This window comes from Dyadobacter sp. 3J3 (genome assembly GCF_009801115.1).
Lineage (GTDB): Bacteria > Bacteroidota > Bacteroidia > Cytophagales > Spirosomataceae > Dyadobacter.
This window is the reverse complement of record NZ_VTOL01000002.1, coordinates 634383-684003: the sequence shown is the minus strand read 5'-3', so window position 1 is coordinate 684003 and position 49621 is coordinate 634383. Positions and strand designations below refer to the sequence as shown.

The following is a 49621-nucleotide window of genomic DNA, read 5'->3' as shown; positions in this document are numbered from 1 at the left end:
ATCAGGTTCAGATTCATACCCAGGGACTTAACCTTTTGCTTGATTTAGGGTTTCAGGGAGCTGAAAAAGATTGCCCCTGTGCAATATTACCTTTCAAAAAACCTAAGAAACGAGAATTAACAGATTTACAAAAGTCTATCAATAAAGGAATTAGCAAAGAACGTGTACTTATAGAGAACGTATTTTCTTCCATTAAAAGGCTAAAAATCGTCAGAAATAAGGTACGGTTAAAGTGTTCCAAAGCCAGACACTTAATCATGATGTTGGCTGTTGGATTGCACAACCTTAGAAATAAATTCAGAAAGCCAATAGTAAATCATTCGTGATATTGACTAATGTAAAGATTAAAAATTTTTGTTTGACAAACCGCAGAAAATAAATTCGAATATAAATACCGCGTTTTATTTGCGAATCAGGCTTTCGAAATTCAGGAAATTGAATTATCGAGATATAAACCACAAACAGAAGTTAAAATAGAAAATCGGGTATTTGAGAATATTTGGGATGTGTAAAGCTATATCTCATTGAATGTTAAGTTGGAGGATTGAAGTTATGACGGTCAACATGATACGTTATCGTGCGTAATATACGTATCAAAAGCCCTTTTGGATTATTGATAAAAAGTTTTTTATTTTTTGTGACATTTTTAAAGTGAGTTTTCCTTCTCAATTTTAATAACTGAGCAACCTATGAAACGGTGATGCAAGTTACGAATTGAAATTGTATTCCTAAAAAAATACAATTCGTAAAACCTAAGACCAAAATTATTCACGGATTCGCGGATTTGATAATCAGCAGTATCTTGAAATCAGGGGAGGCATAGTAATTGTATACTACAAATAGTCAAAAAAAATGGCATTAAAAGCTTTGTTTGGCAATCCAACAAAATTAAAATCATCATGGAAAATTTTACAATGCTGCAATTTTTCGAGTGGTATTATCCCGCAGACGGCAGTCTGTGGAATCACTTTAAAAACGAAGCAGAACGGCTTAAATCTATTGGTATTGATTCTGTGTGGCTCCCGCCTGCACATAAAGGTATGGAGGGAGGCAAGTCACCAGGATATGATTCTTACGATTTGTATGATTTGGGAGAATTTGACCAGAAGGGCTCCGTGAGGACCAAGTATGGCACAAGACAAGAATTGATAGACGCTATAAAAGCAGGAAAAGATGCAGGTCTTCAGGTTTACGCAGATGTCGTTTTAAATCATATGGGTGGCGCTGATGAGAAGGAATTGGTTACAGTCAAAAAAGTGACACCAGACAACAGGAATGAATTTATCAGTGAGCCTATGGAAATTGAGGCTTATACAAAATTTACTTTTCCAGGCCGAAAAGGTAAATATTCTTCTTTTGTTTGGGATTATCAATGTTTTTCAGGTGTGGATTTTGATGCAAAAACGGATGAAACTGCAATTTTTAGTATTCAAAATCAGTATGGGGAAGGCTGGCAGGATGTACTCGACCTGGAAAACGGGAATTATGATTACCTGATGCTTTCTGATATTGATTTCCGGAATCCTTTCGTGAAAGAAGAATTGAAACGGTGGGGAGAATGGTTTTATGAAACGGCAGGAGTGGACGGATTTCGTCTGGATGCGATCAAGCACATGAATCCTGAATTCTATAATGAATGGCTTGATCATTTGAGAGGTAAATATCAAAAGGAATTTTACACAGTTGGTGAGTATTGGGCGCCGTACGATTTGCCAGCCATGTTGGCTTACATTGAAGCAACGAATCAAAGAATGTCTTTATTCGATGCGCCGCTTCAGGGTAATTTTTATAAAGCTTCAATGGAAAACAGTGATTTCGATCTTTGTACTATTTTCGATAATACCCTGGTTCAGGCATGCCCTGAATTAGCCGTCACTTTGGTTGAAAATCATGATACACAGCCACTTCAATCTTTGGAGCAAACAGTAGAGGCGTGGTTTCGTCCGTTGGCTTACGCTTTGATATTGTTTAGAAAGGATGGTTATCCCTGTATTTTTTATACCGATCTGTACGGAACAAAATACACAGATACAGACAATAACGGAGAAGAGCATGAGATCACGCTGGAAAAAATGGATAAAATTGAAGCTTTTCTTCATGTGAGAAAACAGTTGGCATATGGTCAGCAAAATGATTATTTTGATCATCCCAATTGTATTGGCTGGACGAGGGAAGGCGATGAGGAACATGAGAATTCAGGATGCGCAATCGTTATTTCAAATGGAGAAGAGGGTACCAAAACCATGCATGTTGGCGAAAAAAATGCTGGTAATATATTTGTAGATTATCTTGGCAATGTAAGCGACGAGATCGTTATTGGTGAGGATGGTTCCGCAACGTTTAAGGTTAACGGTAGGTCGGTTTCCCTATGGGGACTGAAAAATAACTGATCTGGCATAAACCGGATTTATCGAACTGAAAAGAGCGGTCAAAATTTTTCGACCGCTCTTTTCATTATTGTAATACTGCTGGATTAAGCATTTGTTCAAATTCTTTCACTGCTTTTCTTAACTGTTTTTCAGAAACACCGCTGTACTCCGTTTGAAGTGCCCTGGCTTGTTCAGCGTCTAGTTTTTTTAGTTTCCAGAACTTTGGATGCGTTTCAACAATCGGTAAATGAAATTCTTCTTCTTTGGGGTCTTTAATCAGCACATTCACTGTTATGGTTATCTTTGAAAAATCTTCTGCCAATAGTCCCTCCGTAATTACTTTCAGGCAGCGCCCGGTTTCGAGTATAAATATTTTTTCTTGTCTCATGTCTAAATCCATTTCTTCTGAGCCGTAAAGATATTTATTGTCCACAGTAAAAGTAAGCTCTTAACGAAATGATAATTTAGGCATGTCTACAATTTCCGGAATTGATTAATGAATTGTTCTTTGTTGAAAATAAGTGTCTTGGTTTAGAACACCCCAACAATAATTGTAACTTTGCGGTTTCCTTTTAATATAAAAATGTCAAATAGCAAACTCCCAAGAATATTAATTACCGGTGCTACCGGCCAGGTTGGAAACAAAACAATAGAGTTTCTCAAAAATAATAATGAAGTTGAAATTATAGCGGCAGTTCGTTCACAGGAAAAAGCCCGTCAATTGAAAAGGAAAGGTATAGAGGCAGTCCTTTTTGATTTTGATGACGAACGGACACACGCAGAAGCGCTAAAAAATATAGACCGCGTTTTAATTGTAACAGGTTATACCGTTGACATGCTTCGTCAAAGCAAGGTTTTTCTTGATAGTGCAAAAATCGCCGGTGTTAAACATGTTGTTCATCTGGGCGCTTGTGGACCGGATAATACCACTGTTGCCCATTGGGCCTGGCATCAATTGGTTGAAAAATATATTGAGTCTGCCGGTTTTTCCTTTACACATTTAAGACCGGAAACGTTCATGCAAAATCTTTTAAGCTATGGTGGAAAAGAGGTTGTGAAAAAAGGTATTTTTAATCAATACGTTGAAAACGCGACGAAAAGCTGGGTGGATGCAGAAGATGTGGCACAGGTTGCGGCGCTGTCGTTATTACATCCGGATATTCATGGGGGAAAGACGTATAGGATGGGGTATGATGCCAAATCGTATGATGATATTGCAGAAATGCTGACAAAACTGATTAAAAAACCATTTCAGTACCAGCCGCAATCACCAGAAGTTTTTTTAAAATCCATGCAGGAAGCCGGAGCTGACATGGCTTATATGCATTGTGTGTATGATCACTATAAACGTTACGCCGCAGGAACAATTCCTGGCGCGGATGAGACTTTTGATAATTTTCAGCAAATCACTGGAAATGAGCCGGTGAACTGGGAGGCCTTTATCAAAAAACATAAGGCGGAATTTGATTATTAAAACCACTTTTTCGCTGGTATCATCAAAACTTTATTAATATCCATTGCTTTAAGTTTAGTGTAAACCGCTGTGATTTTAATTTTTTGGAAATGTAAATAGCAAGGAGACACGTTTAAATGGCTCCTTACTATTTTCTAATACGAATATCTTACTTCTGGTTCAACTCGATCAAATAGCCATCCGGATCTGCAAAATAGATTTGGGTAACGCCGTCAAACCTTACTTGTTTGTGGAATTGCAAATGTTTTTCTGTTAAGAACTTCTCGGCCTGATCAATGGAGGCGACAAATAAAGCCATGTGGCCTCCGTCTTTATCTGCCACCACAGGTTCGGTACGCCCGGCTAGTAAATGGATCATTTGCCCGTTTCCGGCGTCAAACCAGCCACGGATAGCTTTTAAATTGTCTGGAACCTGAACCGGTTTCATGCCAATAATTTCTCTGTAAAAAGTTTTACTGGCCTCAATGTCTTTCACATGAAGTGCCATATGGTTCCAGCCTGTGTAGCCCAGCTTCGAAGTCATGTCCTGTGCAGAAGAAGTTGCAGCATTAAATAATTGTGTCAGTAGTAATAGGAAAAACAACCGTTTCATGAATGATTAAATTAATTTGGAATCTTAAAGTCAAAGGTAGGTTTAGGAATAGTAATATTGGTAATATTGCTGCATTAAATTTGATTTAATGCAGTAAGTAATTCCTTACAGGCGACGAATTTTAATGTTTTTATACCACATTTCCTGCCCGTGATGCTGAAACATAATATGCCCTTCTGAATACTGCGCAAAGCCAGCGATATCCTTATATTTACTTCCTTGAATGAGTGCATTTAGTTCAGGACTGTTGAGGGTGTATTCTACAACTTTGCGGCCGTTAAGCCAGTGTTCCACATGTCTGTTTTTTACAATTAAACGGGAAGTATTAAATGTACCAACAGGTTTGAGTACCTTATTTATTGGTGCGATAAGGTCATATAAAGATCCCGCTGAACGTTTCGGTTCTTTGTCGTTAAAACCGATATCATCCAAAAGCTGCATTTCGAAATTAGTTAACCAATTTGGGCTGTTTCCATTTCCGGCTTCGTGTTTTGCATCTTCCATCACATTATAAAAAACACCACCATTACCCCCAACCGACGTTTTCCAGTCAAATTGCAGTTCAAAATTCTTGTACTGCTGCCTGGTTAGTATGTCGGTATTTTTTACTCCGGGAATTGTTTTTAGCAGGCCGTTCTCTACCGACCAGCATTCCAGCGGGAAGTCTTCTCTTTGATAACCTCTAAGTTTTTCAACAGATTTTCCGTCAAAAAGTACGTCCCATGAATCCATTTGGGGATTATTTGTAAAAGAAGTTAGGGTAAAGGCTGAAATGCAAAAAGCCAGAGCGGAAATAAGAATGTTACGCATAAAAAGACAGGTTTAAAGGCAAAAACAAAACTAGTAACTACGGCCAAACTTAAAGTAAGGGATGTTAACCAATTTATTAAAAATCTTAGCAGGATTACTGATTGTAGAGTATAATTTAGATAAATATGAATGTTTTTATCTGATGTGATATAGATTTGCATTAAACCCTTTTGCCCTGAACTAATATCTGAAAGCGATGCAGCCTAAATTTCATAAAATACTGACGCCTCCTTCCAACAGTATCAATGTTGTGAAAAATAAACGTCACCATTTCGTAAATCCATTTCACTATCATCCCGAAATGGAAATTTCACTAATTTTGAAGAGTTCCGGATTTCGGTTTGTTGGTGATTCTGTGGAATCTTTTGAGGCTGGTGATTTGGTTTTTGTTGGATCTGATATCCCGCATTGCTGGCGCAACGATCAGCTATGTATCGCCAATTCGGAGCATGAAGCTGAAATTCTAACAGTTCATTTCCCCAAGGCTTTTATAGGTGAGGCTTTTTACGATATGCCGGAATGTTCGGCGATTGACTTATTCTTGAAAAAATCGAAACAAGGAATAAAAGTTACCGGAAAAACGAGGGACGACATAGCTGACATGCTTTTGGGGTTACAGCAACAGGACGGAATGAACAGAATTATTACTTTGTTATCGATTATGGATAGATTATCTAAATCCCAGGAAATCTCATCTTTGGCCAGTGCAGGATTTGTGAACCGATATTCTGATGCGGAATCCGACCGGATCAATATGGTTTTCCTGCACGTGATCAATAATTTATCCTCAAAAATTACATTGCAGGATGTTTCAGCATTGACCAATTTAAGTGAAACGGCCTTTTGTAGGTATTTTAAATCAAAAACAGGAAAACGTTTTTCCAATTTTTTGAATGAAGTAAGGATCGGATATGCGTGTAAAATCCTGATCAGCTCAAACCGGAATATTACCGAAATCGCTTACGAAAGCGGGTATAATAGTTTGGCTAACTTTCTGATACAATTCAAGGGCATCATGAAATTAACGCCTCGACAATATCAGCTGCAATATCGTAAAATTTGAAAAAGGGTAACCGTGAAATTTTTTCTCACCATGCGCTGGCAGTATTCAGTTTTGTAATAGCATCATCATCCAAATTAATTGTTGCTGCCGCCATCAATTGATTTAGTTGATCAATTGTTGTGGCGCTTGCAATAGGAGCCGTTACGGCAGGATTCTCGATTAGCCACGCAAGCGAAATTGTGGCAGGATTGCTGTTATATTCTGCTGAAATTTCGTCAAGTGCAGTCAATATTTTAAAGCCTCTTTCGGTAAGGTATTTTTCAACCATAGTGCTTCTTTTACTTCCTTTCAAATCATCTTTTGAGCGATATTTTCCTGAAAGAAAGCCGCTTGCCAGAGAGAAATAACTGATTACGCTCAGATTATTGTCTACTGTAAAAGGTGCAACGTTTTCTTCAAAATCCTGTCGGTCGAATAAGTTAAATTCGGGCTGGAATGTTTGATAAGCTGCTAAGTTTTCCTGCTGGCTAACTTCAATAGATTCTTCCAGGCGGGTTATGGGGAAGTTTGATGCACCTATGATTCTAACTTTCCCAGCTTTTACCAGATCATTATACGCCTCCAATGTTTCTTCAACAGATGTTTCAGGGTCATCGTAATGCGACTGGTATAGATCAATATAATCAGTTTGTAATCTTTTCAGTGAACTTTCTACTGCTTCCTGAATATATTTTTTGCTAAGTCCTTTTTTACCTGGCCCCATTTCAGAACCCACTTTTGTTGCTAAAATAATTCTATCACGTTTACCACTTTTTTTGAACCACTTCCCAATGGCCGTTTCAGATTCTCCACCTGCATTTCCAGGAACCCAGGAAGAATATACGTCCGCTGTATCCACAGCGTTAAAGCCTGCATCTACAAAAGCATCAAGCAATTCGAACGTCCGGTTATCATCTGTTGTCCAGCCAAAAACATTCCCGCCAAAAACCAGCGGCGCAATTTGAATATCTGAATTTCCTAATTTTCTCTTTTCCATTTGGGTTTCATTTAATTCTAAAAAATGTTTGTTCAATACTTATGCCAGACTAACTTTTTCAAGCTGCTTTTTCGCAGTTACCCGGCTGAATTACAAATTTGTTACTGATCCAAAATTACGGTAGTTTTGAATTTAATATACGATTTAAGCGCTATATTCTTAATTTGTTCATCATGCTGAACTTTATGATACAATCAATAGAAAGAGCTTTTCAGATTTTAGAATACATTGCATTCAATGGAAACTTTGTAAGGCTAAATGATATTGCCGATTCGGTTGGTTTGAAGTAAACCACTGTACATAATTTTCTGAATACCCTCAAAGAACTTGGGTATATTGAACAGGATGAAGAAACTCCGCGTTACAGAATTACATATAATTTTCAATGTCTTTATTCATCAGATGTTTCACTTTTTCAAATAAAGAAAGAATTGAAACCGGTTTTGGAAAACATTACCTAGATAACAGGTGAATCATCTTATCTGGCTATTCAAATGGGTTCGTATTTTCGGCACGAATTGAAATGTGGGCCGAACCGTTCTACACGGATTTCGCTGGAATTAGGTAAAGAATATGAAATGACAACCACGGCAATCGGTAAAGTTTTTCTATCTTATTCGGATCATCTTCAAGCCAGTCTGATTATATTTCAAGACGATAGTTTTCATGACACGTTACGGCAAGATGTGGTGAAAATCAAACAGAGTGGTTACTTGCTGGATATTGAGCAGTACGAGCCGGACCATAATTGCGTTGCTGTTCCTGTTTTTAATCATCGCAAGGTTATCGCTGTGGTTTGTGTATCCGGACCGTCTTTTCGGTTTGGTGAAAAAGAGATCAGCTTTACGCTGAAAAAGTTGAACGAGATGCTGTCGGGATTGGATAAATATTTTTCCCGACAGATTTAATTTCATTATTGGAGAAAAAATTAGCTATGGCAAGATCAAAAGAATTTAATGAAGAATTAGTTCTGGACAAGGCAATGGATTTGTTCTGGTTTAAAGGATATAATGGTATTTCGGCTCAGGAACTTGTGGATGGACTGAGCCTGAGCCGTTCGAGTTTATACGATACCTTTGGTGATAAACGTACCTTATTTATCAGGTCACTAAGGCGTTATCGCAGCAAGATTACAGGAGATATGATTTCACTTCTGGATAATGCTGAGGATGTTCCTGCGGTGATCAAAGAAATTTTTCAGGCAACAGCTCGGGAATGTCTGGGTGAGAATTCGTCGAAGGGATGTTTCATGGTTAATTCAAGAATTGAGCTTGCCCCTCACGATGCAGAAATTGCAGAGATCATTAGAGAAAATCGTCAGGCAATTGAAAACAGTTTTTTTGCGGCAATTAAAAGAGGGCAGGAGATGAGGCAAATCTCAACCATACAGTCAGCGAAAGCATTATCAGGATTTTTTGTCAATAATCTCTGGGGATTAAAAGCCTACAGTAAATCCCAGCCCGAAAAAGAGATTATTGACGGAACAGTTGAAATTGTTTTATCGGTTCTGGAAAATTGAATGAATAAAACAAATAATAAGTATAGAATTAAAAAAAAGTCGAAAGCTAAGGGTCTTCTATTAAATTAAAAAAATTGTATTTAGAAAATAACAGGAAATAGAATTAATTATTTCTTCTCGCCATTTTCAAAAAGCGGTTGATCAAAAAGACAGATGCCAGCGTGAGTCCTATAATCAGCCCCAGCCACATCCCGGGCGCTCCCATTTTGAAGTGGAATGCAAGAATATAACCGGTTGGCAGGCCAATAACCCAGTAGGCTATAGCGATTAATATGGTTGGGACTTTCACATCCTTAATACCTCTCAATAAACCGGCACTAATGGCCTGAGTACTATCCGATATCTGGAAAACGGCGGCAAATAAAAGAAGGTAAGAAGCCAGTTTCAACACTTCTGAATTATCGTTAAATGCTTTTGGCAATTCAAAACGGAATATAGCAAATGCAATGGCACAGAAGGTTCCATAGATCAGCGCGGTGATCATTGTGCTTTTTCCAATAACAGCAATTTTGGGCCAGTTGGAAGTGCCAAAAGCGTTGCTTACCCGGATAGAACCCGCCTGTGCAAGGCCCATAGAAACCATGAATGTAAAAGATGCACTGCTCAATGCAATCTGATGTGCAGCCTGTGCTACGGCGCCAATGGTCCCGATGATAATACCGGAGACAGCAAAAGCACCTGCTTCCATACCGATTTGCAAACTACTTGGAATACCGATATGCAAAAGTTCTCCAAGCGTTTTACGTTGTAAAACCCATTGTTTACTTCTGACAGCAATATATTTTCGAAATGTTTTGTGTCTTAAAATAGTGGCTCCCAAGGCCAGGAAAATAATTGTACGGGTGATAAGTGTGGCGTAACCGGCCCCTACCAGTTCCAGTCTAGGGAAGCCCCAGTTTCCGTAAATAAGCAGCCAGTTTAAAAGAATATTTATGGGCATACCTGCCAAGGACAAAAACATAGCCGTTTTGGTAAATTCCAGTCCGTCTGTGAATTGTTTTAGCGTCATAAACAGAAGCATCGGAATGATAGACAATCCCATGAGTTTCATAAACGGAAGAGCTAAACTTACAACTTCCGGGTCCTGGCCAAGGTGGTAAAGAATGTTTTTGCCAAAAACGAGTGTCAAAGAAATGAGGACTGCGGTAAATGCGCATAAACAGAATCCATTAAATAAATAGTGGGAAACCTGCTGTCCATCCCGCCGGCCATGTGAAAGCGAAACCATTTGCGACACAGAGATGGTCATCCCAATCCCGATTACAAAAGGAATGTTCATTGTATTGACAACCAGAGCGGCAGCCGCCAGTTGTTTGTAACTAATGGCACCAACCATGGCGGTGTCAATCAGGTGAAGAGCCATTTGGGCAAGTTCTCCTATAATAATTGGCAACGCCAGTTTTATTGTTTTTGTAGCTTCACTTTTCATAAAATTGCAACACGGTCTTAGAATGGTACAAAGTTATCAAAGTTTAAAAGAAGCGCGGCAGAGAATTAAAAAGTTATCCAAAAAGCTTAGAGAAACCATATCCAGAAAATTCGGTTCCTGAATGTTATGGAAAACGTTTTGTGGCATTCTTGGTTTCAGGCAATTTCTTCTATTACTTTTCCAGAAACCACCTTAGTTTTATTTTTTATTGTTTTTGATAAATAAGTGGTGAAATACAAGTTGTAATCCTCAATATATCAGTGAATGCGACAAAATAATTTGTATTTGATGAAGTATTCCTAAGCGTGGTCTCCACTTTTTATACCCTTTGTAAAAAAGTATTATTTCCGCGAAAGGCACGTGTAATATCGCAAATAATTGTAATCATTTAGTTTCAGTTAGCCAACTAATGCCGAAATTATGAGTGCCAGACAAATGCAGTAAGATGCAAGGTGAGTATAAAAACGGGCAAGTTATCCAAAATTCAGGCTTAGTTATCTGGATAAATTTAAATATCATGCGGAAGAGCCTGGATTTTTCCGAAAATGGAAGGTTGTTATGATGTGGTATGATTATTTTATATTCCTCAGCACCTAACTATCAACTTTAAGCACAAACTGTTATGATACAACTACTGAAATATTCGGATACTGTGGGGCCATATTTTTTTATGATTCTTGTCGTAGCAATTACAAGTTATGCAGTCTGGTTGATAGCTCAATTGAAAAGATCTGCGATAGCCAAGAATGATTGGTTTGTCAAGCGTAGCAGTGAAAGTTTTAAGAAGATAATGATTAATTAATATCGATAAAATACCACAATCGATAAAGTTCTGTGTTCTTTATAAATATATATTTCAGATTGAAAGCTGGCATTTTTTAATGCTGGCTTTTTTATTAGAATTAATTCTTACTCTCAGTTGACCCATGGCGCAAGCATTATTCTGGAAGAGGCTTAGGTGTAAATCAAGATTTAGTTATAATCTATTCCGCACTGTATACCTGACACTAATCTTTTATTCATTTTATTGGCCTTCGAAAGTGAATGATTAACAAGCGGTTACAATATAAATTAGGTATAAAAAAAACATCCCTAAGGCATGACCTACGGGATGTCCGATTTTACTCAACGTTATGAGAACCATTTAACTGGTTTTCAGTCACAAAGTTAACAAGTTTTTGGCAGATCACCAGTATTATCATAGAATATTCTATTTAATTTTTTTGGTTTTTTAAAGTAATTAAATGGACTTGTAATGGGAAATTTATATTTCTGTAAATATGATGACTTTTTGTCTTTTTTATAATTTACTCATTTTTCATGTTTTAATTTTATTAACTTAAAATACGAAAAATACAATAACGATTTTATTGGAAGTAATTAAAGTGCTAGAAGTATCGTTAATGTTATATTTTTTGATAAATCATCTTTGCTTTTGAAATTTAAAATGATTCATACGAGGCATTCATTTTTTTACTGAGGATTTATTTACGAGCCTGAAATTTTGATACTTTTTTATTTTTAAAATAATTAAATATTTATCGAAAATATTTAAGTTCTAATCGTCAATAAGTATTGTAAATTACATCACTAGAAATATTTCGTAGTTATTAATTTGAGTTTTATAATGTCTATTGAATTATATATCAGTAGTATAGGTAAATTACTATACTGTGAAATAGAACTAGTACTACAATCGTGCCAGTCAGGAATGAATTGGTTTCATTATTTGTGAATTCGGACTGCATCAATGAATTTTTGTAAGTCTGAGAGAGAATATTTATCTTTCTTCATTTGCTCAAATTCTCTGTGTACATTAAGCATTTTGGTGTACTTTGATAGTGAACTTGTACTGTGAGATTTCAATTCGCGACCTTTATATTCCAGATACTCATCCATCCTGTCAACAAGGTATGACATCATGTAATAATGCATTCCGCCGTTTTCATCAAACCCTTCAAATTCGAGGATGCTCAGATCAAGTGCTTCTTTATCGGAGTGGGGTAACAAACGAATCGACTCATTAATATGGCTATACATTTTAAGTATATTTTCAACTTCCTCGTATATACTAATAGGTACTTCTTCATAAAGAGTATTAAAGACTTTTTGATAAAGTCCGGTGTAACCTTTTTACAAAATTTCAATTCGCCGCTCATATAATGCCTTGTCTGTTGAATCACCAAAAACAGAAAGAATTTTACATTGATTGATTAATAGCTGCCGTTCCACCAGGGAGATGGTTTCGGGAATCATATTGTTACGCTTTTCTGAATCCATTCTGTTTTAAAAATACCTGTCTATTTAATAATTTTTTAAATATAAAATGTTTAAGTCAAATACGATTACAATACTCTCCAAACACATCGGCATGATGGCCATTGAAGCCCCCCGTTTTAATCTGTGGGATTGATTATTATTTGTACAACAAAAGACTGTTTTCATACATTTCTTTCTCCATTTCTTTCAGATAAGTTTGCTTATCACAATTGACTCAAATTTTATCTAACCACAATTAATTTCTATCCAATGGCACAAGTAAAATGGACATTAGATCCTGCCCACAGCGAAATTTCTTTTAAAGTCAAACATTTAATGATCAGTACAATTACAGGTTATTTCAGGAAATTTGATTTGGAAGTAGATACCATAGATGAAGATTTTACGAAAGCTTCAAACATCATTTTCAGTGCAGATCTGGATTCCGTGGATACAAAAAATGAACAACGAGACACCCACTTGAAGTCGGCTGATTTTTTCAACGCAGAGCAGCATAGCCAGATTAAATTCGTGGGGACGGGATTTCATGAAGAAGATGGAGAAGCACATTTGAAGGGAAATCTGACAATCAAAGGAATTACACATCAGATAAAAGTAAAAGTTGAATTTGGTGGTATTGCTGTTGATCCTTACGGACAGACCAAAGCCGGATTTACGATCAAAGGCAAGTTAAGCCGTGAAGATTTTGGTCTTACATGGAATGATGTGACGGAAGCGGGAAGTATTGTAGTGGGTGATAAAGTTAAATTTTCCGGCGAAATTCAGTTGATAAGACGATCCTGAAAAGATTGTACAAAAGAAAGGAGTCAGCACCGTTAGATGGTTCTGAATCTGCTTTTTTATAGGTTGACATTTTGATGAAAATACCGATTCTTATGTAGATATTTGAGGGAAACTGGATGGTTATAAATCATGGCAATTGATCAATCAAATTCCTAAAATATGAATTATTCTTCTTTATTGGCAGAGGTAGAAGGTTATGTAAAATCGGCAGAAAGCGGAAATGCATCCGAAGAATTGCTTTATCACAATGGTGAACATACACAACGGGTTGTTTTTCATGCAACCCAAATCGCGAAACATTACAAACTTGACGACAAAGATTATTTTACAGTAATTACGGCGGCTTGGTTTCATGACTGCGGATATTTTAGTGGTAAAGCGGCCGGTCATGAAGAAAGAGGAATTAATGTTGCTACTGCTTTTCTGCAAGAAAAGAAGGTTGAGGAAGAAATAATTATGGCGGTCGGTGGTTGTATCCGTGCTACACACATGCCTCAGTCGCCGGAGAATTTGCTCGAAGAAATTCTATGTGACGCTGATTTATATCATTTGGGGACTGATGATTTTGAGGACATCAGCAAACTGGTAAGAAAAGAGATTGAACTTCGTACAGGTAAGAAAATAGACAAAGCAGAGTGGCGGTTAAAAACAATAGCTTTGATGGAATCCCATCATTTTTATACCGATTACTGCCAGCAACTTTTAAATGGTAAAAAGCGGGAGAACCTTGAAAAACTTATTAAAAAAGCACAGAAAGCAGGTGATGAGCTTCCCGCGCCCAATATGATTTCGGAAATTAAGAGTGAGCCGGAAAAAGTTAAAAAGCAAAAACCTAAATCTGATGATTTTTCTTCTAAAAAGCAGAAATCAGACCGCCCAGAAAAGGGTATTGAAACAATGTTCCGGATTACTTCGGGTAACCATCAGAGGCTGAGTGATATGGCAGACAATAAGGCCAATATTATGATTTCAACCAACTCAATTATTATATCCGTTTTATTGAGTGTACTACTCAGGAAACTTGAAGATAATTCCCAGCTTGTACTACCGACTATCCTTTTATTGACTGTTTGTGTAACAACGATGGTCTTTTCAATTCTTTCCACCAGGCCCTCTGTTCCGCCCGGCACTTTTACTGAGGAGGATATAGACCAGAAAACGGTGAATCTTCTTTTCTTCGGTAACTTCTACAAAATGACATACCCTGACTATGCCTCTGGAATGCAAGCCATGATGGATGACAGAGCGTTTTTATATGGAAGTTTGACCAGGGATATTTATGCGCAGGGTGTTGTACTCGGGAAGAAGTATCGGTATCTGCGGATTGCGTATAATGTTTTTATGTTTGGAATTGTTATTTCGGTAGTCACATTTGTGGCTAGTTCAGTATTTTTTGGATCAAGATAAAATTACATTTACCAATGAGTACTTATTTTTTTGCCGATAGGGATATCAGCTGGCTTTCTTTTAATGAAAGAGTTTTGCAGGAAGCAGGAAAAGATTCCGTACCTCTGAATGAACGTGTTAAATTTTTATCCATTTATTCCTCAAACCTGGATGAATTTTATCGTGTGCGTATGCCTGCATTACTGGCGTTAAAAAAGATAGAAAAGGAAAAAGCTGCAATGTCGGTTTACAGGCAGGCAGTAGAAATAATAGACAGGCAGCAGGATGATTTTGGTAGAATATTTAATGAGTCCGTTTTACCTGAGCTGAACAGATACTGTTTTAAACTTATCTACAATGACAAAATCCCTGAAAAATTAAAAGAAGCAACAACGCATTATTTTTTCACCCAGATCGCAGGATTTTTACAACCTGTTCTCATCAAGGGAAATACAGATTTTTTTCTGGAAAATAATCAGCTTTATCAGGCAGCTGTTGTGCAATATGAGTCCACTGATGAGCAGCTTTATCTGGTGAACATTCCAACCAATTATATATCCAGATTTTTCAGAATTACGCATGAAGATGGCGATTATATTGTTTTTCTGGAAGATATTATTCGTCAGAATTTACAGTTTTTATTTCCTGAAGCCGCTATTTTCGGTGCCTATAATCTGAAAATTACCCGTGATGCCGAACTGGACCTACGCGATGAGTACGGAGATTTGGCAAAGAAAATTGAGAAACAGCTTAAAAAAAGGGATATGGGTTTTGCTACCCGTTTCCTTTATGAACCCGGTATGCCTCTGCGCCATTTGCAGGATATGATTGAGGTTTTCAGTTTGCAGAAAGCTTCTGTGGTGGAAGGTGGAAAACATCATAATCTTAAAGATCTTGCTTCGCTTCCCGTTCAAAATGCCTCATTTTCATATCCTTTGTGGCCGGCGATTCAAAGTTTAAAGGACAAGGATATTCCCGGGACTTTGTTTGCAGCCATTGAAAAGGAGGACAGGATAGTTCACGTCCCTTACCAGTCTTATGATACGATTATACGTTTTTTTAACGAAGCGGCTATCGACAACTCGGTAGAAAAAATTTATACAACAATGTACCGTGTAGCCAGTGATTCACGGATCGGTTATGCGCTGATCAGTGCTGCAAAAAACGGAAAAAAAGTATCTGTCCTGGTTGAACTGAAAGCCAGATTTGACGAAGCCAATAACATACGATGGGCACAGAAAATGAAAGCTGCCGGTGTACGGATTATTTATAGCGGTAATATCCTCAAAGTTCATGCGAAAATAGCTCTGGTAAAAAGAAAAAATTCAAAGACCCCTTATCTGGGACTTTTGGCAACGGGAAACCTGAATGAAAGCACAGCCCGATTTTATACAGATCATATTTTGCTGACGGCTTATCAGCCAATGCTGGCGGAAATGGAAACGCTTTTTAACTTTCTAAGGAAAAAGAAAAAAGGAAATCTGCAGCCGATTCTTTTTCAGCATCTGCTTGTTGCTCAGTTTAATTTACAAACCCGTTTTCTGGAAATGATTGACCGAGAAATTGAAAATGCGAAGCGGGGTATGCCGGCGTTTATTACCATCAAAATGAATAATCTGGAAGAGGAAGTATTGATCTCGAAATTGTACGATGCTTCCAATGCCGGCGTGAAGATAAATCTTATCGTCAGGAGTATTTGTCGCCTGGTACCAGGCATTCCGGGCCAGAGTGAAAATATAACAATTAAAAGAATTGTCGATCGATACCTGGAACACGGCCGCATTTTTATTTTTCATAACGAAGGGAATGAAGAAGTATATATGGGATCGGCAGACTGGATGAACCGCAATATTTACAGAAGAATTGAGGTTTGCTTTCCGATTTATAACGAAGCAATTAAAAAGCAAATGATCGAGCTCCTTGCATTACAATGGAGTGACACAGTTCAGGCCGTTTTAATAGATAAAAATCTTGAAAATATTTCACTGAGTATGGGCGACGATCAAGGTATAAGGTCACAAGAGGCAATTTATAAGTTTCTATCGGAGCAGATTTGATACACGTCCATATCACCATCTTTATAAATTAATATTTTATGCCTAAACCGATTTATTCATTATCATTCCTGAATTTTTTGCTGATTATTTCCCTATTCGGATGCAATTCCATAAGTAAGGAAAATAATGAGCTGAAAGAATATGATATGGGAAATCCCGAAGTGTTTGAAATGCCTGAGATATTAAAGGAAATTTCCGGTATTACTTTTAACAAAGGAAGGGATGATAGTGTGTATGCGATTCAGGATGAGGATGGTAAATTGTTTCGACTTGGGTGGCAAAATCAGAAAACGCAGCACGTAAAGTTTGGAGGAAAGGGAGATTATGAAGATTTGGCAATTTTTAATGATCAGATTGTCATCCTGAAAAGTAATGGCGATCTATATTCCTTTCCTTTTGCAGATGTTCGTTTTGAAAATATCAATAAGGTTAATGAGTGGAAAAATATTTTGCCAAAAGGTGAATACGAAGGGCTTTATGTCGATCAGGATTCGGGTGAAATATTTGTTTTGTGCAAAAGTTGCAGTCAGGATAATGCTGAAAAAAAGGTGTCGGGCTATATTCTAAAAATGGCAGACGGGATGAAAAGAACCGGAAGCTTTGAGATCAATGTAGAAAAAGTAAAAGCCGTGACCAATAAAGTAAAAAAAGCTTTCAAGCCATCTGCTTTAGCTAAAAATCCTGTTACTGACGATTGGTTTATTTTATCAGGTTTTAACAAAATATTGATTGTTGCTGATAAAAACTGGAATCCAAAACAAGCGTATCCCTTGCGCAGTAATAATTTCAATCAACCGGAAGGTATCGCTTTTGATAAATCAGGTAATTTGTATATTTCCAATGAAGGCGATGAAACTCTGGATGGCAATATCTTGAAAATAAATAGATTGGTCAAATAATGATTTCGGGTATACTTCATATTTCCGAATATGCTTTCTGTTTTTGATTTACAATGTATTACGGAAATTTTACTGGGTTACTCTTATTTTTATTTTATGTACTAATAACCTATGCTTGTTGTTTTTTCTACTTTTCAAGGTAACATGAGCTTGGTTTAATAAGATCTATATTGGGGTAAAAATAATGGCCGCCAGAAAATGCCTGGCAGCCATTATTTTGAGATTTTTGAGAAAATTTAGTACAGCCAGCTTTCCGGCCATTTCTGTTTTGATATTTTTTTTGAATTCCCATGTCCACCAAATATTGAATTATATTTAGATATGAAACAGTTCAAATATTGTTTTAGATCTTTTCTCATTTCCATCCTCCTCCTAACGAACGATATAAGTCTACATTAGCACCCAGTTGAGCGCGTTTTATCGCAACCAGTTCAAGTTCGCTTTGCAGCACATTACTTTGGGCCGTGATCACTTCAAGATAATTGGCCATACCGCTTTGGAATAGCAAATTTGAGTTGGTTATAGCCTGTTCAAGTGTTCTGACACGTGTCGCTGCGATATCTTCCTGCTCCTTCAATTTTTCGATTTTTACCAAAGCATCTGAAACTTCACCTACTGCATAAAGTACAGATTGTCTGAATTGGATAACCGTTTTTTCGCGTTCAACTTTTGAAACTTCAAATTGTGTTTTTAGCAGATTTCTCTGGAAAAGCGGCTGCGTAATACCGCCTGATGCAAGACCAAATAACGAGGCAGGAATACTAAACCAGTTCGACGCTTTGAAGGAATTAATTCCGCCACTTGCAGTGATAACCAGTGATGGATACATACTCGCTTTGGCTATGCCCACATTCGCATTGGCAATATCCAGTGCCAGTTCTACACGTCTGATATCCGGGCGACGGTTCAACATGGCTGATGGTACGCCGGCTGAAAGGCTTTTTGGAAACGAAACCTCATCCAGATTGATATCACGCTGTGTTCTGCCCGGTAATTCGCCTGCCAAAATACTAAGCGCATTTTCCTGCAAAATAACACTTTGCTGCAATTGTGGAATCAGTTTTGCTGCGGTCAATCGCTGTGCTTCCGCTTGCTGAATCGCAAGAGAAGTAACTTGTCCAGAGGTAAACTGAAATCCGAAAATCCTCAGCGTACTGTCATTTAAAGCCAGGTTTTTTTTGGCAATAGCAAGCTGCGCATCCAACATCAAAAGATTATAAAATCCTTGTGAAACGGTTGCGACAAGATTTGTCTGAATCGCATTTTTTGCTTCAATCGTTTGCAGATATTCAGCAAGCGCTCTTCCGTTTCTGTTACGGATTTTGCCCCAGATATCAGCTTCCCAGGATAAACCTACGTTGGCTGTGAAATCTTCAATATGTGAAGTTCCCAGAAATGAACTCGCACTTAATCCGTTCAAACTGTTGTCGGAAGGACGATTGGATCCAACACCAATGTTAAGATTGGCACTTGGCAAATAAGCAAATTTAGTCTGTTTGAAAAGTAATTGTGCACTTTCTATATTTTTAAGAGCCACTTGCATATCGTAATTTTTTACGATCGCGCTATCCAGTAATCTTTGAAGCGAAGCATCAGTAAAAAAGCTGTCCAGTGGCAAATCTGCAATACTGATAGTATCTGCTGTGGCAGCATTCCTGAAATTTTCAGGTAATGCTACGTTCGGCGTATCAACGTTTTTCGAGATTTTACAAGCGCTTAAAGCGGCCAGCAAAACAAGAAAATATATTTTATTAACGTAATTTTTCATGATTGTTTTACTTTAAATTGCTTCTGCCAATTCAGGAATTTCTTCATGTTTGACAGCGGCATGAGGTTCTCCTGTTACCAGTTCCTGCAAGTATTGGAATATGATAAACAGAACGGGAATAATAAATACACCAAGGATAACTCCGGTGATCATACCACCTGCGGCACCAATACTGATCGAGTGATTTCCTTGCGCCGACGGACCGGTTGCGGTCATCATTGGTATCAAACCAACCACAAAAGCCAGGGACGTCATGATGATCGGACGAAGACGAAGTTTCGCTGCCTCAATCGCTGCGTGTAACAATTGTTTTCCGGCTTTTCTTCTTTGAACGGCGTATTCTACAATCAAAATCGCATTTTTAGCGAGCAGACCGATAAGCATGATCAGGGCAACCTGAACATAAATATTGTTTTCAATTCCTGTCAAACCGATCGCTGCAAATACTCCGAAAATCCCGGTTGGTATTGATAAAATAACGGCGAAAGGAAGAATGTAACTTTCATACTGCGCTGCTAAAAGGAAATAAACAAACAGCAAACAAAGAGCAAAAACCACTACGGATTGCCCGCCTGATGATATTTCTTCTTTTGTCATACCTGAGAATTCATATTTGAATCCATTCGGCAGATTTTTGGCAGCAACTTCTTCAACTGCCTTGATCGCGTCACCTGAACTGAAACCTGGTTTTGCAATGGCGTTGATTCCAATTGAGTTGAACAGGTTATAACGTGAAGCCGTTTCCGGTCCGTACACTCTTTTCATTTTGACAAGAGTATTAATTGGCACCATGTTACCCAAACGGTTTTTGACAAGAACACCATCCATTGATGTTGGATCTGTCCGGTCTGCTTTTTCCGCTTGTACCATTACCCGGTAATACTTTCCAAAACGGTTGAAGTCGGACGCCTGTGAGCTACCAAAATAAGCCTGCATCGTTTGCAGAATATCTTTTACATTAACGCTCAATTGTTCCGCTTTCACTTCATCCACTTCCATTTCAAGCTGAGGATAATCGGCACGGAATGCTGTAAAGGCTACGGCAATTTCCGGACGTTTCATAAGTTCGCCGATAAAATTATTGGCGACACCGCTGAATTTGTCAAGTTTTCCACCGTTTCTGTCTTGCAATACAAAGTCAAGTCCATCAACATTACTAAAACCCGGAACAGTAGGGAAGGTGAAGACGAAGAAATTTGCTCCTTTAATCGCTCCCAGTTTTCCACGGATTTCATTCATGATCGCGTTGATATCTTTCACTTCACCTCTTTCTTTTGCAGGTTTCAAAAGTACAAATGCTACCGCCGAAGAAGGGCTTGATGACTGCGTAAGGATATTAAAACCAGAAAGTCCCATCAATGTTTTCTTGGAATCCATAGAACCCAAAATCTGTTCAGCGCGGTGAATTGCTTCTGTTGTCCGGTCAAGGGAAGCGCCAACGGGCATGGATAGTGAAATGGCTATAAACCCTTGATCCTCAGAAGGAATAAAACCTGTTTTTGTGGTTTTAACCATATATCCGGTCGCAATTACTACGAGCGCAAGTGCTCCCATGCTAAACCATCTGTAATGGATCAGGAATCTCAGACTGTTCACATATTTGTCTGTCAGTTTATCAAAACCAATATTGAAACCGATGAAGAATTTTTCTTTGAAACTTTTCTTTGCTCCCGGTTCAACGTGATGTTCTTTTAGGAAAATCGCGCAAAGTGCAGGACTTAACGTCAAAGCGTTCACAGCAGAAATCACAATTGCAATGGCCAGGGTAAAGGCAAATTGTCTGTAAAACACACCCGTGGAACCTTCAAGGAAACCAACTGGTAAAAACACAGCGGACATAATTAAAGTAATCGAAATGATCGCACCCGTGATTTCACTCATCGCAGAAGTCGTTGCTGCTTTTGGGGACATACCTTTTTTCTCCATTTTTAAATGCACGGCCTCGACGACGACAATGGCATCATCGACGACAATCCCGATGGCAAGTATAAGTGCAAAAAGTGTCAGAAGATTAATCGAAAATCCGAAAAGTGACATGAAAAAGAATGTTCCCAAAATCGCTACCGGTACTGCAATGGCAGGAATCAGCGTAGAACGGAAATCCTGAAGGAAAAGATATACAACAAGGAAAACCAGGATGAAAGCTTCTATTAAAGTATGTTCTACCTGCTCAATCGACTGATCCAGTGAGTCTTTGGTATTGTAAAGAATCAGATATTTCATTCCTTTCGGGAAATCCTTCGAAGCCTTTACCATCAATTCCTGAATCGCAATCTGGATTTCGTTAGCGTTCGAACCTGCAAGCTGCATCGATGCAATGTTCACACCTTGTTTTCCATTTACACGGGTAAAGTTACCGTAGGTATATGAACCAAATTCAATTCTGGCTACATCTTTTAATCTCAAAAGCGAACCGTCAGCATTTGAACGGATGATGATATTTTCATATTCCTCGGGCTTGTTCAGTTTCCCTTTGTACTTGATCACGTATTCAAAAGATTCTGTACTGTTTTCTCCAAATTTACCAGGAGCAGCTTCAAGGTTTTTATCTTTAATCGAAGCCATTACTTCGGCTGGCGTCAGTTTGTAAGTAGCCAACTGACTAGGATTCAACCAAACACGCATCGAATAATCTTTATTTCCACCAAAAATAATGGATTGACCAACACCTTTAATCCGTTTGATTTCAGGAATAATATTGATCTGTGCATAGTTGGCAAGGAACGTCTGGTCGTAGGTTGCTTCATCTTCTGAATAAAGGTCCACAACCATTAAAAGACTGTTTTGCTGTTTTGCGGTTGTAACACCAGCCTGTACAACTTCCGCTGGTAACTGGCTTGTAGCCTGTGAAACCCGGTTTTGAACATTCACAGCCGCCTGATCCGGATTGGTACCCAATTTAAAGTAAACGGTGATAACCAAAGATCCGTCGTTACTGGCTGTTGAGCTCATGTAGCTCATATTTTCAACCCCGTTTATGGATTCTTCCAGGGAAGGGGCAACCGAGCGCAGAACAGTTTCAGCATTTGCGCCGGGATAAAGAGCAGTAACCTGTACAGCAGGCGGAGCAATATCCGGGAACTGCTGCAAGGGTAAGTTTGTAAGTCCGAGCACACCGAGGATGACCAGCAATATGGAAATTACGGTGGCTAAGACAGGTCTGTCTATGAATTTCTTAAACATGATATTGACTTTAAGTTTTTAATTTTGAGCAAGCGCCGGTTTTGCTTTTTCAGGAGTAATGGCGCTGCCTTCCTGTAAGATATCCAGACCAGAGAAAACGATTCTGTCACCTGGTTTAACACCATCTTTTACCAGATAATTTTTGCCGCTTTTTCCTACGATTGTGATCGGCATTTTCTTCACTTTATTGTCTGACGATACAGTATATACGAAGACTTTGTCCTGCATTTCAATGGTCGCCGACTGAGGTACCAGAATGGCTGAATCGTGTTGCAGACTCAACCTTACTTTACCTGTATTTCCTGAACGAAGCAAACCATCAGCATTTTTAAAAGTAGCACGCATGGTGATCGCTCCTGTGTTTTTATCAAACTGTCCATCTATCATATCAATTTTTCCTAGTGTTGGATAAACCGTCTGGTCGGCCAATAGAAGTGAAATCGGATCCATTTTTTTTAGTTTGTCGTTCAAAGTTGCACCGCCATATTGTTTTTTGAAGTTTATAAAATCATCTTCACCAAGTGCGAAATACACGCGAACTTCCTGAACGTCTGAAAGTTGAGTTAAAGCTTCCGGATCAGTAGGGGAAACCAGACTGCCTTTTTTCTTTGGAAACCTTCCAACAAAACCGTTAACCGGTGCTTTAACTGTGGAATAACCCAGGTTGATCTGAGCCGTTCCTACCATTGCTTTTGCCTGTTCAACATTGGCAAGCGCTACACTATTGGCTGCTTTCGCAGATTTAAGCTGATAATCAGAAATTACTTTGTTGGCAACCAGCGGTGTGAATTTGTCAATTTCAAGCTGTGTATTGATCAGGCTTGCATTAGCAGCACTCAAACTTGCTTTTGCATTATTAAGCTGTTCTTTGAAAGGCTGGTCATTAATTTTGAAAAGCGGCTGACCGGCTTTAACATAAGCGCCTTCGTCAACAAAAACTTTATCAAGGTAACCAGCTACCTGCGGGCGAATTTCAACATTGACTGTTCCTTCAACAGAAGCAGGATATTCCTGGTATGTTGTAGCAAGTCCTGAAGTAATTTCAACTACCGGTATTACTGGTGGGGGAGGAGTGGTTGGAGCCTCCTGTTTTGGTGCACATCCGTAAAGGAAAATAGCAAGCGCTAAAAGAATATTTTTCATGATTGCGGTATTAATATTAATTAAAAAATTGTGTTTTTCTGAATTGAAGACTTGTAACTCTTTTGTAGGTTCTGACTAATAATGCTTATTTTGGAATGATCGTTCAATAATATTACGATATCTTGGAAAAAAGTTTTAAATAATGCTTAATAAGACTCTGGGGGATGTTTTTGTAAGAAGAAATCTAATGATAATTATATTTTAGTAAGCGATTTGGGAAATCTGATTTGTGAATTTCAGGTTAGTTTTACACTTATTCCTACAAATGTTTTACGCCAATCCTCAACGCTTTTAAGCCGATTACACCTTGTAATTCTTCGATTTCAAGATATTCGAGATTGTTATCAAGCAACCCCATTTGCTGTAAATCGCTGATGTATTCGACATATTCCTCTGCTTCATGGTCATTGAAATAAACCAGCGCAATTTTTCCCGGCTGCGTAAGGCGTTCGCGGCTGTCGCGTACAAGTGCTTTATCAATCCGTTTTTTGATGATTTCGTACCGGATATTATACGCGCCTTCCACATCAAATCTGCGTTCGTCATTCCTGAAATTGATATTGATCGGATTGGAATGAATAAAAATCATCTGGGTTGTTCTGAGCGGCTTTTTCATTTGCGGCAAAAGCTTTTCGGTTAACCTTGCTATTTCGGCCATAGATGTTAACTGCCACAAACGCAGGTGTTTCAGATAAATTTCATCAAACGGTCTTTCCGGCGCCATGGATTGCCCGATGTACATATCATACTCAATACCATCCGTTCTGAATTTTTCAAAATAAAACGGATAAGCCGATTTTAGTGATTTCTGGGCATTTTCAATATAACCTGCAACGGAAGTATTTATTAGCTGAAGAGAACTTTCCAGTTTTCTTCTATTTTCAAAAGCCATTCCGGTGGTTTCATCCAATGCCGCAAAATAGAAATCGACAACATCTGTGGTAGCAGGGAAATCGATTTTAATCCGGTTCAAAAACGGATTAACTTCCGAAGCCAGAAAACGGTTTAATGCAATTTCATCAGCGGAAGAAAGATATTCATTAATTTCGGAAGACCATCGGTCACAGGTACAAACCAGTGTGTCGGCGGTTTCCATTTTAATAAGATCTTTCAAAGAACTCAAAGTATTGGTCAACAGTGTCAGCTGGTTTTTGATATCTTCTTTAACCGCACGATTGCGTTCAAAAGTTGAATTCCGTATGTCAATTGCTCCGTACAAAGGATGCACTTTTTCAAATGTAACGGTTTCTATATCAGTGATTTTATTGGCTCCAATACTTTTTTCAAGATAATGCCAGGCTGCCTGATTGAATTTCCACTGCACCGAAGGCTGGAGTGGCGTAAACTTGTCACGGATAATGGTTTCTATTTTCGCATCAAATTCCTCTGTACTGTATTTCAATAGCTGAGCCACTAAGGGAAGTGTTGTTTGTAGCCTCGAAAAAATAGCGTCATCCAGCAAAACATCATCTTTTGAAAATACTTCCAGAATTCCCGCCATCTTTTTGTTATAAAAAACCGGAACCAGCGCATAAGAAGAAATCCCTTCTGCGATAAGCAAATTTAAAAGCGGATGTTCAGAAATCGCATCTTTTGACAAATCGTTGAATACAACCATTTCCGGATTAGCAAAATATTCTGTTACCAGCGTATCAAAAGTTTCCTGCTTCATGCCATATTTTTTGGCAGCTTCCACAACCATGCTCTGAGAACATTCCGCTTTGGCGACAACATACTTTCCATTGATTTGAAAAGAAGGAATCAATCCAAAATCAATCTTATCATTTCCAGCCAGCGTTTTCAGTGCCAGTATTACCGATTCGTTTTTGCATGACTGATATTCATGATTTACCAAAACGCCTCTGATAATTTCCGTCGCCTGGGCCGCAGTCACATCAATCATAGTAATAACAGAAAAACCTTCAAAAGAGAAGTTTTTCAGCGGCAGCAATTCTTCAAGCGGCGTAGTGTCCGCCCCTTCCAGAAGGTAAGGTTCCATCGCTTTATAATCAAGCTGCGGTAATTTTCCTTTGGGCTTGATATCGATGAAACGGGTATCTGTGTAAATCGAATAAAATTTAGGAAGATTCGACGTCACATCAGTATATTGATACAAAACCTCGTTTTTCGCATGAGTCGGTATCTTGTAAAGACGGTCTAGAATTAATCTGTACAAAAACTGTGTCTGCTGTGTTTTATACAATTCTACCGGGCTGATCGTGATATCCGGGCCGGAAGAAGTTTGCTGCGTAAGGAAATTGTAAAACCCGTCGGTGCTGAAAAATATCTTATCAGGAATTGGTGTGCTTAATGCCCAGAAATGCTCTTTTTCATTGGTTGCCAAGGGCGTAAGGATCATATAAACCAATTCCATAAGCTCCTTATAACTTGCCGAATCCCGGATCATAACAGCAGATCCTTTGGTCATTTCACTTTCAAATTTGCTGATCACATACCGGTAAAATTCAGATTTTACCGAAGGCTGATCTTTCAGCATATTTTTCAAATGCGTCACAAAAGGCCGGAAAGATAAAGCAGGCTCCAATGCAGCAGGCCTGAAATCATTATTTTTGATTTCATAGGTTTTCCGCTGTATGGATGATTGGTTGGTATAAGATTTAGCCAGATACATTAACTTTTTGCTTTACAATTTGTTCTCTCCTCCTTTCGTCCTATGCTGAATAAAGAGATTAAATAGATAAGCGTTATTGTTGAATGATCGTTCCAGATGTAGAGAATAATAGTGTAATAATTCAAAATTCCTTCAAATAATTAAATATTTTAATAGTAAGATTAAAAATATTTATATTATTCAGGTCTATTGATCTGCGAGTTGCTTTTTATCAACACTTATATTTCTTTCTTTTTTTATGAAATCGGATAGAAAAATTTTATCCCAAAAAACAGAGCTTACACCATAACCCTTGTGTGCGTCCGCGTAATGATGCATCATGTGATGATCCTTTAATTTTTTCCAGTACTTGTTTTTAAAGTTGGCATGGTGAAGTGCGTAGTGCATCATATCGTAGCAAAGATAACCTGTGATAAATGCAGAAAAAAATACGGCTAACTCCGCAGTATCAAGGAACAAAGAAAACAAAAAATAAAAACCTGTCGAAAGGGGAATGCTAACCGATGGCGGCAGTACAAGGCGCTGCGCGTCACTTGGATAATCATGATGGACACCGTGAAAAATGAAATGAACCCGTTCCATCCATTTTACACCGGGTATGGGTTCAAGATGGAAAATGAAGCGGTGCATGACATATTCGGTAAGTGACCAGATAAATAACCCTAACAAATAATAGATCAAAAATGGAATCAAATGAATTTTTTCGATCCATATAGCTTTATAAGTAAAGTAAATAATGACAGGAATGAAAATAAAGAGCGGTACAGAAAAATGCACCTTGGACAACAATTCCAGAAAATTGCTTTTAAACATCCTGACAGATTTTTTCGAATTGGAAATATAGTTTTTGGTCATGTCAATTAAGAGGTTAATGAATTCTAATGAATTTTTGATAACGGATCATTAATCCGGAAGTATCTTTTTGCTATCCTGAGATTAAATAAAATTATGTTTCAGGTCTCTTGAAATACTCTTACTTCCTGTAAATCAATATTGGTATCCGGGTTGCAAAAGTTTGACCAATTGAATTTCGGCATTGAATTTTATTTCATCGCCTATCGCCAGAATACCTAATTCTGAAATCGAGTGGCAATTCAGATCAAATTCTTTTCTGCTTATTTTTCCATGCACCGAGAAACTTACTTTTGCAATCCCATCCGGTTCAACAATTTTGCCGCTAAATTCTATGCGAAGTATAATGGGCTTGGTTACGTTTTTAATCGTCAGCGTCCCTGAAAGTTTATCGTCATCCTGATTGCTTTCATATTTTTTGCCAATAAATTTTAGCTGTCCGAACCGGGCTGCATCAAAAAATATACTGGATTTCAGATAGGCGTCCCTTTCCTGATCCGCGGTGTCCAGAGAGTTGATATCTGCTGTAAAAACGATCCCATAAAATTTGGTGAAATCGTCACCTTCGGTGGCAACTTCCAGATTTATTTTTCTGAAGTATCCGGTAATATCATCTGAAAGCAGATGAGAAGCATTGAAGAGAACTTCGCTGGTTTCCGGATCAGCAATCCATTTTGTTGTGGCCATGACAGAAATAATTGATGGATATATAGAATAAATCACCTATACAAATATCAGATTTGGAATCGCTGTAATAAATGGCTAATCAAAGGTTAAGGATGTATATATACTCGCATTCGTTCTATTTGATAAGGAATTTGGATTAGATTTCAGTGTCTTGTATTGATAACAATTCTAGCTTTTGCACCTGTATTAAATTTAAACAGGCCAAAGTTTCCGCAAAGACATATGTTTCGATTTACCAACTGGTAACATTGATGACATTGAGAAATAAATCTACAATCAACCGATTTTAACATAGGTGAAATTTTATGATCCTGAATCTCCGGACTTTTGCATCATCAGAAAACAATTAGCAGAATTAAAGGATAAAATCATGAAAAACGAGACGATTGAAATAGGAGATAAGGTACCTGCATTTATCCTTAAAGACCAGGATGGGAATACGTTTTCAAGTGCAGATTATGTGGGTAAGAAAAAGATGGTTATTTATTTTTATCCAAAAAATGAAAGTGGAGTTTGTACAAAAGAAGCATGCGCATTTCGGGATAGTTATGCCGATTATCAGGATGCAGGTGCTATGGTGATCGGTATAAATTCTGGCTCAGTGGAAAGTCATAAGGCATTTCAGCAGCATCACAGATTGCCATTTAACTTGTTAAGTGATCCGGGTAATATTGTATTAAAATCATTTGGTATTAAAAATGTACTATTCCTGACCGGCCGTGAAACCTTTGTTGTTGATTTGAATGGGGCAATCGCTTTTAAATTCCGTGGGTTTTTAAACGGACATGCGCATTCTCAGAAAGTGTTAGAATTTTTTGATTTAAGTGATGTCAAATAAGCTGACAATTAACGCAAAAAAATATTAGAAATAGATAAAAGTAGATAATATTCTACAAAGAAATATTACTATTACTACCTATTTTAAATAATTGCCTGTGTACTTTTGCGTCGTTCTAATATACACTATTGTATTTAAGCACTATTCCTTTATTCTTTCTTCTGAAAAAGGAATACAAAACGTTGAGTGTAATGCATAACACCTACCTTGAACTCAAAGTAGGTGTTTTTTTTAAGATTTTTTATCAATGATGGTATAAAAACAGGCTGAAAATAGTGTTACAATACCGGATTATTCAGTTAACTAGCGACTTTTATAAATTTACTTATCAAGATGGCGAATTTTCAGGTTTTTAAAAGCAGCACAAAAAACCAGTTCTATTATCTTCTAAAAGCAACCGGAAATTCCCAGCTGATTCTTTCCTGTGAGGGTTTTACTTCAAAACAAAAGTGTCTGGATGCTATAAAGTATATTCGTGAAAAAGCTGCGGAGGATGATTTTTATGAGAGGACAAGCAGTTATCTTAACTACATTTTCGTAGTAAAAGACGCCAACGGAATGGTGATTGGCAAGGGTGAACATTACACCATCGAAAGCGCAAGGGAAAATAGTATCGAAATGATTAAAAGCGGATCTGCAAATGCAGTTTTACAGGATTTCTGCTGATTTAAAGTCTGGGAAATGGGATATGAACTTTCCAAGAAGTTGAAGGCCGGAGTAAACGTTGCGTCATCGTATTTAGATTAAGTGACACAATCCGAATGAAACAACACTCAACGGCAAACATTTCCAAAATCCATTTTCTGATGTTTTTGCTGTGAGCCCTTAACGCATCGAACAAATAACCGGCTCTATATATTTAAGGTTTGCTGGTCTTTCAACGAGAGAACTTCTTCCATTTTTCCTCGCTGAGCGAGAGCCATTGTAAGGGGATGGAAGCCATAATCCATAATTTATGGTGTGTCTCACTCTTTTCAGTTGCTCAGTTGTAAATGAGTTATTCTGAGTATAATAGTAATCCATAAAATTGGTGGAAGTATACTCTATACCGGCGCAGGAAGTCCGTTTGTAACGTTGATTACGGTCAATAGTAGTAGCATAACTGTCTCGATTGTAATACGGAGTATCAAAGCAATAATCCGGATCAATTGAGGTACACGAATTAAAACTGGTATTATTTCCGTCGAAAACGTGGTACAAACCAAGTACATGACCTGCTTCATGAGCCAGAATTTCCTCGGTCCGACCTCCCTCATAATTTATTGACACATGATTTCCATTCAGGAAAATTCCATAAGGAAAGAAAGGTTTAGTACCGGCCGGGAAAGTTGAAAATCCTTCCATCGGGACCGTAACACCTGGATAATATGCCCAGGAAGAATTTGCAAGATCTCCGGTAATATTTGAATAAACCCAAATATTTAGATAATGTGCCGGATCCCAAAAAGAATTGAATGCATCGTTAAAAGCATCGTTTGACGAAAAACTTGTTTTGGAACTGGAAGTACGGTGTAATCCCGGAGCACTTAATTTGTTACCATCAAGCCCGATTTCCGCAGGATAAAATTCCACAAAAAGATCCTCTGCGTTTGGATCTTTTGCTGCCTGATTATAATTAAATTGATTGCGGTATGCCCTGGTCATATCATCCGTCAGCTTACGTATTCTGTCGGCTGTGAGTACGCTGGTATTAATCTCATGGAAAATTACCGGGAGGCGTACTACGGAATATGTTGTTTTTGGTATAGCGTTGATTGTTAATTCATTACTTGCAAGGCCTAATCCTTTAACCTGAAATTTATAAGTGCCCGGAACTGTGGCAGAAAATGTTTCCTGAGTCTGTTCTTTACCGTTTACAAAAAGATTGTAAGGGAATTTGATATCAACAACCTGGTTTCCTTTGAGTACATCAACCTTGAAGTGCAACGTATCGGTACCATTTGCCTGAAATACTTCCTGAGGGTTTACAATACTCAGGGAAAGTATCAGTGATGCTGGATCCCAAACCCTTATAAAAATGGTGTCACTTACTTGATTTGCCAGTTTTCCGACAATGGCAAAACGTCCTTCCTTGTCAGGTGAAAATGTTCCTCCCAAAATTTTAACATTATTGCTATAAAAACTTATCACTTCCTGTGGAGCATCTATTGAGTTGCCCTGCTGGTCATAAGCCGTCACATTTAAAGGAATTGGGGCGTTGTCGATTCCCATGAAAAAATCCATTCTTGCTGGTTTTTTTATGGTCAGTTTATTTAGTTTATCAAAACGATAAAAGTCATCCGTTGCCAGGGGCTCCACCTTTTCACAGCCGGATAAAAAACATAGATATAGCAAAAGACTAAAAAGCCGGATAAAAAACTGTAATTGAAATTTCATGACAGACTAAATTGAAAAGGAGAGGATTACAGAACGGTTTTTGATGCCTGACGAAGAAGAAACAGAAGATAAGCCCGCTTCATAACGAAGTTCAAAAACCGGCCTTTTCCAAAAGTAAACGCCGGCAGAAACCGAGTAGCCAAAATCATTCTTCACATTCAGGTTTTCGGCCGTAACCGGATCATTCTCCCATGAACCCTGTCCTGTTTTAGACTTGGATTTTATTCCAATACGTCGTGCATAATAACCTCCAAAAGCTATGTATGGATTGATTTTCCTATATCCCGGCTTGATAATAAGCGGTAATGCGGTGAGTTGTAAATATTGTAACCGGTTTGTGCTTTGAATTGAAATCTGGTCATTTGTAAAGGTTTCCTTTGCTCCTTTATTCAGATAGGACAATTCTACCCTGGCATTGTAATGGGTTTTGGTAAAAAGATCCATCGCAACGCCTGCATGCCAGGCTGGCAGTGACTTTTTACCAGGAGCTGGGATTAATAAGTCATTTTTATGGCTGAAAGAACTTGCCAAACCACCGAACCTGAAGCCCAAATAGTTTACAGAATGCTTTTTCTTCGAAATTGAAATGCTATCCTGCCGGGTAATCTGAGCGCAGATAAACAGTGGGGTAACAAGAAAAAAGACGGTAAAAAGTATTTTCATTGATGAAGTTAATTGATCAATATTGGTCTTGCTGAATTGTAATTTCAAAAGTAACTATTTTATACTTATTACAAACGATTTAGTGATGAAGTAAAAACAGATCGTTTAAAACATACTTCCAGAGATGAATATCTGTGTTTTAAACAATCTGCGATTGTCAAATTAAAACTTATAGGTAAAGGTTACAGTGGTATTTCTTGGCGCGCCGGGAAATAACCGCAGGTAAGTTTGGGCACCCAGCCAATAATCTGTATTGAAAATATTGCCAGCATTCAACGCGATCTGAATATTGCTTTTTCCAGGATTGTAAAATAGGGCCGCATCAAAAATTGTGAAAGCAGGAATCATAAAATCACGGGTAAACCAGGGCACTTTATTTCCCTGATACTGGACGCCAAAACCAATTCCAAGATCTTTCAAAGGTGAAGATCCACTGAAATTATAGCGCGTCCACAGGTTTGCACTTTGTTTTGGTGTATTTTGTTTCCTCGCACCAATCAAACTTTCGTTATTGTCATTGGTTATTATTGCATCAATGTACGTGTAGGAGGCATTGATCTGCCAGTCGGGCGTGATGTATCCTGCGATATCCCATTCAATTCCCCGGCTCCGCTCGGCACCCCGGGTTACCAGCATATCCGGATTTGCCGGATCGTTTGCATTCATCAGAATATTTTTTTGTTTGATTTCATAAATGGCCATATTAAGTCTGATCCGGTTTTGAAACAGATCTGCCTTCATTCCCAGCTCTTTCAAATTGCTGATCAGCGGATGGAACTGACTTCCCGGCGGCAAAGAACCTGTTTGCGGCATCAGCGTTACGGTGTTGGATTGCGGCTGAAAACCTTCCAGATATGTACCATACACATTCACAGCTTTACTGACCGCATAGGTGAGGCCGATACGTGGTAATAACGCTGTCTTTTTTACGGTAAATGTGTTGGGTGCTTTATAGTTGGTGATGTCCTGAAACCATTCATTTCGCAAACTTAGTAGCATCGTAAATTTATTCCATTGCAGCTGTTCCTGAATGTAAATCGCGTTATTGGTTGTCAAAGCGGATGGTAAAGCGGTACGGACATTCAGGTTATAATCTTCTATATTTCGAATAGTATAGACTGGATTTTGGAGATCAAAATGGCTTACATTGGGTTTGGGAAGAGTTTTACCATTGATGGTAATAGTCTGGTAATTGGCAGCATTGGCCAGAACAAAGGAACTGGCAACAGTACCATCTTTTAATAGAAAACCACGGGCCGCATTTTGTCCGCCACCTTTCATTTTTTGCCAGCTGTTCAGGTCATATCCCAGCAATAATTTGTGATGGATCGCACCTGAGTTGAAATTAAAATTGAAATAAGAATTAAGATTGTCAATATTCCAATACTGTTGACGCTGAACGAATTGCATTGCTGCCAGACTTGTTACGGGTTGATTGTTAATATCCGGTGCAAAGGCATTTGTTGTTCTGTGTTCCTGCAAATTTTCCGTCCAGGATTGCTTCATGTAAGAGGCATTGAAGCTGATGTTCGAGGTGAATTTATGCGTGATATTCCCCATAATGATCAGTTCCTTCGACTTGAAAAAATCATTTGGCGCACCCAGGTTCAAGCTCTTTGGTGTACTGTTAAGATCCGTTTTTCCTGCAACGGCACCAAAAATAGGTTGTCCCCGATCCAGATTTCCATTGGCGTTGCTGAATATAAACTCTGCGTTAATAGCTGTTTTGGTATTTGGGATGTAACTGATCGATGGCGATAATAAAAACGATTTGTTACCAACCAGATCTCTGAAAGAACGTGCTTCCTGATAAGCACCGTTCAAGCGGTAAAGTAGTGTTTTGGATTCATTTAACGGACCTGTGAAATCCATTGTTCCTCGAAAAGTACTAAAACTACCCGCGCTCATCGTCAATTCTTTTCTATTAATTGCCAACGGTTTTTTGGTAACCAGATTGATACTTCCCCCGGGATCGACCGAAGAAAATGTTGCACTCGCAGGGCCTTTAATTACCTCAACTCTTTCAATATTAGAAGTCAGGGGTTGAAGGAAATAATATTGCCTCGTGCGCATTCCATTGATTATTTGTCCTTCTTCATTCTGACTTATCCCGCGAATTGTGTATTGATTGTAAAAACTTGAAGGGATAACACCACTGGCAATTTTTACAGCGTCGGCCAGATAAAACGCCTGCCTGTCGGCCATCAGTTCTTTGGTGATGGTAGAGATTGATTGCGGGATATCTTTGTTCAAGGCAGATATTTTGGTCGCGGAAAATGAATATTCGCTGTTGTAATCTTTTGCAGCGCGGCCAAGTACTTCAACGGTTTGCAACTCACTAACTTCCGGAACAATTTCGATGGTAAGAAAATGGTTTGTGTTGTGAATTTTGAGTTTTTTATATCCTAAAAATGAAATTTCGATAGGTCCTTTTCCCGTAATTGTGAAATTTCCATCCGCGTCAGTGCTGGTACCGGTCTGAGAATCTAAAAGTTTTACTGACGCTCCTTCAATTTTCTTTCCCGTATTGGCGTCGGAAAGCGTACCGGAAATACTTTGCGCCTTTAAAGAAAATCCGGATAATATTAACAACAGAATAAAAGTATGCTTCATAAATAATAGTTAATGTGAACTGTGAGGTGTATTTCAAACGGTTTTTAAGTACAAAGCTTCGAGTTCATTTGCTGAAATATCACCGGCATTAATCACCGATTGAAGATTTCCTTCCTTCATAATTCCGATGCGGGTTGCGACTTCTTTTGCCCTGAAAATATCATGAGTGGCCATCAAAATCGCTGTTCCCTGTGCAGCAAGTTTTTTAAGGATTTCGGAAAACTCGTTAGAAGCCTTCGGATCGAGTCCGCTTGTTGGTTCGTCGAGCAATAATACTTTTGCCTTTTTTGCAATTGCGATCGCTATACCCACTTTTTGTCTCATGCCTTTGGAATACCCCGAAAGTCGTTGTTCAAAAGCCTGGGATTGCAATCCCGCTCTTGACAATAAATCCGCCAATTCTTTTTTTGAGTAATCAAATCCGGCCAGAGAAGAAAAATATTGAAGATTTTCAATTCCTGTCAGATTTGGATAAATCATAACGGTTTCAGGAATATAAGCCAGGTATTTTTTTATTTCCTGAGGATATTCCGCTACGGACACACCATTGATTGTGGCAGAACCTTCGGTTGGTTCAAGAAATCCTAGAAAAAGATTGATTGTGGTCGTTTTGCCGGCTCCATTCTGGCCAAGTAAAGCGAAAATTTCTCCTTCCTGAATAGTCAGGTTTAGCTTATTAAGGGCAGTGTAACTGCCATATTTTTTTGTCAGATTTTTAGCTTCAAGCATTTTGCGTGTCTTTGATTTGAATAAAATTTCTTTGGAACATTAAATAAGAAATGACGAGTCCCAGGGCCGACCAAAGTATTATTGCCAAAATTCCGTTCGTGATGGAATCTGCGAAATAGGACTCTGGTTTGTAGGCCGGATAGCTATCCCAGCGAATATCTTCGGTTGGCGTTTCCACAAAAATGAAAGGATAGAAATATTCCCTGATTTGTTTGTGATGCGTTTTAACGGATTTTAGATGGCGAATATGACTGGTCAGATCAGTATTGGCGATTTTATTTAAAAGTTGCTGAGCAGCGATCACAGGGTTGAAACCAGCAATATTTTCAGATAATTCCTGCCTTTGATCCAGTTTTTGAAATAGCTTTTCCGACGAATTTGCAGATTCCAGATCACCCGAAAATTGCATGGCGTAATACCAGCCCGGGGAATATTTATCTTCCGGAACCGGATACTTACGGTACTGAGGATACGCAGCGTAAAATTTCTCCATGGTCGGTTTTTTAGGCTGGTCCCATTTTTCATGATATCCTTCCCTTTGTTTAATGGCCGTCTCAGCCGCTTCGGGTACTGGAATACTATTGTTTACGAAAACGTTGGCAATACCCGGGAAAAGGATACATAGAAAAATCCAGATGGAAACGAGCACAGTAGCATTAAACGACGAACTTTTGCCAGCAGAAATTACAATAACTGATAATACAAACCAGAAAAAAAGGTATAGCGTAGTAACCAGCCAAATCCGGAAAGTAGGGAAGGAGAGCGGTAATTTCAGATACAAAACCGAGGCCAGAAACAGGACAATGGATATAATGAAAATAATGGCCAGACGGACAAACAATTTGTTTAATATTGCTTCACTGATACTTTCTGAGCTTGTGAGGACCATTTTCCAGACACCATTTTCTTGTTCTTCGGAAATAACATTGTACATAAATGCAATGATCAGCAGGGGGAACAGAAAGATGAAAACGAACGACGCATCCAGGTTTCCTACCAGCAGCGTGAGCGGATTTGTAAGTTCAGAATCATATAACTGACCTTCTATCGCCAGCATTTTTACTTTGAGTGTAAAGGGATTGATATCTCTCTGTCCGATCGAAAATTTTGCCCAGGGTGATGCCGGATTCGCCGTATAAAAAAATGGATAATAAGCCGTTGTGCCAACCATTTTTCCTTTGCCGTGTGCGACGATTTGTTGTAAATGATTTTTCTGAACAAGCGGAACCGAACCTATCGTTTTTTGCTGACGGTCAATAACCTGGCTTCCGTGGTAAAATCCATATATCCCGAAAAGAATCAGACAAATGGCTCCGATCAGTACCGTTTTGCCCAGCAGAAAATTCCTGGTTTCCAGAAACAACACCTTTTGATTGATTTTCATAATTGATATTTTCGTTTGGAAGAAATAAAATTTAAAACCATAAATCCTGCTAAAACCCAGATTAGCAATGCAGCCAAATTTATCATTCCATTCCTTAGATTGTCCGTCAGAGACAAAGACTGAAAGCTGAATTCTTTTTGCTGCTGCCAGTTTTTGGCGCTTACTTTCTGATTGCCGTCGTTTTTATATTTGATCTGTGTCAAATGGATTTCATTCAGGTTTTTTGTTTTTTCAAACCTGTATTTTTCTGTTTGTTTTTGAAATTCGGTGAAGGTATCAAAGTCAGTACCGGAGAGGCTCATCGAAATATTTCGAATAGCCAGATAAGGGTCAGTAAAACTCAGATACGAAGAAACTGAGTTTTGGGATTTATAAATTCCGATCAGTTTGTCATAGTGATTATTGAAAATTCGGGAGCTTATATTTTCTCCTTCCTGCATCACCAATGCGCCATAATTTACCGGAAGAGCCTGGATAGAATCCACACCGTATTTTTTTAAAGTGGAGGATTTTAATTGTGAAAAATGCGGATCATCCGGATTATGACTGTCACCTTCCTTGCTGACATCCATCTCAATTGCATGTTCGAAAGCGATTTTATCGGGAGCTTCGAAAATGCTGTTTCCGAGTGTCTGAGCACTTTTTGGTACGACAATGAAGAGAAGAATCCAGAGCAAAACAAGTACCATCAGGGAAGTTTTGGCTGATCTACTCATCGCGGAAACTGCAACAACAAGTATAGTAACGATCAGGAAATACAAACCATAAAGAAGAACGATGAGTCCAACCCGTATAAAACTTTCACTGTTTACTGTATCTGAAAGTAAAGCAGTTCCGACAAGCAGACCTATCAGCTGCAAGGGCAAAAATAATACCCAGGTGACCGCGGTGAGTCCAATGGTTTTTCCTAAAAGAATTTCCAGATAAGAAGCTTTTTGGCATAGAAGAATTTTAAGAACACCGTTTTGTTTTAAACCGGAAACAGTATGGAAACCGATGAAAATAATAAACAGCGGAACCAGGACCTGCAAAACCATCGCCATACTGAGCTCTCCAAATCGAAGCATTCCGTTGGAGAAACCAGCTTCGCTCATGTTAACTGTATTTTGCCGGTGTGCTTCCAGAAAAACCGAATTTCCAACATAACTATCAAGGCCAAAATCAAAAAAGCTCAACGGTGATTTTTCACGGAAAACGAGGTAACCATAATGTGCAACCCGATGGGGGTGGCGTTCGGGTTGCTTCATCCAATGTTCATGAACTTCCTCCCGCGCAGCGGCCTGCTGCTGATTAAATTTGCCAACATATTGCCAGCCCGTAAACGCGGCCAGCAAACTGACTATCAAAAGAACGGTATAAAGCGCCAGTGGAATTTTGCTTCTAAAAATGGAATTCCATTCCTGTTTGGCAATAATTCTGATAAATTTTAACTCCATAATGTATTTAGTAAAAAACCTATTTATGCAACAATGTTGCGAATTAACAAATACTTCATGTATTTGCATCTATGTTGCATAAAATATTTTACTAAATCTTATAAATTCATTGAAAATAAAAAGGGTATTCTATGGTTTTTAACCACGCAATAGCCTTTCATATAGTTGTTATTTCAGTCAGTATTTTGACTAGCTTTTCAGGATCACCGGTTTGCTTCCTGCTTAATCTGGTTCACATTTCTTCCGTCCGTTCAACACCGTAAACAGCAATTTTATTTTTTTTGATACGTAATCGAATCCTTATTCATAAAGTTGAAACGGAATTGTCCCGGAGATACAACCGTCACTTTTATACCAAAAGGCTGAACTTTCTGTGCCAACGCTTCGGAAAGCCCGATTATAGCAAATTTAGCGGCGTTAGAACATGCTGTATTGGCAAAGCCGGGATAGCCGGCAGTGGAAGAATATTGATGATATGGCTAAATAGCCGTTTCAAAAAGTGAGATTTGCAATTTTTGTTTGATTATCTGTGCAAAGATCAGACCCTCAATGCACCACGAAAACCTCTGGCAGCATAATATGAATCAGCTCCGTTATGATATACGAAAACTCTTCCGAAGCGGCGATCTCCAAATATCGCACCGCCGAGTTTCCTGATATCAGAAGGCGTTTTTAACCAGCTCGACGTTTTTGTATCGAAATTTCCAAGTTGCTGTAATTCCTGATATTGCGCTTCTGTTAACAGTTCAATACCCATTTTAGCAGCTAAATCCACAGCAGTATTTTCCGGTTTATTTGCTTTTCTGGACTCCCAGGCAGCTCGGTCGTAACACAAACTTCTACGGTCTTTGGGGCTTTCCGCTGCACAATCATAAAAAATATATTCACCCGATTTTTCGTCAAAACCGACAACATCCGGCTCTCCACCCGTAACTTCCATTGCATCCAGCGACCAAATTTTTTCAGGATTTGTTTTCAGCTTTTCCTGTATCTTAGACCATTCCAGCTCTTTATGGCGGCTCATGTTTTTGTCGAAGCGGGTTTTTAGGATTTGGAGGAGTTCCTCACTTTGCTCTTTGGATATTTCTTTTTGATGATCCATGTTGTTTATGCTTTTAATATTTCTTTTTTTCGCTGCACATACTTGTGTTCCTAAAACGACAATTGTGGATTCAATAATCGTCCAAACCTTTCCCATCCAAAATCTTCTCGATACTTTTTTCTACCCGTGCTTCCCGGGTTTTCGATTGTTTGGGTTGGGAGAAATGAAGGAGATAAGCTCTTTGTCGTCCGGGGGTTAGTTTTTCAAAAGCTGTTTTCAAAGCCGGAGTATTATCCAGTTTCGTTTGAAATTCTTCTGCGATACTGAATTCTGCCGGCTTTTTTAACGCTACTTTTAATCCGGCTTTTTCTACTTCAATGGCTTCATAAATATGGGCTTTCAGTATGGATTCCTGTTCGGTAATTTCTTTAATACCAGTGAACCGGATCTGGCGCGCCGCCTGAACATTTTCTGTCTGCTGGATAAGAATTTTATGAGTATTTTTTAACAATGATCCCTTAAAAAATAAAAGCGCGCAATATTCTTTGAAGACGTGGATTAACACGATGTTGCTTTGCTGAAACGTATAACATGGACAACCCCATTTCAACTCTTCTGTCAATCCGCAGTCAAGAACAATCGCCCGTAATTGCATGATTTCCTCCTGCCATTGCCTGGCTTTATTGAAATAAAAATCAACTTTTGGATTCATATCTTTTATTAATAAAATTAAATGGAGTATCACCCTTGTCTCCGAACCATTTCATTAATCCAGGTTGGAGCAAAAGGAGAGGTGCAGCCTTTGGAAACGGGGAAATCTCTGAAAATCCCCAAAGTCTCACCAATTGCAATTGCCCGGTCGCGGTGTTCAGGATAGCGGATGCCGATGTTGGCAAGGGTATTGTTCATTGTCCATTGTACCTCCGGGGCGGCATTAGACATTTCTTTTTCAATTCTGTCCAAAATGGCCGACAGGTCAATTATATCAGGATTTCTTGTTATACACCCGCTTGTAAGACTCCACCCGGCGCGGGCACACATTACATCATCTGATGCCATCCATTCCTTCCGCAAAGTTTCGGTATCAGAATAAAATTTTATAACGTTGGAATAGAGCCAATCGGCTACATGAACAAACTTTTCAGATTTTACCATCCTGTTTATATCATCATGCGTCAACTTTTTAGGGATAATAATCAATGTGGCCAAAAAACGGGCATCGATGTTTTCAGTATCCCAAAGCTCTAAGGCAAGGTCGTGGTCTGTCTTGATTTTTTTTGCCAATGCCCGAATATCACCCATTTTAACACCAAATTGATTTTCGCCCGCGCCATATTTGATGTTGTGTTGCATCATTGTTGGGTTGCTATGCGCTTCCAGCTGAGTAAGTGTTTCTTTGAGAGTCATATCGATTTTTTCTTAATAATTAACTGAAATCACATAGCCATAGATCAGTTTCTAAGATTCGGGTCCGCTCGATAAACCTCCGAAATACGATCTGAACGGTAGGATCTGAAATACCAAGATAATACAGTCAGGATCAATAATAATACAGGGCCGAAAAATTCCTTAGCTCCGTCTCCCACAGTCAGATGAGAAAATACGGCACCAGACATGGCAAAAAAGAAACCTGCATAAGCCCATTCTTTTACCAAGGGGAATTTTGGAATAAGTATGGCAATAACGCCCAGTATTTTCCATATTCCCAGTATTGTCAGGAAATAAAGCGGATAGCCTAAATGCTACATCATTTCTGCTTCTTCTTTCATTTTGATTAACTGCACAACTCCCGTTGAAATCATACCCAGGGAAAGCCAGAGGGTGGCAACCCAATAGATAATTCTATTTCGCTTCGCCATTGAAATTTATTTTAATTTGTTGAAAACTTCCTGTAATCTATTATGTGCCATATTGATACCCTGCGCAAAGGGTAGCCGTAGCATCTGATCTCTGAGCGCAACGGACCGGTATATGATGTGCATGACAAGTTTGCTGGTTTCTTCAGTAAGTTTTTCAAAATCCAGGAATTCCAGTTGCACGTCAAATCGGACCGCGGAAGTGGGCGTATTTTCCATTTCAAATGTCCTCGTAATTTTCTGGTTCAGAGTAAACTCATGGATTGTTCCATTAGCGCGGAATACTACATTTCCCTGCGCATCAGTTGTTTCGAACTGGCAACTTCCGTGTTTTTTATTTTCAAGTTTCAGTACTTTTGTTCCCATCCATTGTTCGACAATTTCCGGCTCGGCATAGGCTTTAAAAAGCAATTCCACGGGAAGATCAAACTCTCTGGTGATGACCAGTTCCTGTCTGCCGTCTTCCGCAGCGACTTTTGTTTTTCTTTCCATAGGGATCTATTTTTCGGGTTTGTAATTTTTCATAATGGCTTCCAGCTTGTTAAACCGGTCGTCCCACATCTGGCGGAAAGGCTCAATAAAATCAGCCACTTCCTTCATTTTTTTTTGCATTGATGTGGTAGTAGATCTCCCTGCCGTTTTGTTCCTGCACGATCAGTTCGCACTCTGTAAGTATCTGTAAATGTTTTGAAACGGTGGGCCTCGCCGTGTCAAAGTTTGCTGCTATGGCACCGGCCGTTATGGCCTGCGAAGCCACCAATGATAGAATCGCCCTCCGGGTAGGATCCGCTATGGCCTGAAATAGGTCTCGTCTTAAATTCATTGCGTAGTTATTTGGCTACGAAATTTGTGATATGCTGTTTTGCCATACTTAAAGTGAGGTATTACTGAGTGTCAGTAAAAGTGGTAAATGAAACTTGTCTGGCGCAGGTGACTATCACCATTATCACAATAAATGTCTGGAACAGAATTGGTATCACAACCAAATTAGTTCCAGCCTGATTTTATCAAAAGCTAACGATAAATAAAATTGAATGTTTGTAGTAATGCATAATGGCGACGAGGAATTATCCCCGTCGCCATTATTTTATCCTTAGCAGTTATACTTTTGTGTAATATAGCCAGTGACTAAAAATTAAAGAGCACGATTAAAAATTTTAAGCGCTTCGTCATCTTTATATTGTACGATTAGCGTTTTTAACTGCTGTTTCAAACCTTTGACAATCAATTCGTTTGATTTTGCAGCGTAAACATTTTTAAGTTCGTTAGGATCTTTTTCGAGATCAAACAATTCCCAGCTTTCGGATCCATTATAGAATCTCACAAGTTTATAGCGTTTTGTTCTTATGCCAAAATGCGGGGAAACATGGTGAGGTTCAGGGAATTCGTAATAGTGATAGTAGGCTGCGTCACGCCAGGGAGTATTTGCTTTTGCATTTCTGTCGAGTAACGGTAGGAATGATTTTCCCTGAATTTCTGCCGGAATTTTTGCCCCAGCCAAATCCAGAACTGTTGGAGCCCAGTCGATATTGGATATCAATTGCTCTACTTTTGTTCCCGGTTTGATAACGCCCGGATAGCGAATCACAAAAGGAGTTTTCAACGATTCCTCGTAAATAAAACGCTTGTCAAACCAGCCATGTTCGCCCATGTAAAAACCCTGGTCGGAAGCATAGATCACCACTGTGTTTTTTGATAAACCAGTCTTGTCCAGATAGTCCAGGATCTTGCCGATGTTACGGTCAAGTCCGTTGGCCGTTGCCAGATAATCTTTGATATACCGCTGATATTTCCATTCTGTCAAAGCTTTTCCTGACAGTTTTTTATCGTCAAATTCTTTGGAGATTTTGTCATAATAATCACGTAAGATTTTCTTTTTCTCTTCCGGGAAAAATCTATATCCCGGAACTTTATCATAATCCAGATGTACTTTAAGATCTTCTTTCAGGCGCATCGTTTTTTCGATCGTCATATCCTGATCTTTTGCAGCGGCTCTTCCTGCATAGTCATCGTAAAAAGTCTCTGGTAAGGGAAAGTTAATATCGTCATAAGCGCCCAGATCCTGCAAATCCGGATACCATTCTCGGTGTACCGATTTTTGTCCTACAACAAGGAAAAATGGCTTTTTTTCATCACGTTTGTTTATCCAGTCCAATGAAGTTTCCGTGATAATATCGGCCACATAACCTTCTTTTCTGACGGTGTCATTTGGCGCGGTAATAAACTGGGGATTGTAATAAATCCCTTGTCCGGGCAAAATATTCCAATAGTCAAAACCAGTTGGAAGACTGTTCAAATGCAGTTTTCCAATCCATGCTGTCTGGTATCCGGCTTTTTGGAGCAAATCCGGAAAAAGCTGCTGCGTGATATCGAATTTGGTTCTGTCGTTGTTTTTATACCCATTGATATGGCTGTATTTTCCAGTCAGCAACGTCGCGCGACTAGGTCCGCAAATGGAATTTGTCACGAGGTTATTTTTCAATAAAGCACCTTCCCGGGCAATACGATCGATATTCGGCGTTTTTGCTAATTTATTGCCATAGGCTCCAATAGCCTGATAGGCGTGGTCATCAGAAAATATAAATACGATGTTGGGACGCTCTTTTGTCTGTGCGAACACTCCGGTCGAAATTGTTAACAGAAAAAGAAAAACTAAAATTGATTTTTTCATTTTTGAAAATTCAGGAAAACAAATTGCAAATAAATAGTTGTTTGAAAAGTGATAATCTGATACGATCTCCTCAAAATAAATTTTAGTAATTGGCATAATCCGTATTCTGAGTAAGACTTTCTGTAATATTCTACTTAACTTATAGACAATAAGGATTATTTTACCTAAAAATCCAAATTTGCAGGTAATACATGACCAACTATTTAGTTACTGAGGGTGGAACAAAGGGTAATGCCAGGTCAAAATTTGCTTTCCAGGCATGCATATCAATAATAATGTTTAGTTTCAGGTGATGAATACATTGAACTACAATCAACAAGTCCCAATTTATTCCCTTGAACCAGACAAGGTAATGGGAAATAAAAATTTTCGGGTTTATCATTATGAAAACACTTTTCCGAATCTGTCAGACCTTTTAATACCGCACCGAAAAGATCATTATCTGTTTGTTTTGATCAGAAAAGCCATTGGCCGTCAATGGATTGATATGACTCCTTACAACCTTAAAGAAAACTCTGTTTATTTTACAGGACCCGGCCCTATCATTGTAAAAGAGGAATTAAAACAATTGTGGAGTACGGGAATTGCGTTCACAAGCGAATTTCTTTCATTTCAGGAAAGTGCTTCGCTTAGCAAATTACCGTTGATCTTAAATCCGCATAGTGGGTATGAATTATTACTTTGCGAGGCAGATATCGATTTTGTTGAAGACATGATCAAAAAGATTACTGTTGAATATCACCATCCCGGTGAGTGGCAGCAGCGTATGCTGACAGCTTACATGACGGTTTTGCTGACTTATCTGAGCCGACTTTACACAGAGCAGTATAACGACCAGGAGCTTTCGGCGGATAAGGTTTTAATGAATAAATTTCAGGACAGGATCAATGAATGTTTCCTGGAAAGACATGAAGTAGCAGATTATGCTTCAATGCTGAATATTTCTGCCGGGTATTTAAGCGAGGTGGTGAAAGTACAAAGCGGGAAACCGGCTATCAAACATATTCACGACCGGCTGGTATTGGAAGCCAGGCGTTTACTGTTTCACACCGATAATTCTTTAAAGGAAATTACTTTTGATCTGGGATTTTCGGACGCTTCCTATTTCAGCCGATTTTTCAAACGTGAAACCGGTGTAACACCTGCCGATTACCGGTCGAGTACCCGTAAAATGTACCAGTAATACCGGTCGATGTGTCACTTCCATGCGGTATGGATCCGGTAAATTTGTGCTGTTATAAAAATTATATACTTGATCATGAAAACAGTACTGATAACAGGAGCGAACAAAAGTATCGGCTTTGAAACGGCCAGACAATTATTACAGCAAGGATATTATGTCTATCTCGGATGTAGGGATTTGCATAAAGGCCAGCAGGCGGTGAGTCAGCTCAATGCGGAAGGCCTGACCCAGGTAGAGTCAATAGCCATTGATGTTGATAATACTGAATCGATAAAGGCCGCCCGTGAAGTGCTTGGCCAAAAAATCAAAACCCTTGACGTGTTGATTAATAATGCAGGTGTGGGTGGAAGTATGCCGCAAAAGGCATTGGAAACTGATGGAAGTATATTTAGGGAGGTTTTTGAAACCAATTTTTTTGGCGTCATAGAGGTAACCCAAGCTTTTATAGATCTGCTAAAACACGCTCAGGAACCAAGAATCGTTAATGTTACCTCTGGACTGGGTTCACTTACGCTGCACAACGATCCGTCATGGAAACATTTTGTTGTGAAACCAGCAGCATATGTCGCGTCCAAAGCTGCCCTGAATGCCTATACTATTGTACTGGCTTATGACCTGCGTGATACTTCGTTTAAAGTGAATGCTGTTGATCCGGGTTATACCGCCACAGATTTTAATAATCATTCAGGCCCGGGGACCGTGCAGGATGCCGCTGCCAGGGTAGTAAAAGCAGCCATATTGGGTCCGGATGGGCCGACTGGCCAGTTTTTTAGCGATGATAATGCGCCGGAAACAGGCATTAGCCCTTGGTAATATTGTGGGGATTATTGGATTCGAAATATTTTCTGATCTGGTATCTGAAACAACAACAAGGGTTGTAATAAGTAAGTTTATGTTACAGACCTATCGAAATACTATCCTTTCGATAGGTCTGTTTTTTATTTCAATTCAAGCAGAAGTATTATTTTACTATTATAAAATCAAGAAAAAATGATACCTTCTAGATTTTAGAATAATTCGACATTAACTAAGAAATGATGGAGTTAAATATTAAGTAATTGCAATGAAAAGGTTATCGTACGGAACTCTGACAATATTTTAATGAATTGAAACAAATTGTTTGTATTATGATTTGGTGGAATACATGGATGCAAATCCATGTTTAACCAAGAGAACTTACGCTTAAAAAGACAGCCTCACAATCCGATTCAAACCTACGGATCATGTTTCTTTATTTTAAGTTTTGGAAATATAAATCATGAAATCTGACAACTTTTGTATTGAAATATACATTGCCGGGATGCACTTAATAGTGTATTTTTGAAGTAAGGGAGCCTGAGCATTAATGGTTATGGCTACTGGTTATTGCAATTCCTGATCTCAAAAACTGTCTTAATGGAAAATTTATTTGATATTGTTATCATCGGGTCCGGGCCGGGTGGCTACACCGCCGCAATCAGGGCCGCACAATTAGGGTTCAAAACGGCAATCATAGAAAAATATAGTAACCTCGGCGGTACTTGTACCAATGTGGGCTGCATTCCTTCCAAAACCCTGCTTGACAGCAGCGAAAATTATCATAGCGTCAAAACCAAATTCGCTAATCAGGGTATTGAAGTAGGGGCACTTAAACTTAATTTTCAGCGGATGTTTCTGCGTGCAAGTGAAGTGGTTAAACAAAACGTATCAGGGATTAACTACCTGATGAAAAAGAATAAAATCGAAGTGATTTATGGTACGGCTTCTTTTGTTAATAATAATGAGCTAATTGTCAAAGGAGTTGACGGTTCGTTGAATGCAGTAAAGAGTAAATATTTTATAGTGGCTACCGGCTCTAAACCTTCCACAATTGCTGGTGTAACAATTGATAAAAACAGGATTATTACATCAACGGAAGCTTTATCACTAAGTGCAAAACCTGAGAGTATAGTCATCATCGGTGGTGGTGTGATCGGTGTAGAAATGGCATCTATTTTTGCCAGGATCGGCGTGAAAATAACCATCATTGAATATGCAGAAAGTCTGATTCCAACAATGGACAGAGAGCTTGGTAAAGAACTGCAAAAGGTATTGACAAAAACCGGAATTACCGTTTTGGTGAGCCAAAAAGTTCAGTCTGCAAAAAATAATGGCGAAAGTGTTACTGTGAAATACCTTGATTCAAAGAATTTGGAAAAGGAAATTTCAGCGGAGTATTGCCTTGTGGCGGTAGGGAGAAAACCCTATACTGAAGGCCTTGGTCTGGAACATACTAAAATCGAGCTGGATTCAAAAGGCAGGATCAGGACAGACAAAAATCTGCGTACGGCAGAAGAAAATATTTATGCCATCGGTGATGTAATTGAAGGTGCGATGTTGGCACATAAAGCAGAAGAAGAGGGTGTTTTGGCTGTCGAAGTGATACATGGCGAAAAACCTCACATCAATTACAATCTTATTCCCGGCGTGGTATATACGTGGCCGGAAGTTGCCAGTGTGGGCTATACAGAGGAACAATTGAAAGAAAAAGGAATTGCTTACAACAAAGGGAAATTTCCTTTTTCCGCAAGCGGAAGAGCGCGTGCTTCGGGCGATACGGAAGGTTTTTCCAAAGTACTGACAGACCCTAAATATGGCGAAATTCTTGGGGTCCATATCATTGGCGCCAGAGCTGCCGATATTATTGCTCAGGCTGTAGTGTCTTTGGAATTTGAGATAACAGATAGTGCTTTGGGGAAAATATCCTATGCGCATCCAACTTATTCGGAAACCTTGAAAGATGCATATTTGATTGCATCGGGTAGTGGAGCTTTAAATATTTAACAGTCATTTTATTATTTAATACGATCTCTTCTTTTACATATTAAAGTCCGGCAAATTCTAATTTCAGGATTTTAATATGTAAAAGAAGAGTTCGCAAACAAGTCTGTACTCATTAATCGACAGGCTTTGACGTGATGCAGGCCATCAGAAAAATAAATACAGGGATTGAAAGATTGACACTTACCGTTACAGCGAAAAAAATAAAGGAAAAATTAGGGAATTTCTTTGTGGTAATTCGGCTACTTTTTAGATATTTACATAGTCTCTACGTTTAGACGAAACTTTATCCCTAACAATCATAACTCATGCCTCTTAATTATACTTCGTTTTCCCTTTTTGCATTGGTGGTACAACCGCTGAATGAACCAACGTATAGACACATATGTAACCAGTTGTTTCTAGATTAATTCCAGTTATTATCCCAAAGTTTTTATTCTCTCAAATTCACAATTTCTACTTTAATCACGCAAGTTAATGCTTGATTGTAGTCTTGGTGCATCTGCACATTTTCCCTGGTTTGATATTCCCAATAGATATCATGAACCGGAGTTGTGTTTGATATTTTGCCAGAGAACAATTCCTTTTGGATTCGGTTTAGTTCAAAAAACAACCTGAATTACCCATGATCTCCGTTCCGGCGACATCGCTTATCATCGCTACCTACAACTGGGCAGAGGCATTACGCTGCTGTCTTTTAAGTGTGGCCAGGCAAAAGATTTTGCCATTAGAAGTAATTATCGCTGACGATGGCTCAGACGCCGGGACTCGCGCTATAATCACTCAGATTCAGGAAACTTTTCCTGTTCCCATTATTCACGTTTGGCATGAAGATCAGGGCTTCAGGAAAACACTCATTCTCAACAAGGCCATTGCCAGGAGTAAGGGTGACTATTTAATTCAGATCGATGGTGATGTACTGCTCCACCCATTATTCGTTAAGGATCATATGGCGGCAGCTGAGCAAGGAACATTTGTTCGGGGAAGTCGTGCACGGATTAATGCTTCCCGAACGGCAGCGTTGCTAACAAGTCGTAATACAGATATCGGTTTTTATTCTTACGGAGTCTGCAACCGTCTTAACGCAATTCGTCTGCCTGTATTCAGGTCACTTGGCCAGCGCCGGGAAATGGTAAGCAGAAACGTGCGCGGGAGTAATCTTGCTTATTGGAAAGAAGATTTTCTACGTGTGAATGGCTATAACAATGCACTGAGCGGCTGGGGACATGAAGATGAAGAACTGGCAGTCCGTTTTATTAATAACGATATAATTAAAAAAATCGTGAAACTTAGCGCGGTTCAGTTTCATTTTTATCATCAGGATTTACCCAGATTAAATGAAGGCTATCACAGCCAGATAATCCAAAATACGTTAGTTACCAAGGCTAAAATCTGTCTAAATGGATATGAAAACCTATACTAAAAGTTCTCTTATTATCTCTACTTATAACTGGCCGGAAGCCCTTCGGCTATGTCTGCTCAGTGTGAAAGAGCAGTCGGTGTTGCCCGATGAAGTTATTATTGCTGACGACGGATCTACCGAAGAGACCAGCGCGATTATTGAGGCAATCAGGCCGACGTTTCCCGTTAGACTTGTGCATATCTGGCATAAAGATGAAGGGTTTCAACTTTCTAAAATTCGTAACAAAGCGATCGCGACAAGCTCTTTCAAATATATTATTCAAATCGACGGTGACCTGATCCTGCATAAACACTTTATCAAAGATCACCTCAATCTGAGCAAGCCGGGTGCATTTATGACCGGAAGCCGAGTTTTGATGAACAAGCAATTATCTGAAAGATTGCTGCGTTTACAAAAAACCGGTATTCAGCTTTTTGAGCCGGGACTGGGAAATCTCTTCAACCGGGTTAATGCTGCCTGGCTAAGCAGGTGTTTGGCTGATCATTACAGGACTCATGATATTTTTTCATTACGAGGATGTAACATGGCTTTTTGGAAAGAAGATCTCGTGCGCGTTAACGGTTACAACGAGTGTTTTACAGGATGGGGGCGAGAGGATAACGAAATTGCAGTAAGGCTGATAAATTCCGGGATCAGGAAAAGGACGATCAAATTTGGCGGAATCGTTTTTCATATCCATCATCAGGAGGCTGACAGGAGGAACTAT

General features: G+C 38.8%; 39 protein-coding genes and 5 pseudogenes (1 of these 44 running past the window's edge). 18 read left to right on the top strand and 26 right to left on the bottom strand.

The features are described from left to right. Both FZF08_RS06780 and FZF08_RS06775 read left to right on the top strand, forming a co-directional pair. The coding region (locus FZF08_RS06780; protein ID WP_159467863.1) for a transposase family protein at nucleotides 1-326 on the top strand (326 nt) is incomplete at its 5' end. Between the two features lie 573 nt (nucleotides 327-899). Next, nucleotides 900-2390: an alpha-amylase gene (locus FZF08_RS06775; protein WP_159467862.1), complete on the top strand. Its 1491-nt coding sequence runs from the start codon at nucleotides 900-902 to the stop codon at nucleotides 2388-2390. A gap of 64 nt (nucleotides 2391-2454) precedes the next feature. On the opposite strand, the gene FZF08_RS06770 is transcribed toward FZF08_RS06775, so the two are convergent. After that, the gene (locus tag FZF08_RS06770; RefSeq protein WP_229216439.1) at nucleotides 2455-2802 is read right to left on the bottom strand and encodes a hypothetical protein; all 348 of its coding nucleotides are present in this window, start codon (nucleotides 2800-2802) and stop codon (nucleotides 2455-2457) included. Nucleotides 2803-2952: 150 nt separating this feature from the next. Here FZF08_RS06770 and FZF08_RS06765 point away from each other — a divergent pair, with 150 nt between their 5' ends. After that, on the top strand, nucleotides 2953-3843 hold the full coding sequence (locus tag FZF08_RS06765; protein ID WP_159467861.1) for an SDR family oxidoreductase: 891 nt from the start codon (nucleotides 2953-2955) through the stop codon (nucleotides 3841-3843). A 148-nt stretch (nucleotides 3844-3991) separates the two neighbouring features. On the opposite strand, the gene FZF08_RS06760 is transcribed toward FZF08_RS06765, so the two are convergent. Next, the gene (locus FZF08_RS06760) at nucleotides 3992-4435 is read right to left on the bottom strand and encodes a VOC family protein (RefSeq protein ID WP_159467860.1); all 444 of its coding nucleotides are present in this window, start codon (nucleotides 4433-4435) and stop codon (nucleotides 3992-3994) included. 105 nt (nucleotides 4436-4540) lie between these two features. After that, nucleotides 4541-5245 carry a DUF1080 domain-containing protein gene (locus FZF08_RS06755; protein ID WP_159467859.1) on the bottom strand — a complete coding sequence of 235 codons (705 nt, stop codon included), beginning with the start codon at nucleotides 5243-5245 and terminating at the stop codon, nucleotides 4541-4543. 196 nt (nucleotides 5246-5441) lie between these two features. Here FZF08_RS06755 and FZF08_RS06750 point away from each other — a divergent pair, with 196 nt between their 5' ends. Then, complete coding sequence (locus FZF08_RS06750) at nucleotides 5442-6308, top strand: AraC family transcriptional regulator (protein WP_159467858.1); 867 nt, start codon at nucleotides 5442-5444, stop codon at nucleotides 6306-6308. A gap of 25 nt (nucleotides 6309-6333) precedes the next feature. Here FZF08_RS06750 and FZF08_RS06745 read toward each other — a convergent pair whose 3' ends face one another. Beyond that, the gene (locus FZF08_RS06745) at nucleotides 6334-7284 is read right to left on the bottom strand and encodes an aldo/keto reductase (protein ID WP_159467857.1); all 951 of its coding nucleotides are present in this window, start codon (nucleotides 7282-7284) and stop codon (nucleotides 6334-6336) included. Nucleotides 7285-7577: 293 nt separating this feature from the next. Between FZF08_RS06745 and FZF08_RS32275 the strand changes: the two are divergent. The 3 genes and pseudogenes from FZF08_RS32275 to FZF08_RS06735 all read left to right on the top strand — a co-directional run. Next, nucleotides 7578-7745, top strand: a pseudogene (locus FZF08_RS32275) (helix-turn-helix domain-containing protein); the annotation flags it as partial. Nucleotides 7746-7778: 33 nt separating this feature from the next. Next, a complete protein-coding gene (locus FZF08_RS06740; RefSeq protein ID WP_159467856.1) occupies nucleotides 7779-8192 on the top strand; it encodes an IclR family transcriptional regulator C-terminal domain-containing protein in 414 nt (137 codons plus the stop codon). A gap of 26 nt (nucleotides 8193-8218) precedes the next feature. Further along, a complete protein-coding gene (locus FZF08_RS06735; protein WP_159467855.1) occupies nucleotides 8219-8803 on the top strand; it encodes a TetR/AcrR family transcriptional regulator in 585 nt (194 codons plus the stop codon). 103 nt (nucleotides 8804-8906) lie between these two features. Here FZF08_RS06735 and FZF08_RS06730 read toward each other — a convergent pair whose 3' ends face one another. Both FZF08_RS06730 and FZF08_RS31720 read right to left on the bottom strand, forming a co-directional pair. Next, entirely contained in the window at nucleotides 8907-10232 is a 1326-nt protein-coding gene (locus FZF08_RS06730) for an MATE family efflux transporter (protein WP_159467854.1), read from the bottom strand. 1725 nt (nucleotides 10233-11957) lie between these two features. Further along, nucleotides 11958-12353, bottom strand: a pseudogene (locus tag FZF08_RS31720) (YfbU family protein); the annotation flags it as partial. A gap of 408 nt (nucleotides 12354-12761) precedes the next feature. Here FZF08_RS31720 and FZF08_RS06720 point away from each other — a divergent pair. The 4 genes from FZF08_RS06720 (at nucleotide 12762) to FZF08_RS06705 (ending at nucleotide 17637) form a co-directional block, all read left to right on the top strand. Beyond that, complete coding sequence (locus FZF08_RS06720; RefSeq protein ID WP_159467853.1) at nucleotides 12762-13295, top strand: YceI family protein; 534 nt, start codon at nucleotides 12762-12764, stop codon at nucleotides 13293-13295. A 159-nt stretch (nucleotides 13296-13454) separates the two neighbouring features. After that, nucleotides 13455-14702: a Pycsar system effector family protein gene (locus tag FZF08_RS06715; protein ID WP_159467852.1), complete on the top strand. Its 1248-nt coding sequence runs from the start codon at nucleotides 13455-13457 to the stop codon at nucleotides 14700-14702. Between the two features lie 14 nt (nucleotides 14703-14716). Then, a complete protein-coding gene (gene ppk1, locus FZF08_RS06710) occupies nucleotides 14717-16738 on the top strand; it encodes a polyphosphate kinase 1 (protein WP_159467851.1) in 2022 nt (673 codons plus the stop codon). Between the two features lie 38 nt (nucleotides 16739-16776). Next, nucleotides 16777-17637, top strand: a complete 861-nt coding sequence (locus FZF08_RS06705; RefSeq protein WP_159467850.1) for an SdiA-regulated domain-containing protein — start codon at nucleotides 16777-16779, stop codon at nucleotides 17635-17637. 355 nt (nucleotides 17638-17992) lie between these two features. Here the strand turns inward: FZF08_RS06705 and FZF08_RS06700 are convergent, their stop codons facing one another. The 6 genes from FZF08_RS06700 to FZF08_RS06675 form a co-directional block, all read right to left on the bottom strand. Continuing rightward, nucleotides 17993-19405 (bottom strand): TolC family protein, encoded by a 1413-nt coding sequence (locus FZF08_RS06700; protein WP_159467849.1) that lies wholly within the window; start codon nucleotides 19403-19405, stop codon nucleotides 17993-17995. A gap of 12 nt (nucleotides 19406-19417) precedes the next feature. After that, the gene (locus FZF08_RS06695; RefSeq protein ID WP_159467848.1) at nucleotides 19418-22588 is read right to left on the bottom strand and encodes an efflux RND transporter permease subunit; all 3171 of its coding nucleotides are present in this window, start codon (nucleotides 22586-22588) and stop codon (nucleotides 19418-19420) included. 18 nt (nucleotides 22589-22606) lie between these two features. Then, on the bottom strand, nucleotides 22607-23731 hold the full coding sequence (locus tag FZF08_RS06690) for an efflux RND transporter periplasmic adaptor subunit (RefSeq protein ID WP_159467847.1): 1125 nt from the start codon (nucleotides 23729-23731) through the stop codon (nucleotides 22607-22609). A gap of 259 nt (nucleotides 23732-23990) precedes the next feature. After that, complete coding sequence (locus FZF08_RS06685; protein ID WP_159467846.1) at nucleotides 23991-26363, bottom strand: GAF domain-containing protein; 2373 nt, start codon at nucleotides 26361-26363, stop codon at nucleotides 23991-23993. Nucleotides 26364-26549: 186 nt separating this feature from the next. After that, nucleotides 26550-27218, bottom strand: a complete 669-nt coding sequence (locus FZF08_RS06680; protein WP_159467845.1) for a sterol desaturase family protein — start codon at nucleotides 27216-27218, stop codon at nucleotides 26550-26552. A gap of 132 nt (nucleotides 27219-27350) precedes the next feature. Then, on the bottom strand, nucleotides 27351-27902 hold the full coding sequence (locus tag FZF08_RS06675) for a YceI family protein (RefSeq protein WP_159467844.1): 552 nt from the start codon (nucleotides 27900-27902) through the stop codon (nucleotides 27351-27353). Nucleotides 27903-28272: 370 nt separating this feature from the next. On the opposite strand from FZF08_RS06675, the gene FZF08_RS06670 reads away from it, so the two are divergent. Both FZF08_RS06670 and FZF08_RS06665 read left to right on the top strand, forming a co-directional pair. Next, nucleotides 28273-28740 carry a peroxiredoxin gene (locus FZF08_RS06670; RefSeq protein WP_159467843.1) on the top strand — a complete coding sequence of 156 codons (468 nt, stop codon included), beginning with the start codon at nucleotides 28273-28275 and terminating at the stop codon, nucleotides 28738-28740. A gap of 333 nt (nucleotides 28741-29073) precedes the next feature. After that, entirely contained in the window at nucleotides 29074-29406 is a 333-nt protein-coding gene (locus tag FZF08_RS06665) for a YegP family protein (protein WP_159467842.1), read from the top strand. Nucleotides 29407-29565: 159 nt separating this feature from the next. Here FZF08_RS06665 and FZF08_RS06660 read toward each other — a convergent pair whose 3' ends face one another. The 14 genes and pseudogenes from FZF08_RS06660 to FZF08_RS06595 form a co-directional block, all read right to left on the bottom strand. Further along, nucleotides 29566-31116: a M43 family zinc metalloprotease gene (locus FZF08_RS06660; RefSeq protein WP_159467841.1), complete on the bottom strand. Its 1551-nt coding sequence runs from the start codon at nucleotides 31114-31116 to the stop codon at nucleotides 29566-29568. 6 nt (nucleotides 31117-31122) lie between these two features. Next, complete coding sequence (locus FZF08_RS06655; RefSeq protein WP_159467840.1) at nucleotides 31123-31779, bottom strand: outer membrane beta-barrel protein; 657 nt, start codon at nucleotides 31777-31779, stop codon at nucleotides 31123-31125. 162 nt (nucleotides 31780-31941) lie between these two features. Then, entirely contained in the window at nucleotides 31942-34392 is a 2451-nt protein-coding gene (locus FZF08_RS06650; RefSeq protein ID WP_159467839.1) for a TonB-dependent receptor, read from the bottom strand. Nucleotides 34393-34425: 33 nt separating this feature from the next. After that, entirely contained in the window at nucleotides 34426-35121 is a 696-nt protein-coding gene (locus tag FZF08_RS06645; RefSeq protein ID WP_159467838.1) for an ABC transporter ATP-binding protein, read from the bottom strand. Further along, complete coding sequence (locus FZF08_RS06640) at nucleotides 35114-36505, bottom strand: DUF3526 domain-containing protein (RefSeq protein WP_159467837.1); 1392 nt, start codon at nucleotides 36503-36505, stop codon at nucleotides 35114-35116. Before FZF08_RS06640 ends, FZF08_RS06645 begins: the two co-directional genes overlap by 8 nt. Further along, entirely contained in the window at nucleotides 36502-37941 is a 1440-nt protein-coding gene (locus tag FZF08_RS06635) for a DUF3526 domain-containing protein (RefSeq protein ID WP_159467836.1), read from the bottom strand. Before FZF08_RS06635 ends, FZF08_RS06640 begins: the two co-directional genes overlap by 4 nt. 272 nt (nucleotides 37942-38213) lie before the next feature. After that, a pseudogene (locus FZF08_RS06630) lies at nucleotides 38214-38393 on the bottom strand (SDR family NAD(P)-dependent oxidoreductase); the annotation flags it as partial. 86 nt (nucleotides 38394-38479) lie between these two features. Further along, complete coding sequence (locus FZF08_RS06625) at nucleotides 38480-39043, bottom strand: DUF4256 domain-containing protein (RefSeq protein WP_159467835.1); 564 nt, start codon at nucleotides 39041-39043, stop codon at nucleotides 38480-38482. A 70-nt stretch (nucleotides 39044-39113) separates the two neighbouring features. Then, nucleotides 39114-39695 (bottom strand): YdeI family protein, encoded by a 582-nt coding sequence (locus FZF08_RS06620; protein WP_159467834.1) that lies wholly within the window; start codon nucleotides 39693-39695, stop codon nucleotides 39114-39116. A 29-nt stretch (nucleotides 39696-39724) separates the two neighbouring features. Continuing rightward, nucleotides 39725-40390 carry a DNA alkylation repair protein gene (locus FZF08_RS06615; protein WP_159467833.1) on the bottom strand — a complete coding sequence of 222 codons (666 nt, stop codon included), beginning with the start codon at nucleotides 40388-40390 and terminating at the stop codon, nucleotides 39725-39727. Nucleotides 40391-40434: 44 nt separating this feature from the next. Next, nucleotides 40435-40842 (bottom strand): annotated as a pseudogene (locus tag FZF08_RS06610) (DoxX family protein). A gap of 6 nt (nucleotides 40843-40848) precedes the next feature. Continuing rightward, entirely contained in the window at nucleotides 40849-41331 is a 483-nt protein-coding gene (locus FZF08_RS06605) for an SRPBCC domain-containing protein (RefSeq protein ID WP_159467832.1), read from the bottom strand. Nucleotides 41332-41337: 6 nt separating this feature from the next. Beyond that, a pseudogene (locus FZF08_RS06600) lies at nucleotides 41338-41662 on the bottom strand (ArsR/SmtB family transcription factor). Between the two features lie 312 nt (nucleotides 41663-41974). Then, entirely contained in the window at nucleotides 41975-43510 is a 1536-nt protein-coding gene (locus FZF08_RS06595) for a sulfatase (protein ID WP_159467831.1), read from the bottom strand. Between the two features lie 352 nt (nucleotides 43511-43862). On the opposite strand from FZF08_RS06595, the gene FZF08_RS06590 reads away from it, so the two are divergent. The 5 genes from FZF08_RS06590 to FZF08_RS06570 form a co-directional block, all read left to right on the top strand. Beyond that, complete coding sequence (locus tag FZF08_RS06590; RefSeq protein WP_229216438.1) at nucleotides 43863-44693, top strand: AraC family transcriptional regulator; 831 nt, start codon at nucleotides 43863-43865, stop codon at nucleotides 44691-44693. Nucleotides 44694-44768: 75 nt separating this feature from the next. Beyond that, nucleotides 44769-45506, top strand: a complete 738-nt coding sequence (locus FZF08_RS06585; RefSeq protein ID WP_159467829.1) for an SDR family oxidoreductase — start codon at nucleotides 44769-44771, stop codon at nucleotides 45504-45506. Between the two features lie 582 nt (nucleotides 45507-46088). Further along, nucleotides 46089-47495, top strand: coding sequence for a dihydrolipoyl dehydrogenase (gene lpdA / locus FZF08_RS06580; protein WP_159467828.1), 1407 nt, complete (start codon nucleotides 46089-46091; stop codon nucleotides 47493-47495). Between the two features lie 622 nt (nucleotides 47496-48117). Further along, nucleotides 48118-48915, top strand: a complete 798-nt coding sequence (locus FZF08_RS06575) for a glycosyltransferase family 2 protein (RefSeq protein WP_159467827.1) — start codon at nucleotides 48118-48120, stop codon at nucleotides 48913-48915. Beyond that, nucleotides 48899-49621: the 5' portion of a glycosyltransferase family 2 protein gene (locus FZF08_RS06570; protein WP_159467826.1), read on the top strand. Its footprint extends 126 nt past the window's final position; only the first 723 of its 849 coding nucleotides appear in the window; its start codon is at nucleotides 48899-48901; the stop codon falls past the right edge of the window. The genes FZF08_RS06575 and FZF08_RS06570 overlap by 17 nt, the downstream gene beginning before the upstream one ends.

What these genes read in the sequence shown, in the direction of transcription:
- FZF08_RS06775 (WP_159467862.1), top strand. Translation starts at nt 900, where the DNA reads ATGGAAAATTTTACAATGCTGCAATTTTTCGAGTGGTATTATCCCGCA.
- FZF08_RS06765 (WP_159467861.1), top strand. Translation starts at nt 2,953, where the DNA reads ATGTCAAATAGCAAACTCCCAAGAATATTAATTACCGGTGCTACCGGC.
- FZF08_RS06760 (WP_159467860.1), bottom strand. Translation starts at nt 4,435, where the DNA reads ATGAAACGGTTGTTTTTCCTATTACTACTGACACAATTATTTAATGCT.
- FZF08_RS06755 (WP_159467859.1), bottom strand. Translation starts at nt 5,245, where the DNA reads ATGCGTAACATTCTTATTTCCGCTCTGGCTTTTTGCATTTCAGCCTTT.
- FZF08_RS06750 (WP_159467858.1), top strand. Translation starts at nt 5,442, where the DNA reads ATGCAGCCTAAATTTCATAAAATACTGACGCCTCCTTCCAACAGTATC.
- FZF08_RS06745 (WP_159467857.1), bottom strand. Translation starts at nt 7,284, where the DNA reads ATGGAAAAGAGAAAATTAGGAAATTCAGATATTCAAATTGCGCCGCTG.
- FZF08_RS06740 (WP_159467856.1), top strand. Translation starts at nt 7,779, where the DNA reads ATGGGTTCGTATTTTCGGCACGAATTGAAATGTGGGCCGAACCGTTCT.
- FZF08_RS06735 (WP_159467855.1), top strand. Translation starts at nt 8,219, where the DNA reads ATGGCAAGATCAAAAGAATTTAATGAAGAATTAGTTCTGGACAAGGCA.
- FZF08_RS06730 (WP_159467854.1), bottom strand. Translation starts at nt 10,232, where the DNA reads ATGAAAAGTGAAGCTACAAAAACAATAAAACTGGCGTTGCCAATTATT.
- FZF08_RS06720 (WP_159467853.1), top strand. Translation starts at nt 12,762, where the DNA reads ATGGCACAAGTAAAATGGACATTAGATCCTGCCCACAGCGAAATTTCT.
- FZF08_RS06715 (WP_159467852.1), top strand. Translation starts at nt 13,455, where the DNA reads ATGAATTATTCTTCTTTATTGGCAGAGGTAGAAGGTTATGTAAAATCG.
- ppk1 (WP_159467851.1), top strand. Translation starts at nt 14,717, where the DNA reads ATGAGTACTTATTTTTTTGCCGATAGGGATATCAGCTGGCTTTCTTTT.
- FZF08_RS06705 (WP_159467850.1), top strand. Translation starts at nt 16,777, where the DNA reads ATGCCTAAACCGATTTATTCATTATCATTCCTGAATTTTTTGCTGATT.
- FZF08_RS06700 (WP_159467849.1), bottom strand. Translation starts at nt 19,405, where the DNA reads ATGAAAAATTACGTTAATAAAATATATTTTCTTGTTTTGCTGGCCGCT.
- FZF08_RS06695 (WP_159467848.1), bottom strand. Translation starts at nt 22,588, where the DNA reads ATGTTTAAGAAATTCATAGACAGACCTGTCTTAGCCACCGTAATTTCC.
- FZF08_RS06690 (WP_159467847.1), bottom strand. Translation starts at nt 23,731, where the DNA reads ATGAAAAATATTCTTTTAGCGCTTGCTATTTTCCTTTACGGATGTGCA.
- FZF08_RS06685 (WP_159467846.1), bottom strand. Translation starts at nt 26,363, where the DNA reads ATGTATCTGGCTAAATCTTATACCAACCAATCATCCATACAGCGGAAA.
- FZF08_RS06680 (WP_159467845.1), bottom strand. Translation starts at nt 27,218, where the DNA reads ATGACCAAAAACTATATTTCCAATTCGAAAAAATCTGTCAGGATGTTT.
- FZF08_RS06675 (WP_159467844.1), bottom strand. Translation starts at nt 27,902, where the DNA reads ATGGCCACAACAAAATGGATTGCTGATCCGGAAACCAGCGAAGTTCTC.
- FZF08_RS06670 (WP_159467843.1), top strand. Translation starts at nt 28,273, where the DNA reads ATGAAAAACGAGACGATTGAAATAGGAGATAAGGTACCTGCATTTATC.
- FZF08_RS06665 (WP_159467842.1), top strand. Translation starts at nt 29,074, where the DNA reads ATGGCGAATTTTCAGGTTTTTAAAAGCAGCACAAAAAACCAGTTCTAT.
- FZF08_RS06660 (WP_159467841.1), bottom strand. Translation starts at nt 31,116, where the DNA reads ATGAAATTTCAATTACAGTTTTTTATCCGGCTTTTTAGTCTTTTGCTA.
- FZF08_RS06655 (WP_159467840.1), bottom strand. Translation starts at nt 31,779, where the DNA reads ATGAAAATACTTTTTACCGTCTTTTTTCTTGTTACCCCACTGTTTATC.
- FZF08_RS06650 (WP_159467839.1), bottom strand. Translation starts at nt 34,392, where the DNA reads ATGAAGCATACTTTTATTCTGTTGTTAATATTATCCGGATTTTCTTTA.
- FZF08_RS06645 (WP_159467838.1), bottom strand. Translation starts at nt 35,121, where the DNA reads ATGCTTGAAGCTAAAAATCTGACAAAAAAATATGGCAGTTACACTGCC.
- FZF08_RS06640 (WP_159467837.1), bottom strand. Translation starts at nt 36,505, where the DNA reads ATGAAAATCAATCAAAAGGTGTTGTTTCTGGAAACCAGGAATTTTCTG.
- FZF08_RS06635 (WP_159467836.1), bottom strand. Translation starts at nt 37,941, where the DNA reads ATGGAGTTAAAATTTATCAGAATTATTGCCAAACAGGAATGGAATTCC.
- FZF08_RS06625 (WP_159467835.1), bottom strand. Translation starts at nt 39,043, where the DNA reads ATGGATCATCAAAAAGAAATATCCAAAGAGCAAAGTGAGGAACTCCTC.
- FZF08_RS06620 (WP_159467834.1), bottom strand. Translation starts at nt 39,695, where the DNA reads ATGAATCCAAAAGTTGATTTTTATTTCAATAAAGCCAGGCAATGGCAG.
- FZF08_RS06615 (WP_159467833.1), bottom strand. Translation starts at nt 40,390, where the DNA reads ATGACTCTCAAAGAAACACTTACTCAGCTGGAAGCGCATAGCAACCCA.
- FZF08_RS06605 (WP_159467832.1), bottom strand. Translation starts at nt 41,331, where the DNA reads ATGGAAAGAAAAACAAAAGTCGCTGCGGAAGACGGCAGACAGGAACTG.
- FZF08_RS06595 (WP_159467831.1), bottom strand. Translation starts at nt 43,510, where the DNA reads ATGAAAAAATCAATTTTAGTTTTTCTTTTTCTGTTAACAATTTCGACC.
- FZF08_RS06590 (WP_229216438.1), top strand. Translation starts at nt 43,863, where the DNA reads ATGGGAAATAAAAATTTTCGGGTTTATCATTATGAAAACACTTTTCCG.
- FZF08_RS06585 (WP_159467829.1), top strand. Translation starts at nt 44,769, where the DNA reads ATGAAAACAGTACTGATAACAGGAGCGAACAAAAGTATCGGCTTTGAA.
- lpdA (WP_159467828.1), top strand. Translation starts at nt 46,089, where the DNA reads ATGGAAAATTTATTTGATATTGTTATCATCGGGTCCGGGCCGGGTGGC.
- FZF08_RS06575 (WP_159467827.1), top strand. Translation starts at nt 48,118, where the DNA reads ATGATCTCCGTTCCGGCGACATCGCTTATCATCGCTACCTACAACTGG.